Genomic DNA, 56991 nt, shown 5'->3' with positions numbered 1-56991 from the left:
GATTGCGGAAAGGATCGGGGATTCAGGAAGTGGTGCGCTGAAGCAGCTAACAACTGAGGCCGTCAACGACTTCCTTGCAGGCTACCGGGAGCGCCGGTCAGAATTAGCCAAGGACCCCGGATACATCAGCGAGATCCGTAAACGGGGCAACGAACGAGCCAACCTTGAGGCAAACCAAACCCTTGATGAAGTGCGTATAGCCATGGGCACAAACTACTAGCACCCATCAGGCACGCGTAGCTGTTTAGCTCGCCACTGCTGGGGTGGTTCATTTCTAGTTCGCGGCGCAGAAGTGAGCCACCCTGGCAACAGGGGTCGTGTCAGTGCGTGGCGGCGAACCATCCCGGTGAGGGTTCCCCTTGCGGGCGCACTGTCTCGTTGTAGAAGGCAACGAACACCCAATGCAGTCACACCGGTGAACGACCGGCTTGCGGGACGGCCAGAGATGCACGCGGGATGCCACCCCGTCGAGCGTGTGAGACCCAGCGACATCTCGGCTCCTAGCCTCGTAGGTTTTGTTGCCCTGCGCCATGGCAATGCGAGTCGTTATCCAGGCGTTCCTTGTTGCGAGTGGAACTTTTTATCCTCACACGTAGGCCAGCCTGAACGACTCCACAGGATCGAGCCAAAAGATTTTCCCTGGACCCAGGGAAGAAATAAGATGCTCGAACTCAGTCACCCACCATATGTCCCCACTGGAAAAATTGTCCGATAATTCAGACACTTCTCTTCCTTGAGGGTCTATCAAACGGAGCTCAAAGGAACCCGGTAACTGCGTCTTTTCGTCGGAATAGAAGTAAATGAGAACTCGCGTTTGCGCCCAAGTGTCGGATAGAGCAATCCCATAGAATTCTCGTCTCCCAGCTTCGAGACTTTGCGTTGTTGGGCCCCACCCTTGGTCTGGAATACCCGCGTCTCGAACTTGTTTGACTATTCGAAGATGCTTCCGGAGTGTCCTTGACTTATACATAACGGCCACTTTACGTGGGACAGTATTCCCGTAAATGGTTAGACATGTTTCCCGGATATGGAAGAGAAATCATCAAGGTCCCTTGAATCCGACACATAGTGAATGTCGAGCACACGTTGGTTGTACCGACATTTTGGTTGCACTTTCACGAGCACACGTGTCGTTACTAGCCACACGGGCATTTCAACTGAATACTAATCTGAACATAAAAGCCTAATATTCAGGTCAGCCGAAAGAAGGATCACCTTGCTAACCGCAGCCGTCATCACCTTGCTCCTGGCCTTGTTATTTCTCGGAATATTCGAATGGGAACGTCGAGACCGCAAACGAACCGGTTCACAGGAAAGCAAGTTCTTTAGAAACTGGGTTCTCTTCGCCTTCTGGGTTTGCTCCTTCTTCTTTGCCGTTTTTGCACTAGGAACCATACAACAATGGATCAAATAAAGCCGTGGCTTGCACTTCGTGGGTGGCAACGAAAACGTGGCACTATCAAGGACCCCTTAACAGCTCTCCACCTGTCCCGTTGAGCGTTCGGTGACTAGAACGCATGCTTGATTTGACCTGATTGTTCCTCTCCGCAGTGCTGAGCGTCCTCGATAGACACCGGTGAAAAGATCTGGAAGAGTCGCGGCATGGAAAACACCTGGCTGCTCGTTGTTCTAGTTCTCGTTAATCTCTTCGCGAGCATAAGCATCATTGGCGCGTTGAATCGGATCAGGAATGCGAGCGAAAAAGCCCTTGTGCTCCTTGAAGAACAACACGCGCGGCAAGGTGCAGGGAAAACATCCCAGTAACGATCCCTGTTACGGGAGCTCCTCTAACAGACCGGCAAACGGGACCGGCAATTCCCAAGCCAGACACCCCACTTACAGGACGCCTCCATACGCCGCATGCGCAACAGGTTGTCTGCTTCCCAGGAGATGCGCCCTTCAAGGACTGTCTGCGATTGCCTATCCGGAGATTGCGTCGGCCTCTGCAACGGCGGATAGGGCCGTATCGGCCACGCTCAACATCACGCTGCTGTCCCGACGATTAAAGAGGTGCGTAGTGATCGTCCAACCGTTGGCATTCCAAATGCAGGGAGGCGTCTCTTCGCCGTCCCACGGGTGCTCTGGTTTTCCGAAGAGTTCGGTGAGCTGGATCCGTAGTTCATGGAATCCGCTTTGAGCACCTGGATCACCGGATTCTTGAGTGCTGTAAAGGTGGAGGGTTAAGCCTAGAAACTGGCCGTTGTACGTGTCCCATGAACCGAGGGGTTGCCCACCGAGGTCGACATCCAGCTCGGTTATCTGGTGGGGCGATTCATCATTCACCAACTCGGACCGGTCCCCAGATGTGAATCCAAGGCGTGCAAAGAGATTTTCGCGTTCTTCGTCGCATCCTGGCCGAGGCTCGTCGACCAATTTTCTGACGAGTTCCACAACAGTGCCAGGAGCGGGAATCAGTTCCAATGAAGGGTCAGTCTGAGACATATTGTGAGCTTACCTCGCAGGTATCGAAACATCACCGTTAGAGGTTTCCCATGCGGACGTTCCGCTAGTGAACAGGCCGACGGTAGGGTTCCTTTGATAGGCAACCATGCCTTCTCAACCCGTCAAATATTGGACAAACTCCGGTCGATCAATGATTTATCGGTGGTAGATTCGAATCATGATCCATTCATAAGGTTTCCCCTCAACTAGTTCAGAAAACCAACGAATGGATTTGTCATGCCCTCTGATGTTCTACAAGCTGACCTTCAGCACTCACATTTCAATCCCACTGATTTTTCAAACGCAGGTATCTGCAATGCGGAATCATCATCCTTAACAGCGCTAGCTGATGCGTATTTTGCAGCATACCCACCTGGCATTGCGGCGGGAACTCTTGCAGAAGCGCAAGCAGAAATGGGAGGAACATTTGCCCACGAGTTTGGGCAGCTCGTCGAGAATGCTTGTTTTGTCGCGTTGCACCAAGATACGCCGATTGGGGCGATTTTTGTTGTCGAAGTATCGATCTGGGATGAAGACTTAGCCGGCCCGTTCATCATCGACCTTTTCGTTGATCCCCAGCACCAGGGGCATGGACTGGGCCGTATCTTGATTACCGCTGCCATGGCTGCATGTAAGAAGAATGGTGCTAACACTTTAAGTCTGCGGATTGGCGAGGGAACGTCTGGTTCTGCGCTGGCTCTATATAAACGGCTTGGGTTCCGCGAATTGCCCTAAGAGAATAGCGGCGGTGTCATGCCTTGCGAAAGCGAGGCCTGGCACCGTCAACGTGCCTCACCCATATTGATTTTCTCACTCTCCCCTAAGCGTTCCTCTTGCGGGCGCTCGTTTAAAGGACAGCCATATGGGACGGTGTGGATGTGCCCCGGATAGCTTTGTGGTCAATGTGCCTATGTGCTCACGAGGTGCAGAATTGGGAACGCTCGGCCCTCACCGTCGGTTTCGGACCGACCTATCTGCGTGAATCCCTTTGCGGCGTAGAAGTTTCGTCCCGATGGATTCTGTTCATTGACGTCGACTCGTACGGATTCACGGCCGGTGACGACCGAATTAAGCAGGGCGCTCCCAATCCCACGACCCTGTGCGAAAGCATCAACAAACAGCATCTCAACAATGTCGTTCTCGATCGCGATGAACCCCATCGGTTGCCCAACTTCTTCGGCTACGCGCAAATCGGACATCTGAGGCAAATATTTTGCTACGTCCGGTTCAATGGAGTCGATATCCGCTGGCGTCAAGAACTCGTGTGTAGCCTCGACTGAGCGGCGCCAAATCGCAAGTAGAGAAGGATAGTCGGTATCAACGGCTGTGCGGATAGAAACCATGGCCTCATTCTAGTACGCGACGGAATCCCGGATCAGTTCAAGTGCCAGCAACGCGTCGCCCGCAAGGTAATCCTGAGCATACTCGGATGGAAATGAGCACCTGGCACAGAGTTTCACGTTTGGACGGCACAGACCGGAGGACAATAGGCAGTACTGCTGACCACCCCGGATAATGTTCCCAGTCGCCAATGCGTTAACTGAACTGCTTGAGTTTCCACTCCGGTCCGTGATTGCTCGGTATGCAGATAAAAGCGCGTCGAAAGACGGAGCTTTTATGAGCTAATAGCGGTTTCGTGCTCAGGACAAAAGTCGCAACGTCATCGATCGTTTCTTCCGTAAATTCCATGACTTCGTCCAAGCCTGCGGGAATCGTTCGAAATCCTATATACCGCCCATCGTAGACGAGTTCCGGTGCTTCACCGCCCAGTACCAGTGTGAAGACACTAAGCCTGGGACCTTGAAGATCTATGTGAATATGGTGCTTACAAACGTAGACTTGAGAGCTAATTTCCTTCGGCAAATTTATTATGACCTTCCCAACCTGATCCTTCAGCTGGGCGAGGTAGTCCAGCACCTTTTGGTCATCTTTCATGAGCCAAAAACTAGCATCATTCGTTTGTGATCCGTTCATGCATCTAAGCCATCCACAATCAGTCCGCGCTCGTGCCCCGCAGCGAGTTCCCCTGGCCGTACCCACCTAGACCAGTTCGAAATATCAAACCGGACGACCACTGCCCGGCCAATACTGATGATCCGAAGCTCATGAATCCTACTTATCTTCTGGCCACTCTCGCCTTTCGAGTGCCGAAACATCCAGACTCCGTCGTAACAGCAATCGATGGAGGAAACGCATGCCAACGCAAAGAGTCCTGCCACTCGCGGATACGGCACCGATCAACAAGTTCTCCGTTGCAGCCCTGACCCTCGTGACCTTTGCCGTGTTGAGCCTGTGGTTCCTTGGCAATTCAGGTCTGGCCATCTTGGCAGTGGGCGCAGGCCACGTCGCGCTAAGCCAGATCGCCCTGCGCGGCGGACGCGGCCGCTGGCTGGCAATCGTTGCGCTCGTGGTTGGATACGCCATTGCCGCCTTGGCGCTCTTCTCGATGTTAACTGCCATCCCGGCAGTGATTCAGCAATACACCGCATAACGCCATCATTTCACGAGCCAGGTTTCCTGATCCTGTGCTGAGGCCTGCCCACCGGTGTCGCCTCATTTCCATGAAGTGGACTACCCCAACGTGTTCCACGGCATTGGGCATGCTTCGCATCGAGCAGATGATCCAGAACATTCTCGCCCACGCGCATGGCATTCCTTTCAATTCAGCATTCCTGGGTTCTAGAGCTCCCACTCGCTTGGGCGACTTAGGGGGTCTGGACCGAGAAGCGGAGCGCACATACTCACAATGCCGAGCGATGCCAGAAGGCGTCCGCGTAGGCGCGGACCGTGCAGGCAGGATCGGCCCGGCGCAGCGCGTTGGCCTAGTTTCCCAGGCTCCAGTCGGCAATCTCCGCAGCTATCGCCAACGGCCACTTTTTGCGGGCCAGCTCCAGCAGGTCCCCGCCGAACGGCCCACAGGTTTGGATTGCGGCGGGTTCGCGGATAGTCCCCGCTCGATGGTGGGTCCGTGCTAGTCAGGTATCGTCTGTTGGAGTTAGGTGCCCCCCAGGTTCCGAGTCCTGCTCCCTTGCCAGCTAATCGCCGTAGGGTTGGTGCCGGAATGAATGCCCCTATCCCGTCTCGCGTTCATCAGGCTCCACCTGCCGCTGGATCCCGGAATCAGTTCCAGAGCCGCCCGGAGCTACCTTGGCAAGGAGCTGAACGCCGCGCGAAGGTACTTTACCGCGGTTGATTCGTCGACCGACCAAAGTTGGGCGATGCGGGCCAGGTCGGCGGCCGCGTCGCTGACTTCCTGCTCAGCACGATTCTCCGCAGCTTGGACCACGGTTCCATGACGGCCGCGGGTGACAACGGCACCCTGCAGCTCAAGTTCCTTGTAGACCTTGGCGACGGTATTCACCGCAAGGTTGAGGGTACTGGAGAATGCGCGAACCGACGGCAACTTGGTGCCCGGAGCAAGTTTGCCCTCGGCGATCGCAGCGAGGATCTGCTCGCGGATCTGCTGATACGGTGCCACGCCCGAGTTCGGTTCGATCTTGATGAATTCCAGTTCGGTCATCCTGCGCTCCATCCTTTGGACTTCGATTGGTATTTACCCGAGCCTATCGCGTTAGCCGGGATCTGCACCGTAGTCTGGTTGCATGAACGAACTATTACTGAACGATGTGACCGTCCGTTGGGTATCTGTATCCGACATGGCAAACAACGTGTACCTGGTGACTAATCGGAAGACCGGCGAACAGCTGCTGGTGGATGCGGCGGATGACATGCCGGCCATCGAGCGGCTCATCCAGGCGGCCAGTGAAGACGCGAGCGATCCGCGCCTTATCGGCATCGCCACGACGCATCAGCACTGGGACCACGTGCGCGCGTTGGCCGAAGCCGTGGAGAAGTACCCGGTGCCAACCTACGCCGGTGCAGACGATGTCGCCGGCATCGCTGAAGAATGCGGGGTCAAGATCGAGCATGCGCTGAACCACGGCGACCAGCTGAAGCTGGGCGATGTGATCATCGAGGCGATCCACCTGCGAGGGCATACACCGGGTTCGCTCGGCTATGCGCTGGTTGATTCCTCCGGCCAGCCGGTAGTGCTCAGCGGCGACAGCTTGTTCCCCGGAGGCGTGGGCAACACATGGAAGGACCCACAGCGGTTCCTCTCTTTGCTCACCGACGTCACCGAACGCATCTTCGACCGCTTCCCGGACGAAACCAAGGTTCTGCCGGGGCACGGAGATTCGACGACACTGGGGACAGAACGCCCGAATTTGGAGCAGTGGCGCGAACGCGGGTGGTAGCCCTTTGACTGCATTGCCAGCGGCATCCGTGCCGCTGGCAGCAGCGTTTAATGGTGCGGGACCTCTTCCAGCTGATGCTTGCAGCCGGAACAGATCCGTATAATCACCACTTGTGAATTCACGGTCCTCCGCACCAATTTCCGTCTTCCCTTCGCGGACAGCCATCATCGTCGCGGTTCTCGCCGTGCTGGCGATGGCCTCCTATCCGTTGCGTGATGCCTTGTACCTGGGGATTTCAGGAACTGTTGCCCAGTCGGCGCTGCTCTCCGCAGCGGCTGTGTTCTTTTCCGAGATCTTGCTCTTGATGCTGATGGCCGGGGCCTGCACGCTCGCCGTCCTGTGCTGGTTCCGTAATCGAGTTGCGTTTTGGCGCCTGGTTTCAGGCGCGATTGGTGCGGTAGCGGCCTATGGCCTGAGCGAGCTGGCCAAGATCCTGGTCGCCGAGGAACGCCCCTGCCGCGCCCTGGATGCTCTCACCGCAGTGGCATGCCCGGAAGCAGGCGACTGGTCCTGGCCCTCCAACCATTCGGTCGTCGCCGCCGGCGTCGCCGCAGCCTGCACGCTGGCCCTTCCGAAGCTGGCCAAGTACGCGATACCGGCCGTCTTGCTCATTGCCCTGTCCCGCGTGGGCGTAGGCGCCCACTTCGTCCACGATGTCTTCTCCGGGGTGGCGTTGGGCATCCTGGTTGTCCTGGTCTGCGTCCGCGTGCTGCCCGGCATCGTGCAAAGGTGCCTGGCGGGAAGCAATCGCTGAGCCAGCTCACCCTCGAAGCGCTCTGACGATGCCGAGCCTGGAGCAAATCAGCCGAGCTTGTGCCCGATCATGAAAATCCTGCGGAACGGGAAGTTCGTCAGGACGGTACCGTCCTGCGAAGCAAATGACGGGTAGTGCGTGGAGACTTCGGCCCGGTAGTCGTTTTCGAACTCCCGATAGTCTTCGTCGCTGAGCGTGTGGCGAATGGGCAGCAGCGCCGTCCCGCGAACCCAGTTCAGGATCGGGTCCTCCCCCGCGAGCAGCTGATGGTAGGTGGTTTCCCAGACATTAGCCTGGAACCCCGCGTCCAGGAAGATCCGCTGGTATTCGCCGGGCTCGCCCACCACGTCGTCATGGCGCAGCACCCCTGCCAGCTGGCCGGACCACTTCGGGCTGTCGGCAACTGCGCGCATCACCGCATGCGACGGAGAGCCGAAATTGCCCGGGACCTGGATGGCCACGTTCGCTCCGGGCTTCAGGTGCTCCAGCCAACCGGCCAGCAACTCGCGGTGCCCCGGAAGCCATTGCAGCATCGCGTTGGAGAACAGCAGGTCCGTGTCGGAGTCAGGGGTCCACGCCGTGGCATCGGCCAGCGCGAAGCCCAGGTTTTCCTCGTGCTCGCTCTGCGTGGCCCTGGCGATCATCTCCGGTGAGGAATCAAGTCCGGTGACCTGCGATTGCGGCCAGCGCTGGGCCAGCAGCCGGGTCATATTTCCCGGCCCGCACCCCAGATCGATGACCTTCGACGCGTCAACCGAGACCAGCTGCCCCAGCAAATCCAGGTACGAGCGGCCCCGGTAATCGGAGAATTCGGTGTATTTCGTCGGATCCCATTTCATATTCCCGAGCCTAAACGAGAGGCGCACGCAACAACTAGCCCCCAGTCACAGTTCTCAACCGATAGGCTAGGAACATCATGTTGCTCACCGATTATCTGCCAGCAGACGCCAAGAACGTATCCGACGACGAAATCTACGAGGCTTTCGGCCAATGGGTCGCAACCCGTGGCATCAACCTCTACCCCGCACAGGACGAAGCGTCGATGGCGCTGGCCGGCGGCAACAACGTCATCCTGGCCACGCCCACCGGCTCGGGCAAGTCCATGGTTGCCATCGCAGCCCACTTCTACGCCATGGCCCGCGACCAGATCAGCTTCTACACCGCGCCGATCAAGGCGCTGGTCTCCGAGAAGTTCTTCGACCTGTGCAAGATCTTCGGCGCAGAGAACGTCGGCATGGTCACCGGCGATTCCTCGGTGAACGCCGACGCCCCGATCATCTGCTGCACCGCTGAGATCCTGGCGAACATCGCCCTGCGCGAAGGCTCCAAGGCGGACGTGGGCTGCGTGATCATGGACGAGTTCCACTTCTACGCCGATCCGCAGCGCGGCTGGGCCTGGCAGGTGCCGCTGATCGAACTGCCGCAGGCGCAGTTCCTGCTGATGAGCGCCACCCTGGGCGATGTCACCCGCTTCGAGCAGGAACTCGAAGAGCGCACCGGCACCCCGACGGTGACCGTCGCGCACACCGAGCGCCCAATCCCGCTGCACTTCTACTACTCCATGGAGCCGGTGCAGGAGGCCGTGGAGGAACTGATCAAGACCAAGCAGGTGCCGATCTACATCGTGCACTTCTCGCAGCTCGATGCCATCGACCGCGCCACCGGGCTGATGAGCGTGAATGTGGCCACGCGCGAGGAGAAGGAAAAGATCTCCGAGATGATCGGCGGATTCCGCTTTGCCGCCGGGTTCGGCAAGACGCTGAACCGCCTGGTGCGCCACGGCATCGGCATCCACCACGCCGGCATGCTGCCCAAGTACCGCCGCCTGGTCGAGCAGCTGGCACAGGCCGGCCTGCTCAAGGTCATCTGCGGCACCGACACCCTGGGGGTGGGAATCAACGTGCCGATCCGCACCGTGGTGATCACCGCGCTGTCCAAGTTCGACGGCACCCGTACGCGCATCGTGAACGCCCGCGAATTCCACCAGATTGCCGGGCGCGCGGGCCGCGCAGGTTTCGATACCGCAGGCACCGTGCTGGTGCAGGCTCCGGAGCATGCGATCGAGAACCACAAGGCCATGGAAAAGGCGCTGAAGAAGCACGGCGAGGGCTCGTCCAAGCTCAAGCAGATCCCGAAGAAGAAGCCGCCGCAGAACTTCGTGACCTGGGGCGAGAAGACCTTCGAGAAGATCGTCGAGGCCGCCCCCGAGACGCTGAAGTCCTCATTCCAGGTCTCGCACTCGATGCTGCTGAACCTGCTGGAGCGCGAGGACAATTCGTTCGAGGCCGCCCAGCGCCTGCTCAGCGAAAACCACGAGACCCCGGCGTCCCAGCGCAAGCTGAAGCTGCGCGCCCTGGGAATCCTGCGCGAACTGATCGCCACCGAGGTGGTCGTGCGCCGCAATGAGCCAGACGAATACGGCAACTACTATGAGCTGACCGTGCACCTGCAGCAGAACTTCGCGCTGAACCAGCCGCTCTCGCCCTTCGCGCTGGCCGCCCTGGACCTGCTGGATCCGGATTCGGCCAGCTATGCGCTGGATGTCGTTTCGGTGATCGAGGCGACCTTGGAAAAGCCGCGCCAGGTGCTCTCCGGCCAGGAGAAGAAGGCCCGCGGCGAGGCCATCGCCGCGATGAAGGCCGAAGGCATGGACTACAACGACCGCATGAACGCACTGGATGAAATCACCTATGCGATGCCGCTGGCCGAGAAGCTGGAGAGCGCCTTCGAGCAGTACCGCTCCGGCGCGCCGTGGCTCTCGGACTTCGAACTGGCGCCGAAGTCGATCGTGCGCGACATGTACGAACGCGCCATGGGCTTCTCCGATTTCGTCCAGTACTACCAGCTGGCCCGCTCCGAGGGCGTGCTGCTGCGCTACCTCACCGATGCCTACAAGGCCCTGCGACAGACCGTTCCCCAGGACGCGCTGCGCGAGGACCTCGAAGACCTGATCGAATGGCTCGGCGAGATGATCCGCCAGATCGACTCCTCGCTGCTGGACGAATGGGAAGAGCTCTCCCGCGGCGAGCTGAGCGAGGCAACCGAAACCGCACCGCCTCCGGCACCGGAAAAGCTGACCAGCAATGTGCGCGCCTTCCGCGTAATGGTCCGCAACGAGATGTTCCGCCGCGTGAAGCTGTTCGCCGATGAGCAGGACAAGGCCCTGGGCGAGCTCGACGGGCATAGCGGCTTCGACGCGGACACCTGGGCCGATGCCATGGACGGCTACTTCGACGAGCACGAGGACATCGACGACGGTCCCGCCGGACGCGGCTCGAAGCTGTTCATCATCAAGGACATGCCCCAGCGCACCTGGGAGGTGCGCCAGATCTTCGCCGACCCATCCGAGCACCACGACTGGGGCATCACCGCCACCATCTCGCTGGATGACTCGGACGAGGCCGGCGAACCTGTGGTCAAGGTGACTTCGGTGGGCCGCCTGGACTCCTGATGCCCGCCATCAGCTACGCCATCTTGCGGCGCGCCGACGAAGTCCTGCTTCAACTGAGGTCGGGAACCGGCTACATGGACGGGTTCTGGAGCACGGCGGCCGCCGGGCACGTTGAGCCCGGCGAGGCTGCCGTTGCCGCCGCCGTTCGCGAAGCCCGTGAGGAACTGGGCATCCGGATCGCGGCAGACCAGCTCCAGCCGCTGTGCACGGTGCACCGCTACCTGCAAGCGGGCAGCGGCGCCCAATCCCCTGTGGATTTCTTCTTCCTGGCGCGCCAGTGGGACGGTACTCCGCGCCTCATGGAACCGGAGAAAGCCTGCGAGCTTCGCTGGTTCCCGCTCGATGCCCTGCCGCAGAACCTCGTTGCGCAGGAACAGCTGGTACTTTCCCGGCTGGATTCCGGCTTGCCGCCAATTATCTGCATGGGATCCGGCACGGCGCTGGACCAGCCCCGGCATCTGGGCTAGTCGCGCACTCGATGCCCGAGGCATCTTCCCGGAGTCCGGTGGCAATGCCGCGGACAGTGCCGTAGGGTATGGCCATGAACGGGTACAAGCTTCGCCTGCTCGGGGCAGTCCTCCTGCTGCTGGTCCTGGTCGGGCTGCTCAGCGGCTGGTCCGAGCTCTTTGCTTCCGGCGCGTGGCTGGCGACCTTGGTCCAGCTCGGTTCGCTGGTCCTGGGCCTGGCCCTGGTCTACCGCGGGGAAAATGCCACGCCGGCCCGGTTCAGTTAGCCCCTGCAACAGCCAGCTAGGCTAGCCGCGCCTTGAGCCATCCAACGGTGGCTGCCGCCTGCTTCGCGTGATAGCTGCGCAGCGTGGGCAGCCCGGGAACCTCGGGCCTGCGCGCCGCGTCCACATAGTAGGCGGCCAGTCCAGCTAAGACCGCGCTGACCGCGTCCGCGCCCACCGATTCGAAGATCGGGTGGGAGGCGGCAATGGCATCCGCATCCAGCGCCGGGTCGAAGATCCGCGCTTCAACCAGCACCGTCAACGCGTCATACCATGCGGCGCCCCGCGAAGCCCACGGCCAATCCACCAGCAGCACTTCTCCGCCGTCGCCCAGCAGGATGTTGTCCGAGCGCAGATCCGAATGCACCAGCTGGTCTCCGGCCAGCGCCCCGATACCGTCCATGGCCAGCCCATGGAGTTCTTCCAGGTTCTGTGCCACCCAGGGATCAGCTGGAAGCCAGCCGTCCTGCATGATCCGCCCAAAACCGGCTACGTCCTCGCGCAGTTCCTCTTCCAGCGGCGGCAGCAGCTCGATCAAGGAAAAAGGGGCCTGATGAGCCAGCTGCGCCAGCGTGTCCAGTACCCGTTCGAGCTGTCCGACCGGCCAGGGAAGCTGCGGGCTGGCCCCTGGGCCTTCAGCGAAGACCAAGGCCTCCCAGCCTTGCCAGCTGATGCGCCCCAGGAACTGCGGAACCGGCAAGGCCGCCGGGAGCTTGGCCGCTATTGCCGCTTCGCGGGCGTGCAATGCCGTGGCCGGGGCACTGAGGCCCGGATGCACCGCCTTGGCGAAGACCCGCTGGCCATCGGCGGTGAGCAGCCGATCGGCGCTGCCCGGGGAAAACCCCGAGGCTTGGCTTAGCGCCCGGATCACCCGGGATCCAAGGTGCGATTCGATCCGAGCGCGCAGTTCGCCAGGAAGCTGATCCCAGGTGATGCGCCGGGTGAATTGAATCTGCATGGTTCGAATCATGCCAGATCACCGGCTGCCAGCCACAGCGCGTTGCACTGCGGCGAGCCGGCAGCGGGCCGGGGGCCCTCAGGCGACGATCAGCGCGATGCCCACATAGGTAGTGAGCAGCGTCGCGAGCAGCCATTCTGCGGTGGAGCCCGTCTCGGCCAGAATCGGCAATGCCACCCGCCCATTGGACTTCCAGCAGCCGCCAATCAGCGGCAGCCGGCGGAACCAGCGCGGCGAGCCGATCTTGATCGGCCACAGCAGGTTGCAGCCGCCGATGGTCAGCATGTCGCCCAGCACGTGCACGATCGCGCCCAGGGAGACTGCCATCAGGAACCAGAGGTTCTGCTCCGGCGCATTCATCCCGACGAAAGTCCCGGCGGCCAAGGCGATAATCCAGCACAGCAGCGGCGGCATGAATTTCATGGTCTTCACCGCGAAGGAAATCAGCAGGATCGCGAACAGCGCCGCGGCCGGGTAGACCGTGCCCAACGCCGCGGTCTGCACATCCCAGCCGTTGGCCAGCCAGGCCAGGAAGATGAAGAAGGCGATGCCGATCAGCGAATGGGTGCCGTTGCGGTGCCCGCCCGAAACCGAACCGACAATCCGCGTGAAAATGCTGGAGAACGGGGGCAGCGAGCGCGCGATCGTGGCCCCATGGTGATCCGCGTCGGGCAGCAGGGCCGCGCCAGCGCAGACGATCGCGCCGGCCAGGGTTTCCCAGCGGTCCATCTGGAAAGTTCCCAGCCCCAGGTTCACCGAACCCACGGTGACGTCAGTTGTAATTGCCAACCATGCGGCTGCGCCGCTCACCGCGTGGTGTCCACCCATCATGCATTCAACCTTAGGTCTGGTCACCGACGTTTTAGCGGTGCGACGGAGGTAAGCTGGAACACATGAGTATTGTGCGTGAAGCTGTTCCGGGCGACTGCCCGCAGATCTTGGCGATGATCCAGGAATTGGCCGACTATGAAAGGGAACCTGATGCGGTGCTCAACACCGCAGCAGACCTCCAATCCCATCTGTTCGGCCCCAATCCCCAGGTCTTCGCCCATGTTGCCGAGGATGAAACCGGGACGCTCAGGGGCATGGCCCTGTGGTATCTGACCTACTCCACTTGGGAAGGCCGGCACGGCATCCATCTGGAGGATCTGTATGTGCGCGAATCCCAGCGCGGTTCAGGCACCGGCACCGCGTTGCTGCGCACGCTGGCGCAGATCTGCGTCGAACGCGGCTACAAGCGCCTGGAATGGTCAGTGCTGGATTGGAACGAGCCGGCCATCAGGTTCTACGACGCCATCGGTTCCAGCTCCATGGACGGCTGGAGCACCCGGCGCCTGGACGGCGAAGCACTGCAACAACTTGGCATGCAAGGAGCGAGCTAATGCGCCACTACCGCGGTATGGATGTCACCGACCATCGCATCGAGGTTCCACTGGATCACGCCGATCCGCAGGGCGAAAAGATCTCGGTCTTCGCCCGCGAGATCAGCACCGGCACGGCCAAGCCCTGGCTGCTGTTCCTGCAGGGCGGTCCAGGGGGCAAATCCCCGCGCCCCGGTTCCTTGTCGGGGTGGTTGGCCGAAGCCACCAAGCACTTCCGCGTGCTGCTGCTGGACCAGCGCGGCACCGGACTGTCCACCCCGGCTAACCGCAAGTCCCTGCCGCTGCGCGGGGACTCGGCCGCCCAGGCCCGCTACCTCTCGCATTTCCGCGCCGACTCGATTGTGCGCGACGCCGAAGCCCTGCGCGAGCACCTGGGCATCGAGCAGTGGAGCACCCTGGGGCAGAGCTACGGCGGGTTCTGCACCCTGACCTATCTCTCGCTCTTCCCGCAGTCGCTCACCCGCTGCCTGGTCACCGGCGGGCTGGCCTCGCTGGATGCCGATGCGAAGACCGTCTACCGCGCCACCTACCAGCGGATGGCAGAACGCAACCGCGAGTACTTCTCCTGGTACCCCGAGGACTTCCAGACCCTGCACAGGATCTACGAGCATGTGCGCACCAATGACGATGAGCTGCTGCCCAACGGCCAGCGCGTCACCGTGCCGCTGGTGCAGATGCTGGGCATGTACCTGGGCGGAAACACCCGGGTGCACCTGCTGCATCACATCTTCGAGGAGGCCTTCAGCTTCACCCCGGGCGGCGACCGCCTCTCGGATAGCTTCCTCGAAGCGCTCTTGGCCCAGAGCTCTTTCGCCTCGAACCCGCTCTATGCGCTGATGCATGAAACCATCTATGCCCAAGGCGAGCCGACCAATTTCGCGGCCGAACAAGTCCTGCCGGAATTCGCCGACTTCACCCGCCACGCGGCGACCCCGCTGCTGACCGGCGAGATGATCTACAGCTGGCACTTCGCCGAAGATCCTGCCCTGCGCCCCCTGGAGGACGTGGCCCGCATCCTGGCCGAGCACGAAGGCTTCGGCCCGCTCTACGATCTGGACGTCCTGGCCAAGAACACCGTGCCTGTGGCCGCCGCGGTCTACCATGACGACGTCTATGTGGACCGCGAGCTCTCGCTGCGCACCGCCTCGCAGGTGGCCGGGTTGCAGACCTGGGTGACCGATCAATTCCACCATGACGGCATCGGCGACGATGGCCCGGCGATCTTCCGCCGGCTGCTGGCCATGGCCAACGGCGAAGACCCGGACGCCGCGGCCCAGGACAGCTAGCCCGCGCACCGGCTAGGTTAACGCGCAGGGCGCTTGAATCCCCCGGGGATTCAAGCGCCCTGCGCGTTAAGCCTTCTGCTGCTAATGGTCCAGCTTCGCGGCAACCTGGTCATTCAACCGCTGCAGCAGCGGCACAGCCTGCGCCAGAATCCGCCGTTCCTCGGCGCTGAAGGAATCGATGCCGCCGGCCAGCGAGGAAATCGCGCGTTGCCGGTAGGCTTCGATGGCCTCCTTGCCGTCGCCGGTCAGGCTCACCAGGCTGGCGCGCCCGTCCCCAGGGTCCGGTTGGCGCTGGACCAACTGGTCGTTTTCCATGCGGATGACCAGACCGGTCATGGTCGGCTGGGCCACGCGCTGCTCGATCGCCAAGTCGCCCACGCGCTGGGGGCCCAACCGGTCCAGGGTGGAAAGCACCCGCCAAGCGGTCACCGATCGGCCTTGCCCGGCCGCGCGTCCAAGCAGCCGGGACATGGTGCCCGACGCTAGTGCTACGCCGGTGGCAATGCCACTGGCTTCTGTCGATAGGTCGCTCATGGAAAATACCTTAGCAGAACAGCATAGGCACACTATGCGGGTGCGGAAAACCCGCCGGGGCCAGTTGGAAGCAACTGGTCCCGGCGGGTAATTGTGCGGATTACTTGGCCGCGTCCTGCTCTGCAGCTTCCGCTGCGCCGGCGAGCTCCGCGGCTTCAGCCGAAGCAGCGGCGCGCTTGCCCCATGGGCTCCACAGCGACAGCACGGTTGCGATAACGATCGCGCCCAGGATGACCAGCAGCGAAACACCCACGGAAATGTCCAGCCACGCGTAATGCAGCGGCTCGCCGCCGTTGATGAACGGCAGGCTGTTCTCGTGCAGGGCGTGGAAGACCAGCTTCACGCCGATGAAAGCGAGGATGAAGCTCAGTGCGTGCTTCAGGAAGACCAGGCGGTTCATCAGGCCACCGAGCAGGAAGTACAGCTGGCGCAAGCCCATCAGCGCGAAGATGTTCGCGGTGAACACAATGAACGCGGACTTGGTCAGGCCGAAGATCGCCGGGATCGAGTCGAAGGCGAACAGCAGGTCGGTCATGCCGATGGTCACGAAGACCAGCACCATCGGGGTGAACAGCTTCTTGCCGTCGACCACGGTGCGCAGCTTGGCGCCATCGAAGTCCTTGGAAATCGGCAGCTTGGAGGTCAGCTTCTTGACCAGGCCGCTTTCCTCGTCCTCATCCTCGTCCTTGAGCTGGTTCCATGCGGTCCAGAGCAGGAAGGCACCGAAGATGTAGAAGACCCACGACCACTGCTCGATGATCGCGGCGCCGAGCACAATGAAGATTGCGCGCAGGACCAACGCGATGATGATGCCGAACATCAGCACTTCCTGCTGGTACTTACGCGGTACCGAGAAGCGCGCCATGATGATGATGAAGACGAACAGGTTGTCCACCGACAACGCGTATTCGGTGACCCAGCCGGCGTAGAATTCCTGGCCAAGCTGGGGTCCAGCCTGCGTCCAGATCACGGCACCGAAGATCAATGCCAAGGAGATGTAGATGCCGACAAAAATGCCTGCTTCCTTCATGGAAGGAATGTGCGGACGCTTGGTGACGTACAGCAGGTCTGCGATGAGCACCGCGCACAGAACAATCAGCGCGATGATCTCGAATTGAATAGTTAACCCATTAGTGCCCACGGACGAGCGACCTTTCGTTGGAGGGTATGGAAAATCGCCGCAAGTCTCTCCGCCGCCACACCAGAATTCGAAACACTTCGATAGCTGGCTCAGTGATCGGCTGCTGTGCCCGGCGAAACATCATTGGTTCGCGTGTTGACGTCCACAGCATTGGGATACTCCCCTACGTCCAGTGATCAAGTGTAGCGCACAGGAACTGCACAGGCTTGGCGCATGTCCCAATTACTGCGCCGGACAGCAGCAGGGCTACGCGTGCCCGGCAGCCTTCATCTGGCGCAATTCCTTCTTCAACTCGGAAACTTCATCGCGGATCCGGGCGGCCAGTTCGAACTGCAACTCAGCGGCCGCGGCGTGCATCTGCTCGGTCATTTCCCCGATCTGGGCCAGCAGGTCCTCGGCCGGGGCGGCGGCCAGCCCATCCTTGCGCACCGCGGACGAGGCCTTGGTGCGCTTGGCATTCTTCGCCAACCGGTTGTTGTTCAGCAGTTCCTGGGTGTCGGCATCCTCACGCGCCAGCTGGTCGGTGATGTCAGCGATCTTCTTGCGCAGCGGCGTGGGGTCGATCCCGTGCTCCTTGTTGTGCGCTTCCTGGATTGCCCGTCGGCGATTGGTCTCCTCGATCGCCTGGTCCATCGCATCGGTGATCTTGTCGGCATACATGATCACCTGGCCCGAGACGTTACGCGCGGCACGGCCGATGGTCTGGATCAGGCTGGTGGCCGAACGCAGGAAGCCCTGCTTGTCGGCATCCAGGATCGCGACCAGCGAAACCTCGGGCAAATCCAGGCCCTCGCGCAGCAGGTTAATGCCCACCAGCACGTCGAAGGAACCCATGCGCAGCTCGCGCAGCAGCTCCACGCGGCGGATCGTGTCCACATCGGAGTGCAGGTACTGCACCCGCACCTGGTGCTCGGTGAGGTAGTCTGTCAGGTCCTCGGCCATGCGCTTGGTCAGCGTGGTGACCAGCACGCGCTCATCGCGATCCACACGGGTACGGATCTCATCGAGCAGGTCATCGATCTGGCCCTTGGTGGGCTTGACGATGATCTCGGGGTCGATCAGCCCGGTGGGGCGGATGATCTGCTCCACGAACCCGTCGGACTTGCCCAGCTCGTACTTGCCCGGGGTGGCCGAAAGGTACACGGTCTGCCCGATGCGCTCAAGGAACTCATCCCATTTCAGCGGGCGGTTGTCCATGGCACTTGGCAGGCGGAAGCCGTGTTCCACCAGCGTGCGCTTGCGGGACATGTCGCCCTCGTACATGGCGCCGATCTGCGGCACGGTGACATGCGACTCGTCGATCACCAGCAGGAAGTCATCGGGGAAATAGTCGATCAGGCAGTGCGGGGCGCTGCCGGCATCGCGGCCGTCGATATGGCGCGAGTAGTTCTCGATGCCGTTGCAGAAACCCATCTGCTCCATCATTTCCAGGTCGTAGGTGGTGCGCATGCGCAGCCGCTGGGCCTCGACGAGCTTGTTCTGCGATTCCAGCTCCTTCAGGCGCACCGCCAGCTCGTCCTCGATCCGCTTGATCGCCTTGTGCATCCGCTCGGCACCGGCCACATAGTGGCTGGCCGGGAAGATGTACATCTCGGTCTCCTCGCGGATCACCTCGCCGGTGACCGGGTGCAGGGTGTGGATCGCTTCCACCTCGTCGCCGAAGAACTCGATGCGCACGGCCTGCTCTTCGTACATCGGGATGATCTCCACCGTGTCCCCGCGCACGCGGAAGGTGCCGCGGTGGAAGTCCATGTCGTTGCGGGTGTACTGCATGGCCACGAACTGGCGCAGCATCGCGTCGCGGTTCAGTTCCTCGCCGGTGCGCACGGTGACCATCCCGGCCACGTATTCCTCGGGAGTGCCCAGGCCGTAGATGCACGAGACGGTGGCGACCACAATGGTGTCGCGGCGGGTGAGCAGGGAGTTGGTGGCCGAGTGGCGCAGGCGCTCGACTTCCTCGTTGATCGAGGAGTCCTTCTCGATGAAGGTATCGGTCTGCGGGACGTAGGCCTCGGGCTGGTAGTAGTCGTAGTAGGAGACGAAGTACTCCACCGCGTTATTGGGCATCAGCTCGCGGAACTCGTTGGCCAGCTGGGCGGCCAGGGTCTTGTTCTGCACCAGCACCAGGGTGGGGCGCTGCACCTGCTCCACCAGCCAGGCGGTGGTCGCGGACTTGCCGGTACCGGTGGCACCGAGCAGCACGATGTCCTTCTCGCCGGCGTTGATCCGCTCGGTCAGCTGCTTGATGGCCTGCGGCTGGTCGCCGGCAGGCTGGTACTCGCTGATGACTTCGAAGGGGGCGACCACGCGCTTGATCGGCTGTGCAAGACTCATGCTTCCAGCATATCCACTTGCCCCGACCGTTGGGGCTGCGCCCTAGCCAGCTTTCAGCTTAAACCCGGGGTGCTATTTGCGCATCCCGTAGCGGATCGCATTGCGCTTGACGGTGCGCTGGATGCTGCTGCCGAAGAATCCCACGGTCATGATGGTGGCGGCAATCAGCCCCAGCAAGGCCAGGCAGCCGGAAATGTAGACCACCGGCGAATACGGCCCGGATTCGCTGGCAACGAATTCGGCGCGGCCGCCAAAACCGAGCCACAGCACCAAGGCGACGGCGAAAGCGATCAGGGTGCTCCACTTGCAGATCTTGTACATTCCTACTCCTGTGCTGGCGCCAATTGGCGGTAGAGGGCAGAAACCTGCCCCTCCAGTTCTTCCAAGGTACCGGAATTATCCAGCAGGTAGTCGGCTACGGCCGCCCGCTGGTCATCCGTGGCCTGCGCGGCCATCCGGGCCTCGGCGTCTTCCCGGGTCCAGCCGCGATCCTGGACCATGCGGCGAATGCGTTCGGCGTGCGGGGCGGCCACGACGACCACCGCGTCGAAGCTGTCCAGCTGGCCGGTCTCGACCAGCAGCGGGATGTCCTCGACCACCAGCGAGCCGGCTGGCGCTCCTTGGCGCAACTTCGCCGCTTGCTCCCGCACCAGCGGGTGCACGATCGCGTTGAGCTTGGCCCGCGCCGCCTCGTCGGCGAAGACTATCGCGCCTAATGCGGGACGGTTCAGCGACCCGTCGGCCAGCAAAACGGCTTCGCCAAACGTGTCCTTGATCGCAGCCAGCCCGGGCGTGCCGGGTTCGACCACCTGGCGCGCCAACGCGTCGGCATCGATGACTACGGCTCCCAGGGCGGCCAATTTGGCCGCGACCGCAGATTTTCCGGAGGCCACTCCCCCGGTCAGTCCCACATGCATCATGTTCCCACCCTATAAACTAAGAGGGATGAACACCAACGACTCGGCCGCGACACGGTACACGACCTTGACCAGCGATTGCGTGCACGAGCTGGAAATCAAGCGTTCGCGATTCATCACCTACCTCTACCGGGTCGAAACCGAGGCCGCCGCCCGCGCGCAGATCGCGGCCCTGCGCAAGACCCACTTCGATGCCCGCCACCACTGCAGCGCGTTCATCCTGGGCCCCGATCGCATGGCCCAGCGCTCCAACGACGACGGCGAGCCCTCGGGCACCGCCGGCATCCCGATGCTCGATGCCCTGGCCAAGCGCGAAATCGCCGACGGCAGCGTGCTCTCGGACGTGCTGGCCGTGGTGGTCCGCTACTTCGGCGGGATCAAGCTTGGCGCCGGCGGACTGGTCCGCGCATATTCCGAGGCGGTATCTTCCGGGCTGGACAATGCGCAGCTGCACCTGCGCCAGCGCATGCGGATCTTCACCTTCGCCGCCGCCCACGCCGACGCGGCCCGCTACGAGAACGAGCTGCGCGCCGCCGGCTACCAGGTCGAACCGACCCTCTGGCAGGCCGATGCCGCAATCGTGCAGATCGGCATCCCGGACACGCCCGAAGCCGCCGCGCAGCTGCGCACCGGCATCGCCTCACTCACCTCCGGCGCCGGGGAACTGGCCGCCGCCAACACGCAATGGGTTGATCTGATTTGAACTCCGCCGCCAATCCCGAAGGCACGCCCGCTGCCGCCAGCAGCCTCCAGGCCCTGCTGCCCGCCCTGCGCCGCTGGCCCGATGTCGAAGCCGCCAACCTCTACGCCGCCGACGCCTGCGACCGGCTCATCCTGGACACCTGCGCCGCCGCGGCCGGACCCTCGGACCGCTGGCCGGATGCCATCGCGGTCATCGGCGACCACTACGGCGCGCTGGCCCTGGGCGCACTGGCACTAGGCAGCACGAGCGTGCGCGTGCACACCGATTCGCTCACCGCGCGCCGGGCCATCGAGGCCAACCTCGCCCGGCTCATGCCCGAGCGGGCCGGACACCTCGAATTCTGCACCCTGGAACAGGTTGCCCAGGGCGCCAGTTCGATCCTGCTGGCCCTGCCTCGCGGACTGGACGTGCTGGGCGAACAGGCCGCCGCGGCAGCAGCCGTCGCCGATCCCGGCGCGAAGCTTTTCGCCGGGGGCCGCATCAAGCACATGAGCCGTTCCATGAACGAGGTGCTCGCGGAGCATTTCACCCGCGTCGACGTCTCGCTGGCCCGGCAGAAATCCCGGGTGCTCACCGCCAGCACCCCGCGCGCCGAACAGCCCGCCAGCAGCTTCCCGGCCACTGCCACCCACCAGGTGCGCGGCACCAGCTTCACGCTGCATGCCGGTGCCGGGACCTTCGGTGCCGCCCGGCTGGATCCGGGCACCCGGCTGCTGCTGGAAAACCTTCCGGACCTCTCCGGGCACGCCACGCTGGTCGATCTGGCCTGCGGCAACGGCGCGATCGGCATCTGCGCAGCACTGGAAAACCCGCAGCTGCGCGTGGACGCCTCGGACCATTCGGCCTCCGCGGTCGCCTCCACCCTGGCCGCCGCTCAACGCAACAACCTGGACGGTCGCCTCACTGCCGTGCAGGATGACGCCCTGGGCCGCCTGCCCGACGCCAGCGCCACCCTGGTCACGCTGAACCCGCCCTTCCACATCGGCAACACCGTCACCGCCGACATCGCGTTCAAGCTGATCGACGACGCCGCCCGCGTGCTCGCTCCCGGAGGCACCCTGCTGTGCGTGTTCAACTCGCACCTGCGCTACCGCAGCGAATTGGCCCGCCGCGTTGGCCCCACCGAACAGCTGGCCCGCGACAGGACCTTCACCGTGACTGCATCAACCCGCGCGCACTAGGCTTTTCCACAGGCCGTATTGCCGGCCGGCACGCCGCGCACCGCCTGGCGCATGCTGGGGCCATGAACAGAACTGTCAGCCAGGCGCTAGCCGGGCTTGCCCAAGCGATCAAGGACGCGCCGGCCCTCGCGGTGGACGACGCCCTGGCCGTCGCCGCGTTCATCCCCGTCCTGCACCAGACCCTGCTCTGCGCCGATCCAGCCACCGGCCCCGAGTCCCACTACCTGCACGATCCGCGCTACGCCTTGGCCCTGTCCACCGCGGCTGAAGCTTCGGCCCACCAGGCCCTTCGCACCCAGATCTACGCAGCCCACCTGGTCGATGACACCGCGGCGCACACCCTGGCCCAGGTTGAACTCGCCGCAGCCCGCCAGGGCACCACCGATTTCTCCGTCCCTGCCCAGCGCACCGGAAAGCGGCCCAGCTTCACCGGCCCTGCGGCACTGCTGGCATCCTGGCTGCGCACCGACCATTTCGAGGCCAAGCGCCGCATCCAATCCGCCAGCCACGTCTTCGCGCAATACGACTACCAACATCAGCGGCACCAGGCACAGTTCCCTTTGCTGGCGCGGCGCTTCGCCGATCTGCGCCAGCCGCCAGCCGAAGTGCTCAGCGCGGCCCGGCGCCTGGGCGCTCTGGAACCCCAACGCGACGAATACGCCGCACCGGCCACCGCCTCGGCGCTCACCGAAGATGGCGAGCTGCTTGAATCCATCGTCAACCAGCAATTGGACGAGCCCGACCCCGGCACCCGCAGGCAATTGGTCAACAGCTTCCTGAAATCCCAGAAGGAACGCTTGGGCAAGAAGCGGCCCGAAGCCCAGGAAGGCCTGTACCGGCGGGGCGAACGCGGCGGCCTGGTCCACTACGACCTCGCCCTGCGCCCTACGCGCGCAGAACTCTTCGAATCGGGCATTTCGCAAAGCGACAATCCCCGCTCCGGTTCCGGCCAAGCCGCACGGGAGGCTTTTGCCCAGTCTCCGGGACAACGTACAGAGCAGGATGCTGCCCCTGGCACTTCCTACCAGGCCGACGCCGGAGGCCATCCGGACTTCTTGACCGATGAGGAAGCTGCCGCCAGCGAAGATCCTGTTTCCCCACCGCTTTCTCCCGCGGCACGCCGCCTCAACGGCCTGATGAATCTGCTGGAGATCAACACGAAGCGGCTCCAGGAGCTGCTGGATGCCGCGCGCAATGGCGGGACCCCCAAGGGCGCCGATGGGAATGATGCAGGCACCGTGGATGTCCCCACCATCACCCCGCAGGTCGTGGTCATGCTGACCTTGGACGAGTTGGAAGGCCGCGCGAGAACCCATGGCATCACCCAGCACGGTTTCAAGCTCGATGCAACTGACCTGCGCCAGACCCTGTCCAGGGCACGCATCATCCCGATGGTGCTCGGCGGCAGGGGCGAGCTGCTTGATATCGGGCGCAGCCAGCGCAAGCATCCGAACTACATGCGTCTGGGTGTTGCGGTGCGCGATCGCGGCTGCATAGTTCCCGGGTGCACCATGGATCCCGAACGCTGCAACATCCACCACATCTGGTTCTGGTCCGAGGGCGGTGTCACTGCGGTCTACTGGAGCGCGATGCTCTGCGACACGCATCATCATGACGTTCATGCCGGGTTGATCAAGGTCATTGCCGACGATGGCGTACCCAAGGTCATCCTGCCCAGCTTCGTCGATCCCACCCAGACCCCGGTGCGCAACAGCTACCACATGGCCAAGGCCGCCTAGTTCGCGGCAATGCGCCGGCGCCATCCGGCTAGATCAAGAAAGGGCGTCCACCGTGCACGCGGACGGCTTGGGCGTTGATCCCCAATGGACGAAGGTCGATCCGGTCGATCTCGCCCCGCTCATTATTCTCGAAAGTATCAGCCGTAACCGAATCACCGGCAGGGGTCAGAACCGCCAGGCGGCGCTTGGTTCTGGCCAGAGGCTCGCGTGCCGATGCCGGGACGTAGTAGGCGCTGGCCTGCTTCCCTCCACCGTAGAGCCATGAAACGCGCACCGCGACCGGGCGTGAGCCCCAGCCGCTGAGCCCTGCAATGACCAAGCGCTGGCCGGTTGCCTCTAGCAGTTTCCCATTCAGGTTCTCCCCATAGACCCAGGGCTGGGAGGCGATGCCCAGGAACTCTTCGGCCGAGCGCTGGTTGACCGCATGCACCCCGTGCACCGGGCACACCTCTGAGCAGAAAATGAATCGCGGATCCTCAAATTTCTGCTTGGATCCGTTCTTGTCGTCGTTGCGGCACAGGCAGGCCCCGGTTTCTTCCGTTTCGATGAGGATCGCGTTGCCATAGGCCCGCAATGACGTTGGACCAATTCGGTGGTCCGCTGGAACTTCGAGTGCGAAAAGTCCCATCGATTTCAAGCGCATCCAGCGCAGCATGCTCAGCAGCAGGCTGATGCCCAGCAGGACGGCCGCGGCGTACACGTCAAGACGGTAACCTTCATCCAAGTCATGCAGCGAATAAACTTCCGTGCTGACCAGTTCCCAGCCCAGCCGGAGCAGCGGGTAGATCAGTGCTCCTACCGCAAGCTTCCATACCATGGGCGACATTTGCTTGGTGATTCCAAAATCGCTCTCTTGCCCCGGCGCCAAGGCGATGCCTCCTGAGGCTTCACGCTTCCAGGTTCTCAGCAGGCGTCGGAACCGTGCGTCCATGAGACCTACGGACAGTGCGAGCAGCAGGAAATAGCCCAGCGCCAGCATCAGGATCCTTTGCAGGTCCCCGGCAGGAGCCAGCAGGAAATAGATTCCGGCGGCTACGCCCAAGCCCATCCAGGGTGATTGCCGTCCGCCGCCAAAGATCATGGCCAGGACGGTAGCGACCATGGAGAAGGAGAGGATGTCCATGAAGCCCTTGTCCAGGTACGGGGAATGCAGAAGATCCGAACGGACGAAGACCACCAGTGCAACCAGCGGAAGCCAGGTCGCTACGGCAACCCAGAAATTGGGAATAGTGCGCGGTACAGTTTCCCACTCCTCGCGGCTGACCTGGCGCACCGGGATCTGCTGTCCGGCAGTTGCGCCTGCCGCATAGTCTGCCGGCGAATTTCCTGTCGTTGCCATGTGCTACTACCTGCCGTTAGTGAGTCCACCTGATCGGTGCACTTTTAGTCTAACCTCAGCAAGTATTAAGAGCAGTGCTCCTTCGGAGCTATTCCTGCCCGGCGGATGTCAGCAGAAATAATGACGTGCCAGCCATGCCGGCAAGCAAAAAACCAGTTAAACAACGAAGGTCCAACCCTTGCAGGGTTGGACCTTCGTGAATCAGCTAAAGCTAATCACGATCTCTGCACGAGGCAGAAGCCGGAATTAGTTGCCGGTCAGCTTCTCGCGCAGTGCAGCCAGTGCTTCGTCCGAAGCCAGGGTGCCTGCATCGGTGGCTGGTGCCTCCGAGGAGTACGAAGCTGGAGCTGGCTCGGAACCACCGGCAGCAGCAGGCTCTGCTTCTGCGTCGGCAGCGATAGCGGCAACAACCTGCTTCTTGTGTGCTTCCCAACGCTCCTGGGCAGCAGCGTACTGTGCTTCCCATGCAGCGCGCTGGGTGTCGAAGCCCTCGAGCCATTCGTTCGACTCTGGGTCGAAGCCCTCTGGGTACTTGTAGTTGCCGGCCTCGTCGTACTCTGCAGCCATGCCGTAGAGTGCTGGGTCGAACTCGGTGCCCTCTGGGTCAACACCTTCGTTAGCCTGCTTGAGCGACAGCGAGATGCGGCGGCGCTCCAGGTCGATGTCGATGACCTTGACGAACAGTTCGTCGCCAACGGAGACAACCTGCTCAGCCAGTTCAACGTGGCGAACTGCAAGCTCGGAGATGTGAACCAGGCCTTCGATGCCGTCTTCGACGCGTACGAACGCACCGAATGGAACCAGCTTGGTAACCTTGCCCGGTACAACCTGACCCAGTGCGTGGGTGCGGGCGAAGGTCTGCCAAGGATCTTCCTGGGTAGCCTTCAGCGACAGGGAAACGCGCTCGCGGTCCAGATCGACTTCCAGAACCTCTACGGTTACTTCCTGGCCAACCTCGACAACCTCGGATGGGTGGTCGATGTGCTTCCAGGACAGTTCGGAAACGTGTACCAGGCCGTCTACGCCGCCCAGGTCCACGAATGCACCGAAGTTGACGATGGAGGAAACAACGCCCGGACGAACCTGGCCCTTTTCCAGCTTGTTGAGGAAGGTCGAGCGAACCTCGGACTGGGTCTGCTCGAGCCATGCACGGCGGGAAAGCACAACGTTGTTGCGGTTCTTGTCCAGCTCGATGATCTTGGCTTCGATTTCCTGGCCGATGTATGGAGCCAGGTCGCGCACACGGCGCATCTCGACGAGCGATGCTGGCAGGAAGCCACGCAGGCCGATGTCCAGGATGAGGCCACCCTTGACAACCTCGATGACGGTACCGGTAACGACGCCGTCCTCTTCCTTGATCTTTTCGATGTCGCCCCAAGCGCGCTCGTACTGCGCACGCTTCTTGGACAGGATCAGGCGGCCTTCCTTGTCTTCCTTGGTCAGGACCAAGGCTTCGACGCTGTCGCCAACGGTGACAACTTCACCTGGGTCAACGTCATGCTTGATGGAAAGCTCGCGGGAAGGGATGACACCTTCGGTCTTGTAACCGATGTCGAGCAGAACTTCGTCGTGGTCAACCTTGACGACGGTGCCTTCGACGAGGTCACCATCGTTGAAGTACTTGATGGTGGCGTCGACTGCGGCCAAGAAGTCCTCAGCAGATCCAATGTCGTTGATTGCGACGACTGGTGCGCTGTTGTTCTCGTTCGAGGTGATGGTCATGTAGTAGGGACTCCGATGTGGATAGATTTGATCAGTCGAAACCCCGGAAGTCCCGGAATTTCGAAGGGGGTAGAACATGAATGCGGACATGACGAAGCCATGGCACGCTGTTCAAGTCTACGCGCCTAGCACACCGCGGGTCAAAGCGTAACCCGCTAACATCCTCGCCAGCATTTTGTGAACTTCGTCATATCAACCGGATAATGCGACCCGTCCCACTAGAAACCGTGCGGCGTGAAACCCTCGCGAGCCACGCTGAACAAGTGAACCCAGTCCCCCGCAGCTCCCCCGCCGACCAGTTCGGCGCGTCCCGAATCCAGCAATTGGTCCAGCTGCACGGTGCCCAGGTACAGTCCAGCCAGCTCCCGCTCCGAAAGCGCCACGCGCGGCAGCCCGGAGTCGGCCTGCCCGTCCTCAATCCGGCTCACCGTGGCGCGGGAATCGGACACCTCGAAGAGGTAGGTTCCGGAGATCAGCTCCAGCCGGTCGCTCACGCTCAATAGCAGCCGGGCATCGCGCTGGTAGCCGCGCGCTTGGAAGGCGGCAACAACATCGAGCACGCGCAGCCACAGCACATCGTCAATGGAACGCACGTGGTAGTCCCGCACGTTCTCCAGCACCTGGCGCAGTGGATCGGCCACCGGGCCTTGGCCATGCACTTCTTCCACCAGATCATGGTTGCCCAGGTACTCGAAGAGCTTGATGCGCGCGGCGTCGCTGGTGGCCACCAACTTGTGCACCACCAACTTCGCCTTGGGCTCGTCCCAGCCGCCGAACTTGTAGGTGGCGAATCCGCCGAGCTGGCCAGCGTCATCGTAGTAGGCGGCAAAACGCAGGTTCTTCGGCTTTTCCAGGGTCTCCCAGGTGTCCCAGCGGCCCAGGGCAAAGCCATTGTCGAACTCGGTGCTGTCCACGGAGCCGAAGGTCTGCTCGAGCGCGCGCACGGCCAGCGCGGCATAGCCGGGCCCGAAATGCTGCGGATCGGCATCCACCACCCGGCCGGGTACCTGCACGCGCAGCTTCACCCCGTGGGCGCACTTGAGCGTGAATCGGCTTTGGTAGGTAGCTGGCTCGAAGCCGTACCGCCCGTAGATCGTCGCTTCCGACGCGGTCAAAGCCGCAATAGGGAAACCCGCCTGCTGGGCATAGGCCAGGTCGGCGGTGATTTGCCTGGACAGGATGCCGCGGCGCCGATAGCTCGGCGCGACGGTGACCGCGGAGATCTTGTGCGTTGCCACCGGCGCCTCGCCGCCGGCATTGAGCAGCCCGGGGAATGCTCCATAGGTGTGCACCGGGTAGGTTGCATGGCGCGAGTGCGGTTCGGCCTGCTGATCGAACACCAGGGAGAAGCGCATTTTCTGCGCATAAGTCAGGTCCAGGTAGTGCGTCCAATTGGGCTCTTCGGGCAGCTGCTCGTAGAAGCCGATCCCGGTGGCCTGATGGAACAGCTTGATCGATTCGTCGAGTTCCGGACTGCGGATCGCAGCCTGGCAGGTCCGGGTTTCCAGCTGCGGCGGGGTCTCTGGTCTCATCGTGCTCCTTGGCGAGGAAATCGGCTGATCACAGTCTATGCGCCTGTCCGGCCGGCGCAAGGGGTGCATTCACCAGGCAGCGGAGAGCGTGGTGAACCGCAGGCCGGAATCCAGCACCTGCCCCAGCCCGAGCGCCACGCCCTTGGCAGTACCCGAGGCGGGCTGGTTGAAGTGCCCGATGCCGACGTCCCCGGCGGCCAGCTGGCGGACCTGGGCGGCCACGGCTTGCTCGCCAAAGGTCGCCCCGGCGTCCAGGTTGACGGTGAAGTTCATCGGCACCACGCCCAGGTCCCGGCACATTGCCGCGCCGGCTTCGTCCATATGGGCGGTGCCGGAGCGGAAGAATTTCGCGGTGATGCCGAATTGGTCGGCAAGATACCGCTGGTTGCCCATCACCTCGTCGTAGGCCTGGCCGATCGACTCCGTGCCCCCGATGCCGTAGGCTGCCTGCCCGGAAGTGGCCAGCGGGGCGTGGCTGGCTCCGTGGTTGGCGATCTCGAACAGCTCGTCGCTGGCCAGCTCGGCCATCAGCGGCGCGTTGGCGCGTGCCCAGCGTTCGTTCACGAAGAGGGTCGCGGGCACCTGCTTGGCACGCAAGGCGTCCAGCAGGGCCCCATCCACCCCCGAGCCCCGGGGTCCCCCGCAGGCATCGAAGGTCAACGCCGCGGCGGCATTGCCCTTGGGCAGGCCCAGCTCGATGCCCGGGACTTCCAGCCCGAACTGCCCTGCAGGAACATTCTTGAACTTTTCCATGACCTGGCTCCGGCTCGGATACACCGTCTGGAGGCTGGCGGTAGGCCGGGGTGAAGCAGTGGCGGTGGGCGAAGGACTCGCCGTTGCCGAGGCCGCCGCGGACCCGGCTCGTTCCGCCGGTCCGCCGGTACTGCAACCGGAGACCAGCGCGGCGGCCAGCGCCCCCAGCCCCAGGCTTCCGGTTTTCAGCGCCCAACGGCGCGAGTAGTGCTCCAAGTTCGTCTCTTTCCCCAAGCCCATTCGATCCTGCCGAAAGGGGCAGGAACACCCGCGGTGCCCCTGCCCCTTTCGATTGCTGCCCCTAGTGCGCGGCGTCGTGCCAGGTCCGGCCGATGCCCGGCTGGACATCCAGCGGCACCAGCAGATCTGCGGCCTGTCCCATTTCGCGGGTCACCAGCTCCTGCACTGCTTCCAGCTCCCCCTCGGCGATCTCCAGGATGAGTTCGTCATGGACCTGCAGCAGCATCCGGGACTTGTACTGCCCAGCGCGCAGTCCCTCATCGATGCGCAGCATGGCCACCTTCACCAGGTCGGCGGCCGAACCCTGGATCGGGGCGTTCAACGCGGCACGCTCGGCGATGTCGCGCAGCCGGCGATCCGAGCTGTTCAGCTCCGGCAGGTAGCGGCGGCGTCCGAAAATGGTTTCGGTGTAGCCATCCTTGCGGGCCTGGTCGACGACCGAACGCAGGTAGGTGCGCACGGCACCGAAGCGGTCGAAGTAGTCCTTCATCAGCTTGCGGGCCTCGTCCACGCCGATCTTCAGCTGCTTGGACAGCCCGAAGCTGCTCAGCCCATAGGCCAGGCCGTAGCTCATCGCCTTGACCTTCGAGCGCATCTCCGAGGTGACCTCGTCCGGCTCGACGTTGAACACGCGCGAACCGACATAGCGGTGCAGGTCCTCGCCGTTCTGGTAGGCCTCGATCAGCCCCTCGTCTTCGGAGAGGTGCGCCATGATGCGCATTTCGATCTGCGAGTAGTCCACTGTCAGCAGGCTCTGGTAGCCGGCCCCGACCATGAAGACGTCGCGGATGCGACGGCCCTCTTCCGAACGCACCGGGATGTTCTGCAGGTTCGGGTTCAGGCTGGAGAGGCGCCCGGTCGCGGCCACGGTCTGCGCATAGGTGGTGTGGATCCGGCCATCATCGTGGGTGGCCTTGAGCAGGCCGTCCACGGTCTGGCGCAGCTTGATCGCGTCGCGGTAGGCCATCAGCGCGACCAGGAACGGGTGCCCGGTCTTGACCAGCAGATCCTGCAGCGACTCGGCATCGGTGGTGAAACCGGTCTTGATCTTCTTGGTGCGCGGCAGATCCAGCTCTTCGAACAACACCACCTGCAGCTGCTTCGGGCTGGAGAGGTTGACTTCGTGGCCGATCGCGGCGAACGCGTCGTTGGTGGCCTGGTCCACCTGCTCGGTGAAGTGGGCACGCAGTTCGTTCAGGCGATCCACGTCCACTGCCACGCCGGCGCGTTCCATCTCGAAGAGTACCGGAATCAGCGGCAGCTCCATCTCGGCAGCCAGTTTGTCCGCGTGCTTCTCGGCCAGCTTGGTAGCCAGGTAGGCGGAGAGGTCGTGGATGGCCTGCGCCTGGGCCAACGTTGGCTCGGCAAGATCCGAAGTGAGCCCCAGATCCAGTTCGCCCTTCTTGGCCTGATGCACCGGCACGGCGTACTTCAGGTGGTACTGCACCACGTCCACCAGGTCGTGGCTGCGGCGATCGGGCTGGATCAGGTAGGCGCTGATCAAGGTGTCGTCCTTGACGCCGGCGATCCGCAGCCCGCGCTCGATGAGCAGGTGCATGGCGGCCTTGGCATCGTGGAAGAGCTTCGGCGCGTTCTCATCGGCCAGGAACTGCGCAAGCACGCCTTCGGTGGCTTCATCGAGTTCGGCCAGTTCCAGCCAGAGGGCTTCCGACCCGCGGAAAAGGGCCAGACCCACGGCTTCGCCGTCAACCGCAGCAGGCTGGATTGCGATCGGCGCGCCCTTCCCGGCCCCGATGAATCCGTCCAGTGCGTCGGCATCGGCGCCGAGCACCCGGGAGAATTCGGCAACTTCGGGTGCCGCTTCCTCTTCCTGGGCTGCAAACAGGTCGAACAGGCGCTTGCGCAGGGTGTTGAATTCCAGCGCGTCGAACAGGTTCTCGATCTCTTCGCGGTTCGGGGCTTCGAGTTCCATCTGATCGAGCGTGACCGGGAGTTCCAGGTCGTGCTTGAGCTGGTTCAACCGGCGGTTGCGGGTCACGTTGTCCACGTGCTCGCGCAGCGACTCGCCGACCTTGCCCTTGATGTTCTCCACATTCTCCAGGATGCCAGCCAGGTCCCCGTAGAGGTTGATCCATTTGGCGGCGGTCTTCGGCCCCACGCCTGGCACACCGGGCAAGTTATCCGCGGTTTCGCCGACCAGAGCCGCCAAATCCGAGTAGCGCTCGGGACGCACGAAGTACTTGGCTTCCACCGCTGCGGCATCCATCGGCGGGATATCGCTGATGCCCTTCTTCGGGTACAGCACCAAGGTCTTGTCGGTGATCAGCTGGAAGGCGTCGCGGTCGCCGGACACCACCAGCACGTTGAAACCGGCTTCTTCGCCCTGGGTGGCCAGCGTGGCCAGGATGTCATCGGCCTCGAAGCTCTCCAGGGTGATCGAAGGGATGTTCATCGCCTTCATGACTTCCTGGATCAGATCGATCTGCCCGTAGAACTCTTCGGGCGTCTTATTGCGTCCGCCCTTGTACTCGGTGTACTCCAGCGAGCGGAAAGTCGGGGTGTCCAAGTCGAAGGCCACCGCAACGTGGGTGGGCTTTTGCTGGCGGATCATCGTCAGCAGCATCGATACGAATCCGTGCACGGCATTGGTGTGCTGGCCGGTGCTTGTTGCGAAGTTCTCTGCAGGCAGCGCATAGAACGCGCGGAAGGCCATGGAGTGTCCGTCAATAATCAGCAGTCTCTTGTCCGACGAAGCAGTCGGTTTGGTAGTTTCGCTCACACCTGAAAGCCTAGTTGCCATGAGCGACAATTTCACTTCTCGAACCACGCAATCTTCGGCACATCCGTTTGCCGCGCAGCTGGCCCGCCACGGTATTCCCGAATCCATGTGGCCCTACCTGCTGCACAATGGCGTGGGCGAACTCGTGGAGAAACTGGAAATCATCTTCACCGGGTTCGAACCCCAGCGCGTTGCCGCCACCATGCCGGTGGCGGGCAACACCCAGGTCTACGGCATCCTGCATGGCGGCGCTTCGGCGGCACTTGCCGAAACCCTCGGTTCGATGGCCGCTGCGCTGCACGGTGCCGGCCGGGCCAACCCGGTCGGCGTGGATTTGAACATCACCCACCACAAGGCCGGGCGCACCGGGCTGGTCACCGGGGTATGCACGCCGGTGCATCTGGGCCGCAGCAGCACCTGCCATGAGATCGTGATCAGCAATGAGCAGGGCCAGCGTGTCGCGACCGCTCGCATCACCAATATGCTGCTGCCGGTCGAAAACTGATCCCCGCAGGCGCCGTTCGCGCCAAGCGCGGCGGATCCGGCTTTTCCGGAGCGCTGGCCCTGGCCGGCTGGTCCCCTTGGCCGTTTAGCCGATCGCGTAGCGCGAGAGGAAGATATCCGCGCCGAGCTCGGTGATCCCCAGGGCCGAGAGCTGCGTGCTGATCCCGCGGCCAAAGATATTGGCCCCGTCGCCCAGCACCTCCGGAACGGTGACCAGAAGCAGCTCATCGAGCGCATCGGCTTCGACGAACGCTCCAGCCAGGTCGGCACCGCCAACCACCCACACGTCCCCGGCCCCTGCGCTCTGGGCGATGTCCCGGCTCCAGAAGCCCACCTCGCCGCGGATGAAGGTCAGGTCCGCTCCGGGCAGTGTCGGCAGTTCATGGTGTGTGAAGACCCACACCGGCTTCTCGCCGAACACCCACGGCACGGTTCCCTCGGCAGCATCACGGACGATGTTCTCGTAGGTCTTGCCACCGATCACTACGGCGCCGACGCTCCCGAAGAACTCGTCGAAATGCTTTTTCACTCCCGGCTGCGTGGCATAGGGGATGAACCATTGGACGCTTCCGCTGCGATCGGCGATAAAACCATCGATGGAGGCACCCACGTAGTACTTGAAGCTAGTCATGGCTCCAGTCTAGAGGTGCCTCCATCGAAGGCAATATCAAGTTGTCGAGGGACCCGAAAATCGTGTCGGATCCACCCGCAGCCGCGAGCAGTTCCTAGTGGCTCGAGGAGAAGCCCAGGATCGCTTCGCTCAGCTGCGGCACGATCAGCACCACGCCGAAGAGGACGATCAGGCCGCAAATCGCGAAGCAAGCGTAGGCTCCGGCATTGCTCAGGCTCTGGTTGCGGCCCTCGTCCTTGGCAACTGCCAGCAGGCGGACGCCGAAGGAGTAGGCCGCCACGATCGCCATCGCGGAAAACCAGGTGATGGCGGCGACGATGAGAAAGGCTGTCCAGTCAATCATGAATTATCGGCTTCCTTCTGCGCTGCGGCAGCCTTGGCCAGCTTGGCTTCCGCCTTGGCCTTGGCACGGCGTTCCTTCTTGGTCAGGATGTTCACCGCTGCGCCCGAGTTATCGATGTCGGAAATGTTCGACTCGTGGTCATGCGGCTGCTTGCGCGAGAGGAACCAGATGGTCAGCATGGCGCCGGTGCCGGCGATCGCGACGATCACGATGCCGATGGTGCCCAGGTGGGTGATCGCTGCGGCCACGCCGCCAACGGCCGCGGCTGCTGGCAGGGTGAACAGCCAGCCCAACGCGATGCGTCCTGCGGTGCCCCAGCGGACTTCGCCGCCCTTGCGGCCCATGCCCGAACCGATCACGGAGCCGGAGGCTACCTGGGTGGTGGACAGCGCGAAGCCCAGGTGCGAGGAGGTCAGGATCGCCGAAGCGGTGGACATCTCGGCTGCGAAGCCCTGCGCGGGCTTCACGTCGGTCAGGCCCGAACCCATGGTGGCGATGATGCGCCAGCCGCCGGTGTAGGTACCCAGCGCGATGGCGAAGGCACAGGTGGCAACAACCCAGAACTGCACGCCGGAGTCGGAATCCTGCAGGCCAGAAGCCACCAGGGTCAGGGTGATGATGCCCATGGTCTTCTGCGCATCGTTAGTGCCGTGGGACAGCGCGACCAGCGAGGAAGAGAAGATCTGCCCGTAGCGGAAGCCGCCGCGCTTGGGCGCCGCTCCATTCTCGCGCTTGGTGATCGCGTAGGCCAGCTTGGTGCACAGGTACGCGGAGATGCCGGCGATCACCGGCGCGCACAGGGCCGGAAGCAGCACCTTGGAGAGCAGCACGCTGTAGTTCACCGAGGCGAAGCCTGCACCGACGATCGCGGCGCCTACCAGGCCGCCGAACAATGCGTGGGAGGAGCTCGAAGGCAGTCCCAGCAACCAGGTGAACAGGTTCCAGATCACGGCGCCCATCAGGCCGGCGAAAATCATCGCCGGCCCAATAGCCACGCCCGAGGTCGGGTCTTCGTTGATGATGCCACCTGAAATGGTCTTCGCTACCTCGGTGGAGAGGAATGCGCCAACCAGGTTCAGAATTGCGGCGAGGGCAACTGCCTTCTTAGGGGAAATTGCTCCGGTTGCGATTGGGGTGGCCATCGCATTGGCCGTGTCATGGAAACCATTGGTGAAGTCGAAAAACAACGCCAAGGCAATGACCAGGACGACGATAAGCGTCAAATCCATTGAATACCAGCCTGAGGGGTCGAACGGCAAGGAAAAAGAGAACGGGCCAGAAATAGGATCCTGCGAAAGGCATTGGCGTGCAGGACTTCGTTCTAAGCGCAATTTCCATCTTAGGCGTACGGCGCAGTACGTCAATCCGGAACTTCAACCCCATCCGGGGAAAACTCGGATGAACAACTGGTTACCAGAGGGTTAACTAGCCTCCAAGCGCGGTATCGGCGCATCGCAGGCATAAAAAATGTGCGCCAAACCATAAGTGGCTTGGCGCACAATCCAGTGCTTGGCGGTCCCTACTTGACCTGGTCGACGACCGTCTCGGCAACCTGGCGCATGCTCAGGCGGCGATCCATGGAGGTCTTCTGGATCCAGCGGAACGCTTCCGGCTCGGTCAAGCCCATCTTGGTGATGAGCAGCGACTTGGCGCGATCAACCAGCTTGCGGGTTTCGAACTGCTCGGCCAGGTTGCTGACTTCTTCCTCCAGCGCGCGCAGCTCGTCATTGCGGGAAATCGCGATTTCGATGGCCGGAGTGAGGTCTGCCGGGGTGAACGGCTTGACCACGTAGGCCATGGCACCGGCTTCGCGGGCACGCTCCACCAGTTCCTTCTGGCTGAAGGCGGTCAGCAAGACGACCGGGGCGATGCGTTCCTTGACGATGGCTTCGGCGGCGGTGATGCCATCCATGACCGGCATCTTCACGTCCATGAGCACCAGATCGGGCTTCAATTCGCGCGCCTTCTCCAGGGCGGTCTGGCCGTTGTCGGCTTCGGCGACGACGTCGTACCCTTCGGAACGGAGAATTTCGACGATATCCAAGCGGATCAGGGTTTCATCCTCGGCAACGACCACTCGACGCGGAGTGGATTGCACCTCGGATGGGATGCGGGTGATTTCAGGTAGTTCGCTCATTGGCGCCTTCCTCCATGGTCAGAAATCCTGCCCGCTGAATGGGCAGTATCTAGATGGTTTCAGTTCAGCGAAGCCACGTTGCCTCGGTTTCACATCTAAGCCTACTGGCATGTACTCTTGTTGAGGCGAAGACGCGAGGTTCCTGATTAGGAAATCTGGAAAACCTCTAGTAAAGTAGTCAAAGTGCCAGCCCAAGTGGCGGAATCGGTAGACGCGCCGCACTCAAAATGCGGTATCGAAAGATGTGTGGGTTCGAGTCCCACCTTGGGCACCAGCATGAAGGCCGTTGGATCGGAAATTGTCCGGTTCAACGGCCTTTTTTTGCGCGCGCAACCACAGGGCACGTGCTCGAGTTCACAATCGTGCTTTGCGGGCGCCAAGGCAAAAAATCCGCCCTGCTCCAGAATTCTGGAGCAGGGCGGATTTTCTTGCCTCAGCTAGTGCGCGACAGAGCGTCTACAGGTTTTTCGGCGTGGAGACGTTTTCCGGTGCCCACGGACCGACCTTCTCGCGAGCAGGCATCGGCTTGCCATTGACCAGCTGGCCGGCATCGGCGAGGTCGCCGACCTTGTGCACGCGCAGCGAGTTGGTGGACCCCGCCTGTCCCGGAGGGGAGCCGGCGGCGATGCACACGATGTCGTTGAGCTCCGCCAGGCCTTCGGAGAGCAGCGCCTCGTCCACCTGGGCGGTCATCTTGTCAGTGTGGTCGGCGTAGGCCACCAGGCGTGCCTGCACACCCCACATCAGGGTCATGATGTTGTAGGTCTGCTGCAGCGGGGTGAAAGCCAGGACCGGCTTCTTCGGGCGCAGGCGCGAGAGGCGCCGTGCCGAGTCGCCGGACTGGGTGAAGGCGACGATGTACTTCGCGTCGAGCTGATCGGCGATCTCCACCGCGGCACGGGTGATCGCGCCGCCGCGGGTCTTCGGCTGGGAGCCCAAGCGGGGAATGCGATCCAGGCCGTGCTGCTCGGTCGAGGAGATGATGCGCGACATGGTCTCCACGGTTTCCACCGGGTACGCGCCCACGGAGGTCTCCCCCGAGAGCATGACCGCGTCGGCGCCGTCGAGCACCGCATTGGCGCAGTCCGAAGCCTCGGCGCGGGTCGGGGTCGGCGATTCGATCATCGATTCGAGCACCTGGGTGGCGACGATGACCGGCTTGGCCCAGCGGCGTGCCAGCTCCACGGCACGCTTCTGCACGACCGGAACTTCTTCCAGCGGCAGCTCCACGCCCAAGTCGCCGCGGGCGACCATGATGGCGTCGAAGGCATTGATGATTTCTTCCAGCGCGGCCACGGCCTGCGGCTTCTCGATCTTGGCGATCACCGGCACGCGTCGGCCTTCTTCGTCCATGATCTCGTGCACGCGCTCGATGTCCTCGGCATTGCGCACGAAGGACAGTGCGACCATGTCGATGCCGGCACGCAGTGCCCAGCGCAGGTCGTCCTCGTCCTTTTCGCTCAATGCGGGAACGTTCACCGCGACGCCTGGCAGGTTGATGCCCTTGTTATTGGACACCTCGCCTCCGACGACAACCTCGGAACGCACCGAGGTCTGGTCAACTGCCAGCGCCTTGAGCTTGACCTTGCCATCGTTGATCAGCAGGAAATCGCCCGGCTGGACATCGGTGGGAAGGCCCTTGAAGGTGGTGGAGCACAGGTTGCGGGTACCTTCGATGTCCTCAATGGTGATGGTGAATTCCTCACCAGCCTCGAGGATGTACTTGGCGTTGTCCTTGAAGCGGCCAAGGCGGATCTTCGGACCCTGCAGGTCGGCGAAGATGCCAACCGCGCGGCCGATCTCCGCGGCCGCATTGCGCACATTCGCCAGGGATTGTGCGTGCATGGAGTGGTCTCCATGGCTCATGTTCAGGCGGGCTACGTCTACGCCCGCCTTCAGTACCGCTACAGTATTTTCATAACTTGCCAGGGCCGGGCCCCAGGTTGCCACAATCTTTGCGCGTCTCATTCCGTCAGCCAAATGCCTTTCATGTTCACATAGGCAAAATGCGGCCCACCCGGCATCCGGGTGCGCCGCATTCAAGCCTATGTCACTCAAATGATGCTGATGGCCCTATCGGTTGGAGCAACCGGTGCAGGAAGGGTAGTCGAACCCATGAGGAACTTGTCGACCGCGGCCGCGCAAGCGCGTCCTTCGGCGATAGCCCACACGATCAGCGACTGTCCCCGACCGGCGTCTCCGGCGACGAATACCGATTCGGTGTTCGTCATGTAGTAGCCATCTCGGGCGACGTTGCCCCGGTTGTCGAATTCGATACTGACCTGTTCGTCCAATCCGGAAACTTCCGGACCGGTGAACCCGAGGGCAAGCAGAACCAGATCCGCTTTGATTACGCGTTCGGTTCCAGGCTTCGGGAGGCGCTTGCCAGCAACAAATTCTGTCTCTGCAACTGTAACACCGATCACCTTGTTTTGCTCAGTTCCCTCGCCGGAGATGAAGTTCACGGTCGAAGCCAGGTAGGTTCGCTCGCCGCCTTCCTCATGGGAGGTCTGCACCTCGAAAAGCACCGGCATCATCGGCCACGGCTGGTCTTCGCGGCGCTCGGTGCCCGGCTGCTGGCCGATGGCCAGCGTCGTGACGCTCGCCGCTCCCTGGCGCAGGGCGGTGCCGATGCAGTCCGAGCCGGTGTCTCCGCCGCCCAGCACGATCACGTGCTTGCCCGCCGCATCGATGCGCGGGGCATCGAGCTGGCCGGCGACCACGCGGTTGCTCTCGGTGAGGAACTCCATGGCATGGTGCACGCCCTCGAGCTTGTTGCCCGGCACCGGCAGCTCGCGCGGCACCGTGGCACCGGTGGCCACGATGACCGCGTCGTAGTCGCGGCGCAGCTGCTTCCAGGAGATGTCCTTGCCGATCTCGATGCCGGTGCGGAAGATCGTTCCTTCGGCTTCCATCTGGGCCAGGCGCAGGTCGATGACCTGCTTCTCCAGCTTGAAGTCCGGGATGCCGAAGCGCAGCAGGCCGCCGATGGCTTCGTCGCGCTCGTAGACGGCCACGGTGTGCCCGGCACGGGTCAGCTGCTGGGCGGCGGCCAATCCGGCCGGCCCCGAACCGACGATCGCCACGCGGTGCTCGGTGTGGCGGGCAGGCGGCTGCGGCACGAAGTCGCCGGCGTCCATCAGGTGGCCAGCCAGTTCGGCTTCGACCTGCTTGATGGTCACCGCGGGCTGGTTGATGCCCAGCACGCAGGAGGACTCGCACGGGGCCGGGCACAGCTTGCCGGTGAGCTCCGGGAAATTGTTGGTGCTCAGCAGCCGGGCGGCCGCATCATCCATCCGGCCCCTGTAGGCCAGGTCGTTGAACTCCGGGATCAGGTTGCCCAGCGGGCATCCCGAATGGCAGAACGGGACGCCGCAGTCCATGCAACGGCCGGCCTGCTCCTCCAGGATGCCGGACTTCTGGCGCTCGACGACCTCCTTGTAGTCCATCAGGCGCACCGGCACCGGGCGCTTGGGCTGGGTGACACGTTCGGTCACCTTCAGGAATCCACGTGGATCAGCCACGGGTCACCTCCAAAATCTTGTTCCATACCTGCGGCGAATCCGGGTTCTGCCCGTTGGCTACTGCGTCGCTGCGCAGCTGCTGCACGGCGGCGAAGTCGCGCGGGGTGATGCTGGTCAGCCGGCTGCGGGTTCGTTCCCAGTCCAGCAGCAGGCGGGAGGCCAGCGGGGATGCGGTCAATGCGATGTGCTCGGTGAGCAGCTCGTGGATGCGTTCGGCTTCGGCATCGGTAATCGGCGCTACCAGCAGGTCCGACTGCCCGGCAGCCAGCGGGTTCAGCTTGGCTGCATCGAAGTCCAGCACCCAGGCCACGCCGCCAGAGAACCCGGCGCCGAAGTTGCGGCCGGTGGCCCCCAGGATCAGCACCTGTCCCCCGGTCATGTACTCGCAGCCGTGCTCGCCGATGCCTTCGGTGACAATTGTGGCCCCGGAGTTGCGCACCGCGAAGCGTTCGCCGACCATGCCGTTGATGAACAGTTCGCCGCTGGTGGCGCCGTAGCCGACCACGTTGCCGGCGATGACCTGCTCCTCGGGCTTGGACAGGGTGGTGTGCGGCGGGTGGATCGCGATCCGGCCGCCGGACAATCCCTTGCCGACGTAGTCATTCGCGTCGCCCGAGAGCTTGAGCGTAATGCCCTCGGGAAGGAAGGCGCCCAGCGACTGGCCGGCGCGGCCCGAGAGGTTCACCTTGATGGTGTCCCGCTCCAGGGTCTGCAGCCCGAAGGTCTTGGTCACATGGTGGCCCAGCAGCGTGCCGGTGGAGCGGTCGGTATTCACGATCGCCGCGTCGATGCTGACCGGCAGGCGGTCAGCCAGCGCCGGTCCGGCCGCGGCGAGCAGCTGCTGGTCCAGGTGCGTGTCCAGCCCGTGGTCCTGGCCGATGCGGCGGCGGCGCGCCGCCAGCTCGGTATCCGGCACGTGGGTGATCGCATCCAGCGCCAGCCCGGAGACCTTGTCGTGCGCGGCGAACTGGGCGGGATCGGCCTGGAGCAGTTCGACCTTGCCGATCACCTCGTCCAGGGTGCGCGCCCCCAGCGAGGCGAGCAGCTCTCGCACCTCCTGGGCGATGAACTCGAAGAAGTTCACCACGAACTCGGCCTTGCCGGTGAAGCGTTCGCGCAGCGCAGGATTCTGCGTGGCCACACCCACCGGGCAGGTGTCCAGGTGGCACACGCGCATCATGATGCAGCCCGAGACCACCAGCGGCGCGGTGGCGAAGCCGAATTCCTCGGCACCCAGCAGGGCGCCGATCAGCACGTCGCGCCCGGTTTTCAGCTGGCCGTCGACCTGCACGGTGACGCGGTCGCGCAACCCGTTGAGGATCAGCGTCTGCTGCGCTTCGGCCAAGCCGATTTCCCACGGGGTGCCGGCATGCTTCAGCGAATTCATCGGCGAGGCGCCGGTGCCGCCATCGTGCCCGGAAATCAGCACGACGTCGGCCTTGGCCTTGGCCACGCCGGCCGCGACGGTGCCGATGCCGGACTCGGAGACCAGCTTCACGTGCACGCGGGCGGAAGGGTTGGCGCACTTCGCGTCGTGGATCAGCTGGGCCAGGTCCTCGATCGAGTAGATGTCGTGGTGCGGCGGCGGGGAGATCAGCCCGACACCCGGGGTGGAGTGGCGAGTCTTGGCGATCCAGGGGTAGAGCTTGGCGCTCATCAGCTGGCCGCCTTCGCCGGGCTTGGCGCCCTGGGCCATCTTGATCTGGATGTCATCGGCGTTGGCCAGGTACAAGCTGGTCACCCCGAAGCGGCCCGAGGCGATCTGCTTGACCGCGCTGCGGCGCACCGGATCGAGCAGCCGCTCCGGATCCTCGCCGCCTTCGCCGGTGTTGGACTTCGCGCCCAGCTGGTTCATCGCGATGGCCAGGGTTTCGTGGGCCTCGGCCGAAATCGAGCCGTAGCTCATCGCGCCGGTGGCGAAGCGCTTCACGATGGAGCTGACCGGCTCCACCTCGTCGATGGCGATCGGGGTGATCCCCTCGGTCTTGAACTTCAGCAGCCCGCGCAGGGTCTTGAGCTGTGCGGCCTGGTCGTCGACGGCCTTGGTGTACTCCTTGAACACGTCGTAGCGGCGGGTGCGGGTGGAGTGCTGCAGGCGGAAGACGGTTTCCGGGTTGAACAGGTGCGGCGGGCCTTCGCGGCGCCACTGGTACTCTCCCCCGGTTTCCAGTTCCAGCGGCTGGGCGCCGCCGTCGATCTCCGGGTAGGCGCGGGCATGGCGGGCGGCGGCCTCGGCGGCCACCACATCCAGCTCGATGCCCGAGAGCTTGGTGGCGGTGCCGGTGAAGTACTGGTCGACCACGCGCTGGGACAGGCCCACGGCCTCGAAGGTCTGCGCGCCGCAGTAGCTGGAGACCGTGGAGATGCCCATCTTGGACATGATCTTCAGCACTCCCTTGCCCAGCGCCTTGATCAGGTTGCTGCTGGCCTGGTGCCCGTCAACTCCGGGCAGCTCGCCGTTCTCGGCCATCTGCTCGACCGATTCCAGAGCGAGGTAGGGGTTGATGGCGCTGGCGCCGTAGCCGATGAGCAGGGCGATGTGGTGCACTTCGCGGGCGTCGCCGGACTCGATGATCAGCGAAACGCGGGTGCGGTTGGAGCTCTTGAGCAGGTGGTGGTGCACCGCGGAGGTCAGCAGCAGCGACGGGATCGGCGCCCAGGCCGCGGAGGAATCGCGGTCCGAGAGCACGATGTAGCGCACCCCGCGGTTCACCGCGGCGGAAACCTTCTCGCAGATTTCCTGCAGGCGGGCGCGCAGCTCGGATTCGCCGCCGGCCGGGCGGTACAGGCCGCGCACCTTCAGCGAGTACTTGGACCCGGATTCGTCGCGCAGGTGCACGATCTTGGCCAGCTGGTCGTTGGTCAGCACCGGGTAGTCCAGCGCGATCTGGGTTTGCGGGACACGGTCCAGGGACAGCAGGTTGCCGTCGGGGCCGATCGCGGTGCCCATCGAGGTGACCAGCTCTTCGCGGATTGCATCCAGCGGCGGGTTGGTGACCTGGGCGAAGGACTGGGTGAAGTAGTCGAACAGCAGGCGCGCCCGGTCAGCCAGGGCGGCAATCGGGGTGTCGGTGCCCATGGCGGCCAGCGGTTCGGCACCGGTGGCGGCCATGGGAGCGAGCAGCACGCGCAGCTCCTCGGTGGTGTAGCCGAAGGTCAGCTGGCGCAGGGCCACGGAGGCGGAGTTGTGGCGCACGTGCTCCAGGTCCGGGAAGTCGGCCAGCGTCTTCAGGTTCTGCGAAACCCATTCGCGCCATGGCTTGGCGGCGGCCACTTCGGCCTTGATCTCGGCGTCCTCGACAATACGCTGGGCGTCCAGGTCCACGGCGAACATCTTGCCCGGGGCGACACGGCCCTTCTTCACGATGTGCTCTTCGTCGACGTCGATCACGCCGACTTCGCTGGCCAGGACCACCAGGCCGTCGTCGGTGACCCACCAGCGGGCTGGGCGCAGGCCATTGCGGTCCAGCACCGCGCCGGCCATCGCGCCATCGGTGAAGCAGACGGCGGCGGGGCCATCCCACGGCTCGATGAGCATGGACTGGTACCGGTAGAAGGCGCGCAGGTCCGCGTCCATCTGATCGTCGTTTTCCCACGGCTGCGGGATCATCATCATGATGGTCTCGGTCACGTTGCGGCCCGAGAGCATGAGCATTTCGGCGACCTCGTCGAAGGAGGCCGAGTCCGAGGCGCCGGCGGTGCAGATCGGGAACAGTTCCTCGGGCACCTCGCCGAGCAGCTCGGATTCCAGGGTCGACTGGCGGGCGCGCATCCAGTTGCGGTTGCCCTTGACGGTGTTGATCTCGCCGTTGTGCGCGATGGTGCGGAAAGGCTGGGCCAGCGGCCACGACGGGAAGGTGTTGGTGGAGAAGCGCGAGTGCACGATCGCGCAGCGGCTGGTGAAGCGGGCGTCGGACAGGTCCGGGTAGAACGGCTCGAGCTGCGCGGTGGAGACCATGCCCTTGTAGACGATGGACTGCGAGGAGAACGAGGCGAAGTACACGCCCATCTTGTTGTGCGCGCGGCGGCGGATGCGCCAGGCGGCGGCGTCCAGCTCGCGGCGGGTGGCGGCCGGGGCGCCGGCGTGGGCGCCGATGAAGATCTGGGTGATGTACGGCATCACCTTGCGGGCCGAGGCGCCGAGCACGTCGGAATCAACCGGTACCTCGCGCCAGCCGAGCACCGCCAGGTTCTCCTCGGCGGCCATGGTTTCCAGTTCTTCCTGGGCGAAGGCACGTTCGCCGGCGTCGGCCGGGAGGAAGCCCATGCCCACGGCGTAGGAGCCGGCGGCGGGAAGATCGAATGCGGTGACGCTGCGCAGGAAGGCGTCGGGCAGATGCAGCAGGATGCCGGCGCCGTCGCCGGTGCCTTCATCGGCCCCGATGGCGCCGCGGTGCTCAAGCCGGCGCAGGGCGGTCAGCGCGTGGGCGACGATCTCGTGGCTGGCATCGTTCTTCAGGGACGCGATCATCGCCAGGCCGCAGGCATCCTTTTCGGCCGCTGGGTCATACAGACCCTGCGCGCCAGGCAGCGCGGAAAAACGGGTGTAGGGCGAGGGGACCTCCTCGCCAAAACCTGGCGAGGCGTTCATCTGGACTCCGGTCATGCTCATGAGCGTGCCTTTCTGTGGTTCATGCAGGATAGGCGCGCGGCAGCCCCCGGTAAAGGGCTTATTCTTGGCAAGGGCTTCCGGCCGCCTGGATGTTTCATCTAGCTGAAACTTTTCGACAGTGCTAAGCGGGGTCTGCTGGCGCATCGAGGTTTCGGGGACGAACATTTCCCACCTCGTTGTGGTGCTGCACCAGCTGGCCTTTCCAGGGGTCGATCGACCAGCGTGGCGCGTGGATCACACGTTACGCAGGTTTTGTTTCTCGCATGCGCGTGCTTGTGTTTCAGGAATGTTAAAAACTTCTGCCGCTACCGGCGCGGAAAAAGCAGTTTTTTGCGGGCGGGGATCGCGAAAACCGGTTTTGCCAGCCGGTTTTGATAGCCGCCCAATGTTTCGGGCATGTTGCGCCCGAGGGACGGAAAACTGCCCAGATTTTCCGGACATTTCGCCATATTGGGGCCAGAGCGCGTCATGAAAGCGGATCCGGGCAGCTGCTGGCGCGGCTTAAACCACCGGTGGCCGGCAAGCGTGGATGCTTGCCGGCCACCGGAATGGGGCTATGGAATTATTGCTGCCGCTCTGTGGCGTCGCTGCCCGGATCGGAGCTGGACTCCGCCGGTGAGTGCGCGGCGGGCTTGGCGCGATCTGCTTCGACCGGCTGCGCCGGGGCCCTGCCTGGCAGGTAGAACGGATCGACCTGCTGCTTGCGCAGCTTGCCCAGGACCACGATCAGCGCGAGGATGCCGGCGATGGCGATGCCGATCGCCAGCCACTGGTGCACGCGCAGGGCCAGCGGCCCGATGGCGATGATTTCGGCCGGGTCCAGGCGCAGCGATTCGGTGAAGGTGCGGCCGATGCCGTACCAGATCATGTAGCAGCAGAACAGTGCGCCGCGGCGCAGCTTGAACTTCCGGTCCAGCGCGATCAGCACGAAGGCGCCCAGCACATTCCACAGCGACTCGTACAGGAAGGTCGGGTGGAAGAGCGTGTCCGCGGGCAGCCCGGCCGGAAAGTTGTAGCTGTCCGCATCGATCTCCAGGCCCCACGGCAAGTCGGTCGGCGCGCCGAACAGCTCCTGGTTGAACCAGTTGCCCCAGCGCCCGGCCGCCTGCGCCAGCAGCAGGCCGGGCACGGCCGCGTCGACGAAGGCCGAGAGCCGGATGCCGGCTTTCCGGCAACCGATCCACGCTCCGAGTGCACCGAGCGACACCGCGCCCATGATGCCCAGCCCGCCAAGCCAGATCTGCGGGATCTCGGCCAGGTGGGCGGTTTGCCCGCCGAGCCCGAAGTAGTACATCGGGTCGGTGATCAGCACATGGTAGAGGCGTCCGCCGATGATGCCGAAGGGGATCGTCCAGATGGCGATGTCCCAGAGCATGTCGGAGTTGCCGCCGCGGGCGCCGAGGCGCTTGTTGGTCAGCCACAGCGCGATCAGGATGCCCGCCAGGATGCACAGCGCGTAGGCGTGGATGGTCAGCGGGCCGATCGAGATCCTGGCGAATTCCGGCGGCGGCGAAGGGATGGAGGCGGGCAAGGCAAGCGCCAGCTGCGCGGCAAAAGCCATCAGGCCCGTCCGCTCAGTTCGGCGGCCAGGGCGCCCACGGCCGGCACTCCCCCGTCACGCAGGGCGGCGACCAGCGCGGTGCCGACGATCACGCCGTCGGCGTAGGCGCCGATTTCTTCCACGTGCTCGCGGCGCGAGACGCCCAGGCCCACGCAGGCATTCTCGGCGCCGGCGTTGTGGGCGGCGGCGACAACTGCCTGCGCGGCGGAGGATACCTCGGTACGGGCGCCGGTGACGCCCATCAGCGACACGCAGTAGACGAAGCCGGAGGACGCATCCACGGTGCGCTGCACCCTCGCTTCGGTGGACGAAGGGGCAATGAGGAACACGCGCTCCAGGCCGTGCTTCTCGCTGGCCTGGATCCATTCGGCGGCCTCGTCGGGCACCAGATCCGGGGTGATCAGGCCGGCGCCGCCGGCTTCGGCGAAGCGCCGGGAGAACTCGTCCACGCCCAGGCGCAGCACCGGGTTCCAGTAGGTCATGACCATCACGGCCACGTCGGTGCGTTCGGTGATTCCGCGCACGATGTCGAAGATCTGCGGGACCTTGAAGCCGTTGGCCAGCGCCTGCACGGTCGCTTCCTGGATCACCGAACCGTCCATCACCGGGTCGGAGTACGGGATGCCGATCTCGATGACATCCACGCCGTTCTCGGCCAGCGCCACGGCGGCCTCGATGCTGGTGGCGACGTCGGGGAAGCCGGCAGGCAGGTAGCCGATGAGGGCCGGGCGGCCCTCGGCGCGGGCTGCGGCGATCTTCTGGGCGCTGGTCACGCGGGTCATCTACTTCTCCTCGGATTTCTGCGAGCCGGAGTTCTGCGCAGTGGCCGCGTTGATTTCGGCCTCGGCGTCTTTTTCGTCGATCATGTTGAACCAGGCGGCAGCGGTGCCCACGTCCTTGTCCCCGCGGCCCGAGAGGTTCGCGATGATGATGGTCTCTTCGGGGACCGCGCCTTCGGCGATCTTGCGCGCCGCCAGGCGGATGGTGCCGGCCAGGGCGTGCGCGGACTCGATCGCCGGCAGGATGCCCTCGGTGCGGCACAGCGCCTTGAACGCGTCCATCGCCTCGGTGTCGGTCACCGGCTCGTACTTCACGCGGCCGATGTCGGCCAGGTAGGCGTGCTCCGGGCCGACGCCCGGGTAGTCCAGGCCCGCGGAGATGGAGTGCGATTCGACGGTCTGCCCGTCCTCGTCCTGCATCAGGTAGGACTTCGCGCCATGCAGCACGCCCGGGCGGCCCAGGGTGATGGTCGCGGCGTGGCGGTCGGTGTCCACGCCGTCGCCGCCGGCCTCGTAGCCGTAGATCTCCACCTCGGGATCGTCGAGGAAGCCGTGGAAGATGCCGATCGCGTTCGATCCGCCGCCGATGCAGGCGGTGACCGCGTCGGGCAGGCGGCCGGCCTGGGCCAGGATCTGCTCGCGGGCCTCGTCGCCGATGACCTCGTGGAAGTAGCGGACCATGGCCGGGAACGGGGCGCCGCCGGCGGCGGTGCCCAGCAGGTAGTGGGTGTTATCCACGTTGGCCACCCAGTCGCGCAGCGCCTCGTTGATCGCGTCCTTCAGCGTCTGGGAGCCGACGGTGACCGGGATGACGGTGGCGCCGAGCAGGCGCATGCGCGCGACATTCAGCGCCTGCCGGCGGGTGTCTTCCGCGCCCATGTAGACCACGCATTCCAGGCCCATCAGGGCCGCGGCGGTGGCCGAGGCGACGCCGTGCTGGCCGGCACCGGTCTCGGCGATGATGCGGGTCTTGCCCATGCGCTTGGCCAGCAGCGCCTGGCCGAGCACGTTGTTGATCTTGTGGCTGCCGGTGTGGTTCAAGTCCTCGCGCTTGAGGAAGATCCGCACCCCGCCGCAGTACTGCACGGAAAAGCGCTTGGCTTCGGTGAGCAGGGAGGGGCGCCCCGAGTAGTTCTTGTTCAGGTCCTTGACCTGGGCGATGAACTCGGGGTCGTTCTTGGCCGCTTCGAAGGTCTCGTTCAGCTCGTCCATGGCGGCCATGAGGGACTCGGGCATCCATCGCCCGCCGTAGGCACCAAAGTACGGGCCGCTTGCGTGCCTTAGCGACTGTGCATCGATCGACTGGCGGTGCTCGGAGTTTTCCGGAGTGCTCATCGATTCCCTCTTTCCTCGTACGGAGCTTGATTCGTGGTAAGTCTCGTGCCCCGCCGGAAACTCCTGCGGGGCACGAAAAGCAGTTCTGGGTCCTTCGCCGCCGTGCGCGGCTAGCGCTGCGGCTTGGCGCCGGTACCGGCCTTGATGAACGCGGCGACCGAAGCGCGCGGATCGGCATGCTTCACCAGCGCTTCGCCGACCAAGACCGCGTCGGCGCCGGCCGCACCGTATTGGACGACCTGTTCGGTGGATTCCACACCGGACTCGGCGACGATCACCGCCTGGGCCGGCAGCAGCGGAGCGAGCTTGCCGAAGGTGGCTGGATCGACGTCCAGCGTCTTCAGGTTGCGCACGTTCACACCGATGATCTTCGCTCCGGCCTTGCTGGCGCGGGCGATTTCCTCCTCGGTGTGGGTCTCCACCAGGGCGTTCATTCCCAGCTGGTGAGTCAATTCTAGGAAAGATGCCAGCAATTCATCATTCAGCGCCGCAACAATGAGCAACACGAGGTCAGCGCCGTGGGCGCGGGCTTCGTAGATCTGGTACTCGTCGACCGTGAAATCCTTGCGCAGCACCGGAATCTGCACGGCAGCGCGTACCGCGTCGAGATCCTGGAGCGAACCGCCGAAACGGCGGGCTTCGGTGAGCACGGAAATCACCGAGGCGCCACCGGCCTCGTATTCAGCGGCCAGTACGGCAGGCTCCGGGATATCTGCCAGCGCACCCTTGGACGGGGACTTGCGCTTGACCTCGGAGATGACACGCAGCGTGGTGTCGCGGGCGGCCTGGTCGGCATGGCCACCGAGCGCGGCGAAAGCATCGCGCGCAGGAGCTGCCGCTGCCGCGGCCTGCTTGATCGCTTCCAGGCTGGTGATTGCGCGACGGGCGCCCAGGTCTTCCCGGACGCCCGCGATGATCTCATCAAGAACAGTCAATTTAGTGCGATGCTCCGCTGCGAGCGCCGCCCACGCCGAAACCGGCTGCCTTCAGGATCCAGCCCAGGAGCAGGCCAACCACCATGATGCCGCAACCGACCCAGACGATGGACCAGGCGAAGTAGGCGAAGGCGATGCCGGCCACGATTGAACCGGCAATCATGGTCAGTACGCAGGCCCACGCTGCGATGGAGTTACCGTGGCCAATCTCTTCGGTGTATACCGGATCGAGCTCGGTGTTCTGCGACATGTTCGATGTCTCCTCATGTTGTGATGCTGCGTCCCGGCAGGGCGTTGCTGCCCGGGACGTTGGTCTTCAGGTTCCATTCTGCCACCTGCGCGCGAGAACCTCCTATTCCGGAAGCCTTCGTTTCGCGCCGGTGGTGCGAATCACGATCCGCCCGGGTTATTTCCGGCCAGCAGTCGGGTCTTCGCCGTCCGAGAGCTGCTCCCAGCTGGCGATGTTGCGCGAGGACTGGTCCTTGGGCTCCGCGCTGGACCTTGCCGCCTGCCGATCGTACTTGCTGGCCTTGGCGGGCCAGCGGCCGGCGAAGACGAACACCAGCACGGCCTGCAGCGCCATCAGCACTCCGGCGAACACCGCCACCGCTGGCCACGCGCTGAGCGTGTACTCGCCGACGTTCTGGGCCAATCCGGTAGCTTCGGCCACGGTAGTGGAGGCGACGGCCTGCGGATCGCGCAGCGCCCCGAGGCCGGCGGCAACCACGGTGGCACCAGCGAGCAGGCAGATCGCCGCAATGATGTAGCGGGCGATCTTCCCGGCGATCAGCAGCGCCAGCGAACCGGCCAGCACCACCACGGAGACCGCGGTGACCGAGGCGGCCGCGGTGGCGCCGTCGATGGCGATCTGCGGGATCTGCACGGAACTGGAGGCCACATCGACGGTGATCCATGTGCGGGTGGCCGACCAGAGGCCGATCAGTGCGCCGGCCATGCCGAAGAGGGCGAGGGTGCGGGCGCTGGTCAATTTCTTCACTTCGTTTCACCTGATTCGGTGTTGATGTTGTGGGCCGCACGCATCGACTGCGCAGCCCAGACGGCGCGCAGCGGAGCGGCTGCCTTGTTCACGGTTTCCAGGGCTTCGTCGGCGAACTTCGAGTCGTTGACGATGCCGCCGCCGGCTTGCACATAGGCGCGTTCCCCCTTGAGCAGGGCGGAGCGGATGGCGATGGCCATGTCCATGTCGCCGGCGAAGTCCAGGTAGCCGACCACGCCGCCGTAGATGCCGCGGCGGTACGGTTCGTACTCGTCCAGCAGCTGCAGGGCGCGGGGCTTCGGTGCGCCGGAGAGCGTGCCGGCCGGGAAGGTCGCGGCCAGCACGTCGTAGGCGTCCACGTCGTCGCGGGTCTTGCCCACCACATTGGAGACCAGGTGCATGATGTGGCTGAAGCGCTCGACCTCCATGAACTGGGTGACTTCCACGGTGCCGGCCTTGCAGACCCGCGAGAGGTCGTTGCGCGAAAGGTCAACCAGCATCAGGTGCTCGGCGCGCTCCTTCTCGTCGTTGAGCAGCGACTTCTCGTGCAACTGGTCGTCCTCGTAGTTCGCCCCGCGCGGGCGGGAACCGGCGATCGGGTGGGTGACCACGTGCGAATCGTTGACGGTGACCAGCGCTTCGGGCGAGGATCCGACGATCTCGAACCGTTCGCCGTGCTCGTTGACGAAGTTGAACAGGTACATGTACGGGCTCGGGTTAGTCGCGCGCAGCACGCGGTAGACATCCAGCGCGTCGGCCTGCGTTTCCAGCTCGAAGCGGCGCGAGACGACGATCTGGAAGACCTCTCCGTCCACGATCGCGGTCTTGGACTTGGCCAGCGCCTTGAGGTACTCGTTCTCATCCCAGGAGTGGGTGACAGCTTCCATCAGGGTTTCGCGCGGCACATCGGTACCGGTGAGCACCGCCGCGGCCGAATCCACCGGCACCGCGAGCTGGTCGAGCATCGCCTGCAGGCGGGTGACGGCACCGTCGTAGGCGCCGTCGACGTTCTCGTCGCTGCCATCGAAATTGATCGCGTTGGCGATCAGCGTGACGGTGCCTTCGGCCGCATCATGGGCAGCCATGTCCGCTACCAGGTTCATGCTCAGCTCAGGCAGGTTCAGATCATCGGCCGGCGGGTTGGGCAGCTTCTCCCAGTGGCGCACGCATTCCCAGCCGATGAAGCCGACCATGCCGCCGGTCAAGGGAGGCATGCCGGGAACGGGTTCGGTCTTCAGCGCGCGCACGGTGTCGCGCAAGACCTCCACGCCCGCACCGCCGGCAGGCAGGCCAGCTGGCGCATGGCCCTGCCAGTAGGCTTCTGAACCACGGGTGCTCAGCGTTGCCGGGGAGTTCACTCCAATGAAGGAATAGCGGCTCCAGACACCGCCCGGGGCAGCCGATTCCATCAGGAAAGTGCCCGGGCGGCCCTGCGCCAGGGTGCGGTAGAGGCCGATGGGCGTGAGCGAGTCAGCCAGCACGGTGATAGTCACGGGGATGACACGACGGTTCGCGGCCATGGCGCGGAAGGACTCGCGGGACGGGGAAATCTTGCCAAGGGTTTTCATCTGTGTTCTTCTTCTACGTATTCTTCGAGCGCGTGCTGCGATGCGCAGCTGGGCGCGGCATTCCCGGCGCTAGCCAACCGCGTGTGCCGATGCTTCGAAAGTCCTACTCGGGGCGGTGGCCCACGACGGCCGGCAATTCACGATCGGTGAAGCAGGATTCGGTGCCGGTGTGGCAGGCGGCGCCTACCTGGTCGACCTGCACCAGCAGCGCGTCCCCATCGCAATCCAGGGCAACGGACTTCACGAACTGGAAGTGGCCGGAGGTGTCGCCCTTGCGCCAGTACTCCTGGCGGGAACGGGAGTAGAAGGTGACCCGACCAGTGGTCAACGTGCGGTGCAACGCTTCATCGTCCATCCAGCCGAGCATCAGCACTTTCCCGGAGTCGTACTGCTGCGCGATGGCAGCAAACAGGCCATTGGCATCTCGCTTGAGACGCCTGGCAATAGCCGGGTCGAGGCTATGGGATTCAGGGCTCGGATTCGAGCCGTCGTTAGAAGTAGACATCACCATTAGCATACTGGTTTTCCGCGGAATCCAGAGACCTGTGACGTACCGCTCGTCGACGCGCCACGCCGTCTTGGCGACACCACTTTCACCTTGCACAATTTGTCACTTGGAGCGTGCTAGTTTCAGAAGTGATGCACTTAGTTCAGGCTTCCAGACTTGCGTTGGCCGAGACCCTGCTTGCGGCAGGACCTACCGCCGACACCCTTTGCGACGGTTGGCAGACCCGCCATCTCGCCGCTCACCTTGTGTTGCGCGAAAGCTCACTGCTTTCTGCCGGCATGTTCTTCAAACCGCTGTCCAAGAAGCTCGAGGCGAAGCAGAACCAAATGGTGATCGCGGCGCAGACTCCCGAAGGCTATGCCGGGTTGGTCCGCAGCTTCCGATCGGGTCCGCCCGCTTTCTCGCCCTTCGCCATCGACAAGGTCAACCAGTCGGCGAACCTCTCCGAGTTCTTCATCCACACCGAAGATGTGCGGCGTGCCCGCGGCCAGTGGGCTCCGCGGGTCCTGGACACCGAGTACACCGAACTGCTCTGGCAGTCGCTGACCCGCATGTCTCGCCTGCTGTTCCGCCATGCGCCAATTGGCATCATCCTGACGCGTCCCGATGGCCAGCGTCATGTCGCCAAGAAGGCTCCGAACGCTGTTTCGATTACCGGCCCGGTCACCGAGCTGATGATGTACTCGTTCGGCCGCATCGACCAGAGCCTGGTCTTGTTCGAAGGCGGGGAAACCGCATTGGAAATCGTCAAGGGCTTCAAGCCAGGGCTATAAAGCTCCCTTGGTTATCCACATTCGTGGGTGTGCCGTCCAAGTTCGCGTCGCACCGGCCTAGGATTTCGAGCAATCGATATCCAACAGGTCTGGAGCTTGGCCATGAACACGCGCAGAGTCCTTGAGCATTACCCCAGTGTCGCTATCGCCATCGTGCCCGCGTTCGTCTTGGTTGCCCTGGTATCAGCACTCTTCGTTTCAGTCGCTCCCGCCGATCCGGCGTCCTCGGCTTCATTGCCGACTGCTTCAAGTACCACGCAGGCACCTCCATCAAGCGAACTGGAGCTTCCGGAGTCGGCAGATATCACGTATGAAAAATCGGATTACGGAGTCCAGGACGCCGCAACGTACTTCTTCGACTTGCTCAATTATGAAATCATCTACCAAGACTCCGCCGATTTCACCCCGATAGTTACCGGAACATGCAAAGCGGAACAGTGCTGGAAGACCTTCCGCGAGCAAGAAGACCTCCGAACAGGTCCGGAATACATGCAAACCGGCGGCTACTACTTCCTGCACACGGACTATATCGTCCGGTTTGACGGTAATTCTGCTTATCTGATGGGCGAGCTGACCTTGTCTGAACGTTCGCGCCTTCGTCCCGATCAGGAAAACATCATTGTCGAAGAACAAAATCTGGGTGAAATCACCATGGGACTTGAATACACCGACAACGGATGGAAAGTTTCTGCCATCGCGCTTGAGAGTCCCCCGAGTAAAGCACCGCTCAGCTAATTGAACGTGCCTGATTTCAGGCTAGACGAATCCATGAGTCCTGAAATCAAACGTCGCCAGCCGCATCGTTTCACTCCAGACCGTCATCAAACGTGGTTACAGGTAATTGGGATTCGGGATTTAGCTGCCCTGAGTTTTCCACAGATTCCTCGAAAACTCTCCACTTTCTTGAAACACGGGCATAGGATGGCGCACAACCTGGCATTCCCAATGATCATGGAGAGTTCGAATGGACACTCGGAAAATTGCAGTTGTCGCGTCCGTTGCAGCTGTTGCACTCGCACTATCAGGCTGCAACGCCGGGAACGCTGAAGGGCCAACTGCATCACCGACTGAAGCCTCTAAGTCTTCTTCGGCGCCAGGTTCAACGTCGGCTCCGCCGTCGCCGAGCAATACGGAAAAATATGAACCAGCCACGGCAAAAGGTCCAGCGCAAAACGTCCCTGTTCCGAAAATGCCAGAGGCAGCCAAAGTGAAATCGAAGGAAGGCGCAGCCGAGTTCACCAGATATTACTTCGATCTCATCAATTACACTGCCGAAACAACGAAGACTGGGCCGATCAAGAACGTGACTTCTCGCAGTTGCAAGTTATGCGCCGAAGCGATTATCGACTCTGCTGACGAGAGTGCATCAGTCGGTGAATGGCAAGTCGGAGGCGAATATAAGGCATCAGTAATCGACTCTTACATTTCTGCACCAGGAAGGGCCATCGTCACCGCTAGATTCTCCGCAGAACCGTTCGATACTTACGTAGTGCCTGATTCTGTAGTTGCGGAATATTCAGAAGTAAAGTCTTCTTTATCAACTTTTCAATTGTCCTTTGACACCAAATGGACAGTTGAAGATTTACTCGTCGCAGAAGAGTAATTCTCATGCTTTATCTTCGCCTAGCAATGGCCTCACTCCTGCTCTTTTCTCCACTCAGTTCCGTTTCGCTAACGGAGCAACAATCGAATCTCGTACCTTGCAAAAAGAAAGAATCTCTCGGTCAAAAAGATGTAAATGTAAAGTGGTCATTCTGCCCCAAGAAGGATAGAGACGGAGGCTACCACAGAGAGGATCCGCCAATAACGGAAAAGCAAGAGAAACCGAAATATGATTTCCGTGACTTTGATTCATGCAGCCCTACAAATGATTCCTTCATGGGATGCCGATCGAATCCAGACCTAAAGGTTTGCGACGATGGATCTTATCCGATAATCCGCCAAATCTTGGTCTTGGAAGGGAATGATAAAGGCGGCATCCTGGATTCCTTCCGCGTTTGCCCAGAAGACCCCAAGGACGAAAGAATAGAAAGAATTAAAAAGGAATCAGTCAGCGTCTCGCTCGAACAATTCCGATCATTTCCAATCATCGCTTCGAACATCAGCAGTTCCCCGGCGAAATTTTCGTTGCGAAATGGTCATAGTCATCTTTGGGCAACTAGGGAAGTTCAATCTTTCGAATTGGAGATAGGACAAAGTTCGGTACGAATCAATGCGATACCGATTCAGTGGAACTGGAACTATGGGGATGGGACGACTCGAAATCTAAGTTTCCCTGGCGAACCGATGCCGCACCATACGCTGAGAGATAAAACCCCCACGAGTCACTCGTATGGAGAGACGGGAACTTTCAAGGTCGGGGTGACCACTCTCTACCGCGGAGAATTCAGCGTCGATGGTGGCGCGTGGCAAGCTATACCCGGCCAGGCTGCCGTCGCCAGCGTTCCTATTGAAATTGACGTCTGGCGGACCGAGAAGGAACTGATTGCCAACGATTAGCCGGGTACAGCTAAGGCCCAGCTCCATTTGGTGCTGGGCCTTCGGCTTACGTGCCTAGCGAACTGGGTAGCCAGCTTCGCGGATGGCCTGTTTGACCTTGGCGATCATGTCCTTCGGACCGAAGTGGAAAATCGAGGCGGCCAAAACAGCGTCGGCGCCTGCTTCGATTGCTGGAGGGAAGTCCTCAGGCTTTCCTGCACCACCCGATGCGATCAGCGGGACCGAGACCTCGGCGCGAACTGCACGGATCATTTCCAGATCGAAACCATCCTTGGTGCCATCAGCATCGATCGAGTTCAGCAGGATCTCCCCCACGCCTCGTTCAGCCGCTTCCTTGGCCCAAGCTACGGCGCACATGCCCGTGCCGGTCCGACCACCATGAGTAGTAACCTCGTAGCCCGATGCAATCGTCGGATCATCTGTGCGTCGGGCGTCGAGCGACAGCACGAGTACCTGGGAGCCGAAGCGCTGGGTAATCTCGTTGATGACCTCAGGACGGTTCACCGCCGCGGTATTGATCGAGGCCTTGTCGGCGCCGTTGCGCAGCAGGCGATCGACGTCTTCGGCAGCGCGGACGCCTCCGCCTACGGTCAGCGGGATGAAAACTTCTTCTGCGGTATGGCGAACGACCTCATAAGTAGTTTCACGATCCGCGCTGGATGCGGTGACATCCAAGAAGGTCAACTCGTCGGCACCTGCATCATTGTAGCGACGGGCAAGCTCAACGGGATCGCCAGCATCGCGAAGCCCCGCAAAGTTCACGCCCTTCACAACACGTCCGGCGTCAACGTCGAGGCAAGGAATAACACGAATTGCAACGCTCATCAGCGAATTTTCCTTGTCTACTTAGATGCGGCAGGCGTGGATCTGGCTGACCAAGATGGCGCGGGCGCCAACTTCGTACAGCTCGTCCATGATGTTATTGGTCTGCGACTTCTTGACCATGGCGCGCACGGCCACCCAATCGGAGTTTGCAAGGTCCGACACGGTTGGCGATTCCAGGCCAGGGGTCAGCTCGCAAGCCTGGTCGGCAAGCTCGCGGCGGACGTCGTAGTCGAGCATGACGTACTGGCGGGCAACGAGCACACCGTTCAGGCGGCGGATCAGTACGTCCAAGCCGGATGGCTTGTGGCCGACACGGCCGATCATGACTGCTTCGGAGTTCAGCAGCGGATCGCCGAAGATCTCCATGCCAGCGGCCTTGATGGTATTGCCGGTTTCTACAACGTCAGCGATGGCATCGGCCACGCCCAGCCGGACCGAGGATTCGATGGCACCGTCAAGGCGCACGATCGAAGCCTGGATGCCGGACTTTTCGAGGTAGTGGCGCAGCAGCACGTCATAGCTGGTGGCAATGCGCTTGCCATTGAGCTGCTGTGCATCGTTGAAGGCGCCAACCGGGGCAGCGAAGCGGAAAGCCGATTTCCCGATGCCTAGCGAGAGCTGCTCTTCGACAGCGTCGTCGACATCTGCGTCAAGGTACAGATCGCGACCGGTGATGCCTACGTCCAGGATTCCCCGGCCGACATAGACTGCGATGTCGCGCGGACGCAGGTAGAAGAATTCAACTTGGTTTTCCTCATCGACCAGGACCAGTTCGCGGGAATCGCGGCGCTGGAGGTAGCCGGCTTCCTTGAACATGGTGGAAGCGATTTCGGATAGGGCACCCTTATTGGGTAGGGCTACGCGGAGCATTATTGACTCATTTCGTCATGAATGGCGCTGCGGCGATTAGCCATAAACAAGCGCCAAGGATTAATTCGTTGGCCGTTGTTTCTGCCGCCGTGCGTTGACTGCGCCCTGATCGGCAGTGGATCAGGCCGCAATCGCGCGACGGCTATAGATGCTTGTAAACGTCGGCCAAGGTCATTCCCTTGGCGATCATGAGGACCTGAAGGTGGTACAGCAGCTGGGAGATCTCCTCCGCCGCGGCCTCATCGGTTTCGTACTCCGCAGCCATCCAAACTTCGGCGGCTTCCTCGACGATCTTCTTGCCGATGCCATGGACACCAGAGTCGAGTTCGGTGACGGTACGTGAGCCTTCCGGGCGGGATTGTGCCTTGAGCGATAGTTCGCTGAAGAGCTCGTCAAAAGTTTTCACGGAACTTATCCTAGCTGTTTTCTCTGCAGGGGCTGCATTCTGGTGGCCCT

Annotated in this window: 54 protein-coding genes, 1 tRNA gene and 1 pseudogene (1 of these 56 running past the window's edge); 20 read left to right on the top strand and 36 right to left on the bottom strand. The window is 62.8% G+C overall.

Going from position 1 to position 56991, the window contains the following annotated elements:
- Nucleotides 1-220, top strand: a pseudogene (trpS, locus tag M2368_RS02770) (tryptophan--tRNA ligase) (it extends 821 nt beyond the left edge of the window).
- A 1382-nt stretch (nt 221-1602) separates the two neighbouring features.
- Complete coding sequence (locus tag M2368_RS02765; protein ID WP_402696056.1) at nt 1603-1764, top strand: hypothetical protein; 162 nt, start codon at nt 1603-1605, stop codon at nt 1762-1764.
- A gap of 156 nt (nt 1765-1920) precedes the next feature.
- On the opposite strand, the gene M2368_RS02760 is transcribed toward M2368_RS02765, so the two are convergent.
- On the bottom strand, nt 1921-2442 hold the full coding sequence (locus M2368_RS02760; protein WP_402696054.1) for a hypothetical protein: 522 nt from the start codon (nt 2440-2442) through the stop codon (nt 1921-1923).
- Nucleotides 2443-2679: 237 nt separating this feature from the next.
- On the opposite strand from M2368_RS02760, the gene M2368_RS02755 reads away from it, so the two are divergent.
- The gene (locus tag M2368_RS02755; RefSeq protein ID WP_448940143.1) at nt 2680-3177 is read left to right on the top strand and encodes a GNAT family N-acetyltransferase; all 498 of its coding nucleotides are present in this window, start codon (nt 2680-2682) and stop codon (nt 3175-3177) included.
- A gap of 173 nt (nt 3178-3350) precedes the next feature.
- Here M2368_RS02755 and M2368_RS02750 read toward each other — a convergent pair whose 3' ends face one another.
- Together M2368_RS02750 and M2368_RS02745 are read right to left on the bottom strand one after the other, a co-directional pair.
- A complete protein-coding gene (locus tag M2368_RS02750; protein WP_402696050.1) occupies nt 3351-3785 on the bottom strand; it encodes a GNAT family N-acetyltransferase in 435 nt (144 codons plus the stop codon).
- Between the two features lie 193 nt (nt 3786-3978).
- Nucleotides 3979-4377, bottom strand: a complete 399-nt coding sequence (locus M2368_RS02745; RefSeq protein ID WP_402696048.1) for a hypothetical protein — start codon at nt 4375-4377, stop codon at nt 3979-3981.
- Between the two features lie 259 nt (nt 4378-4636).
- On the opposite strand from M2368_RS02745, the gene M2368_RS02740 reads away from it, so the two are divergent.
- Complete coding sequence (locus tag M2368_RS02740) at nt 4637-4933, top strand: hypothetical protein (protein ID WP_402696046.1); 297 nt, start codon at nt 4637-4639, stop codon at nt 4931-4933.
- A 651-nt stretch (nt 4934-5584) separates the two neighbouring features.
- Here M2368_RS02740 and M2368_RS02735 read toward each other — a convergent pair.
- The gene (locus M2368_RS02735; RefSeq protein ID WP_402696044.1) at nt 5585-5962 is read right to left on the bottom strand and encodes a GntR family transcriptional regulator; all 378 of its coding nucleotides are present in this window, start codon (nt 5960-5962) and stop codon (nt 5585-5587) included.
- 82 nt (nt 5963-6044) lie between these two features.
- Between M2368_RS02735 and M2368_RS02730 the strand changes: the two genes are divergently transcribed.
- Nucleotides 6045-6698 (top strand): MBL fold metallo-hydrolase, encoded by a 654-nt coding sequence (locus M2368_RS02730; protein ID WP_105656679.1) that lies wholly within the window; start codon nt 6045-6047, stop codon nt 6696-6698.
- A 112-nt stretch (nt 6699-6810) separates the two neighbouring features.
- Nucleotides 6811-7452: a phosphatase PAP2 family protein gene (locus tag M2368_RS02725; RefSeq protein ID WP_219844113.1), complete on the top strand. Its 642-nt coding sequence runs from the start codon at nt 6811-6813 to the stop codon at nt 7450-7452.
- Nucleotides 7453-7499: 47 nt separating this feature from the next.
- Here M2368_RS02725 and M2368_RS02720 read toward each other — a convergent pair whose 3' ends face one another.
- Nucleotides 7500-8291 carry a methyltransferase domain-containing protein gene (locus tag M2368_RS02720; protein WP_498723984.1) on the bottom strand — a complete coding sequence of 264 codons (792 nt, stop codon included), beginning with the start codon at nt 8289-8291 and terminating at the stop codon, nt 7500-7502.
- Nucleotides 8292-8368: 77 nt separating this feature from the next.
- On the opposite strand from M2368_RS02720, the gene M2368_RS02715 reads away from it, so the two are divergent.
- The 3 genes from M2368_RS02715 to M2368_RS02705 all read left to right on the top strand — a co-directional run bounded on the left by M2368_RS02715 (nt 8369) and on the right by M2368_RS02705 (nt 11636).
- Nucleotides 8369-10903, top strand: a complete 2535-nt coding sequence (locus M2368_RS02715; RefSeq protein WP_402696038.1) for a DEAD/DEAH box helicase — start codon at nt 8369-8371, stop codon at nt 10901-10903.
- Complete coding sequence (locus M2368_RS02710; protein WP_332486769.1) at nt 10903-11370, top strand: NUDIX domain-containing protein; 468 nt, start codon at nt 10903-10905, stop codon at nt 11368-11370. Before M2368_RS02715 ends, M2368_RS02710 begins: the two co-directional genes overlap by 1 nt.
- Before the next feature lie 74 nt (nt 11371-11444).
- Nucleotides 11445-11636 (top strand): hypothetical protein, encoded by a 192-nt coding sequence (locus M2368_RS02705; protein ID WP_332486767.1) that lies wholly within the window; start codon nt 11445-11447, stop codon nt 11634-11636.
- A gap of 16 nt (nt 11637-11652) precedes the next feature.
- Here the strand turns inward: M2368_RS02705 and M2368_RS02700 are convergent, their stop codons facing one another.
- A complete protein-coding gene (locus M2368_RS02700) occupies nt 11653-12591 on the bottom strand; it encodes a phosphotransferase (protein ID WP_332486765.1) in 939 nt (312 codons plus the stop codon).
- Between the two features lie 78 nt (nt 12592-12669).
- Nucleotides 12670-13422: a metal-dependent hydrolase gene (locus tag M2368_RS02695; protein WP_105656685.1), complete on the bottom strand. Its 753-nt coding sequence runs from the start codon at nt 13420-13422 to the stop codon at nt 12670-12672.
- A 62-nt stretch (nt 13423-13484) separates the two neighbouring features.
- Here M2368_RS02695 and M2368_RS02690 point away from each other — a divergent pair, with 62 nt between their 5' ends.
- Nucleotides 13485-13973: a GNAT family N-acetyltransferase gene (locus M2368_RS02690; protein WP_133834222.1), complete on the top strand. Its 489-nt coding sequence runs from the start codon at nt 13485-13487 to the stop codon at nt 13971-13973.
- Nucleotides 13973-15259, top strand: coding sequence for an alpha/beta fold hydrolase (locus tag M2368_RS02685; RefSeq protein ID WP_332486761.1), 1287 nt, complete (start codon nt 13973-13975; stop codon nt 15257-15259). Before M2368_RS02690 ends, M2368_RS02685 begins: the two co-directional genes overlap by 1 nt.
- Nucleotides 15260-15340: 81 nt before the next feature.
- On the opposite strand, the gene M2368_RS02680 is transcribed toward M2368_RS02685, so the two are convergent.
- The 5 genes from M2368_RS02680 to coaE all read right to left on the bottom strand — a co-directional run bounded on the left by M2368_RS02680 (nt 15341) and on the right by coaE (nt 20188).
- Nucleotides 15341-15793 carry a MarR family winged helix-turn-helix transcriptional regulator gene (locus tag M2368_RS02680; protein WP_105656688.1) on the bottom strand — a complete coding sequence of 151 codons (453 nt, stop codon included), beginning with the start codon at nt 15791-15793 and terminating at the stop codon, nt 15341-15343.
- A 100-nt stretch (nt 15794-15893) separates the two neighbouring features.
- On the bottom strand, nt 15894-16934 hold the full coding sequence (locus M2368_RS02675; RefSeq protein ID WP_105656689.1) for a TerC family protein: 1041 nt from the start codon (nt 16932-16934) through the stop codon (nt 15894-15896).
- Between the two features lie 246 nt (nt 16935-17180).
- Nucleotides 17181-19268 carry an excinuclease ABC subunit UvrB gene (uvrB, locus tag M2368_RS02670; RefSeq protein WP_105656690.1) on the bottom strand — a complete coding sequence of 696 codons (2088 nt, stop codon included), beginning with the start codon at nt 19266-19268 and terminating at the stop codon, nt 17181-17183.
- A 72-nt stretch (nt 19269-19340) separates the two neighbouring features.
- Nucleotides 19341-19589 (bottom strand): hypothetical protein, encoded by a 249-nt coding sequence (locus M2368_RS02665; RefSeq protein ID WP_105656691.1) that lies wholly within the window; start codon nt 19587-19589, stop codon nt 19341-19343.
- Nucleotides 19590-19591: 2 nt separating this feature from the next.
- On the bottom strand, nt 19592-20188 hold the full coding sequence (coaE, locus tag M2368_RS02660; protein ID WP_105656692.1) for a dephospho-CoA kinase: 597 nt from the start codon (nt 20186-20188) through the stop codon (nt 19592-19594).
- 25 nt (nt 20189-20213) lie between these two features.
- On the opposite strand from coaE, the gene M2368_RS02655 reads away from it, so the two are divergent.
- The 3 genes from M2368_RS02655 (at nt 20214) to M2368_RS02645 (ending at nt 23808) form a co-directional block, all read left to right on the top strand.
- Nucleotides 20214-20888 carry an IMPACT family protein gene (locus tag M2368_RS02655; RefSeq protein ID WP_105656693.1) on the top strand — a complete coding sequence of 225 codons (675 nt, stop codon included), beginning with the start codon at nt 20214-20216 and terminating at the stop codon, nt 20886-20888.
- Nucleotides 20885-22069, top strand: coding sequence for a class I SAM-dependent methyltransferase (locus tag M2368_RS02650; protein ID WP_332486755.1), 1185 nt, complete (start codon nt 20885-20887; stop codon nt 22067-22069). The genes M2368_RS02655 and M2368_RS02650 overlap by 4 nt, the downstream gene beginning before the upstream one ends.
- A gap of 62 nt (nt 22070-22131) precedes the next feature.
- The gene (locus tag M2368_RS02645; protein ID WP_332486753.1) at nt 22132-23808 is read left to right on the top strand and encodes an HNH endonuclease signature motif containing protein; all 1677 of its coding nucleotides are present in this window, start codon (nt 22132-22134) and stop codon (nt 23806-23808) included.
- Between the two features lie 28 nt (nt 23809-23836).
- Here M2368_RS02645 and M2368_RS02640 read toward each other — a convergent pair whose 3' ends face one another.
- The 5 genes from M2368_RS02640 to polA form a co-directional block, all read right to left on the bottom strand.
- A complete protein-coding gene (locus M2368_RS02640) occupies nt 23837-25147 on the bottom strand; it encodes a hypothetical protein (protein WP_105656695.1) in 1311 nt (436 codons plus the stop codon).
- Nucleotides 25148-25393: 246 nt separating this feature from the next.
- Nucleotides 25394-26869, bottom strand: a complete 1476-nt coding sequence (gene rpsA, locus M2368_RS02635) for a 30S ribosomal protein S1 (RefSeq protein ID WP_013349277.1) — start codon at nt 26867-26869, stop codon at nt 25394-25396.
- 218 nt (nt 26870-27087) lie between these two features.
- A complete protein-coding gene (locus M2368_RS02630) occupies nt 27088-28401 on the bottom strand; it encodes a GNAT family N-acetyltransferase (protein WP_166650792.1) in 1314 nt (437 codons plus the stop codon).
- A gap of 69 nt (nt 28402-28470) precedes the next feature.
- Nucleotides 28471-29388 (bottom strand): polysaccharide deacetylase family protein, encoded by a 918-nt coding sequence (locus M2368_RS02625; protein ID WP_498723983.1) that lies wholly within the window; start codon nt 29386-29388, stop codon nt 28471-28473.
- Nucleotides 29389-29455: 67 nt separating this feature from the next.
- Nucleotides 29456-32068: a DNA polymerase I gene (gene polA / locus M2368_RS02620; RefSeq protein ID WP_402696317.1), complete on the bottom strand. Its 2613-nt coding sequence runs from the start codon at nt 32066-32068 to the stop codon at nt 29456-29458.
- Between the two features lie 85 nt (nt 32069-32153).
- Here polA and M2368_RS02615 point away from each other — a divergent pair, with 85 nt between their 5' ends.
- Nucleotides 32154-32639: a hotdog fold thioesterase gene (locus M2368_RS02615; RefSeq protein ID WP_105656699.1), complete on the top strand. Its 486-nt coding sequence runs from the start codon at nt 32154-32156 to the stop codon at nt 32637-32639.
- A gap of 84 nt (nt 32640-32723) precedes the next feature.
- Here the strand turns inward: M2368_RS02615 and M2368_RS02610 are convergent, their stop codons facing one another.
- The 4 genes from M2368_RS02610 to M2368_RS02595 all read right to left on the bottom strand — a co-directional run bounded on the left by M2368_RS02610 (nt 32724) and on the right by M2368_RS02595 (nt 35749).
- Nucleotides 32724-33269, bottom strand: coding sequence for a dihydrofolate reductase family protein (locus M2368_RS02610; protein WP_105656700.1), 546 nt, complete (start codon nt 33267-33269; stop codon nt 32724-32726).
- 94 nt (nt 33270-33363) lie between these two features.
- Complete coding sequence (locus M2368_RS02605; protein WP_105656701.1) at nt 33364-33612, bottom strand: hypothetical protein; 249 nt, start codon at nt 33610-33612, stop codon at nt 33364-33366.
- On the bottom strand, nt 33609-34841 hold the full coding sequence (locus tag M2368_RS02600) for an inorganic phosphate transporter (RefSeq protein ID WP_105656702.1): 1233 nt from the start codon (nt 34839-34841) through the stop codon (nt 33609-33611). The genes M2368_RS02605 and M2368_RS02600 overlap by 4 nt, the downstream gene beginning before the upstream one ends.
- Nucleotides 34842-35131: 290 nt before the next feature.
- Nucleotides 35132-35749 (bottom strand): ANTAR domain-containing response regulator, encoded by a 618-nt coding sequence (locus M2368_RS02595; protein ID WP_105656703.1) that lies wholly within the window; start codon nt 35747-35749, stop codon nt 35132-35134.
- A gap of 189 nt (nt 35750-35938) precedes the next feature.
- Here M2368_RS02595 and M2368_RS02590 point away from each other — a divergent pair.
- A tRNA-Leu gene (locus M2368_RS02590) sits at nt 35939-36023 on the top strand.
- Between the two features lie 182 nt (nt 36024-36205).
- Here M2368_RS02590 and pyk read toward each other — a convergent pair.
- From pyk to hisI, 12 genes are all read right to left on the bottom strand, one after another.
- Nucleotides 36206-37717, bottom strand: a complete 1512-nt coding sequence (pyk, locus tag M2368_RS02585) for a pyruvate kinase (protein ID WP_133834232.1) — start codon at nt 37715-37717, stop codon at nt 36206-36208.
- A gap of 86 nt (nt 37718-37803) precedes the next feature.
- The gene (locus M2368_RS02580; RefSeq protein ID WP_105656705.1) at nt 37804-39273 is read right to left on the bottom strand and encodes a glutamate synthase subunit beta; all 1470 of its coding nucleotides are present in this window, start codon (nt 39271-39273) and stop codon (nt 37804-37806) included.
- Complete coding sequence (gltB, locus tag M2368_RS02575; RefSeq protein ID WP_498723982.1) at nt 39266-43885, bottom strand: glutamate synthase large subunit; 4620 nt, start codon at nt 43883-43885, stop codon at nt 39266-39268. The genes M2368_RS02580 and gltB overlap by 8 nt, the downstream gene beginning before the upstream one ends.
- A gap of 305 nt (nt 43886-44190) precedes the next feature.
- Nucleotides 44191-44355 carry a hypothetical protein gene (locus M2368_RS02570; protein ID WP_181149008.1) on the bottom strand — a complete coding sequence of 55 codons (165 nt, stop codon included), beginning with the start codon at nt 44353-44355 and terminating at the stop codon, nt 44191-44193.
- Nucleotides 44356-44447: 92 nt separating this feature from the next.
- Nucleotides 44448-45446: a prolipoprotein diacylglyceryl transferase gene (gene lgt, locus M2368_RS02565; RefSeq protein WP_286134101.1), complete on the bottom strand. Its 999-nt coding sequence runs from the start codon at nt 45444-45446 to the stop codon at nt 44448-44450.
- Nucleotides 45446-46228 (bottom strand): tryptophan synthase subunit alpha, encoded by a 783-nt coding sequence (gene trpA, locus M2368_RS02560; protein WP_105656706.1) that lies wholly within the window; start codon nt 46226-46228, stop codon nt 45446-45448. Before trpA ends, lgt begins: the two co-directional genes overlap by 1 nt.
- Nucleotides 46229-47560, bottom strand: coding sequence for a tryptophan synthase subunit beta (trpB, locus tag M2368_RS02555; protein WP_498723981.1), 1332 nt, complete (start codon nt 47558-47560; stop codon nt 46229-46231).
- Between the two features lie 110 nt (nt 47561-47670).
- Nucleotides 47671-48495, bottom strand: a complete 825-nt coding sequence (trpC, locus tag M2368_RS02550) for an indole-3-glycerol phosphate synthase TrpC (protein WP_105656708.1) — start codon at nt 48493-48495, stop codon at nt 47671-47673.
- A gap of 1 nt (nt 48496) precedes the next feature.
- Nucleotides 48497-48745, bottom strand: a complete 249-nt coding sequence (locus M2368_RS02545; protein WP_105656709.1) for an HGxxPAAW family protein — start codon at nt 48743-48745, stop codon at nt 48497-48499.
- A gap of 156 nt (nt 48746-48901) precedes the next feature.
- Nucleotides 48902-49492: a Trp biosynthesis-associated membrane protein gene (locus tag M2368_RS02540; protein ID WP_133834236.1), complete on the bottom strand. Its 591-nt coding sequence runs from the start codon at nt 49490-49492 to the stop codon at nt 48902-48904.
- Nucleotides 49489-51060 (bottom strand): anthranilate synthase component I, encoded by a 1572-nt coding sequence (locus M2368_RS02535; RefSeq protein WP_498723980.1) that lies wholly within the window; start codon nt 51058-51060, stop codon nt 49489-49491. Before M2368_RS02535 ends, M2368_RS02540 begins: the two co-directional genes overlap by 4 nt.
- 103 nt (nt 51061-51163) lie before the next feature.
- A complete protein-coding gene (gene hisI / locus M2368_RS02530; RefSeq protein WP_105656852.1) occupies nt 51164-51565 on the bottom strand; it encodes a phosphoribosyl-AMP cyclohydrolase in 402 nt (133 codons plus the stop codon).
- A 134-nt stretch (nt 51566-51699) separates the two neighbouring features.
- Here hisI and M2368_RS02525 point away from each other — a divergent pair, with 134 nt between their 5' ends.
- From M2368_RS02525 to M2368_RS02510, 4 genes are all read left to right on the top strand, one after another.
- Nucleotides 51700-52341: a TIGR03085 family metal-binding protein gene (locus tag M2368_RS02525; protein ID WP_286134102.1), complete on the top strand. Its 642-nt coding sequence runs from the start codon at nt 51700-51702 to the stop codon at nt 52339-52341.
- 102 nt (nt 52342-52443) lie between these two features.
- A complete protein-coding gene (locus M2368_RS02520; RefSeq protein ID WP_402696022.1) occupies nt 52444-53076 on the top strand; it encodes a hypothetical protein in 633 nt (210 codons plus the stop codon).
- A gap of 229 nt (nt 53077-53305) precedes the next feature.
- Nucleotides 53306-53944 carry a DUF6318 family protein gene (locus tag M2368_RS02515; RefSeq protein ID WP_146112905.1) on the top strand — a complete coding sequence of 213 codons (639 nt, stop codon included), beginning with the start codon at nt 53306-53308 and terminating at the stop codon, nt 53942-53944.
- A gap of 5 nt (nt 53945-53949) precedes the next feature.
- Nucleotides 53950-54840: a hypothetical protein gene (locus tag M2368_RS02510; protein ID WP_498723979.1), complete on the top strand. Its 891-nt coding sequence runs from the start codon at nt 53950-53952 to the stop codon at nt 54838-54840.
- A gap of 54 nt (nt 54841-54894) precedes the next feature.
- Here the strand turns inward: M2368_RS02510 and hisF are convergent, their stop codons facing one another.
- From hisF to M2368_RS02495, 3 genes are all read right to left on the bottom strand, one after another.
- Nucleotides 54895-55665: an imidazole glycerol phosphate synthase subunit HisF gene (gene hisF / locus M2368_RS02505; RefSeq protein ID WP_105656715.1), complete on the bottom strand. Its 771-nt coding sequence runs from the start codon at nt 55663-55665 to the stop codon at nt 54895-54897.
- Between the two features lie 21 nt (nt 55666-55686).
- On the bottom strand, nt 55687-56535 hold the full coding sequence (hisG, locus tag M2368_RS02500; protein WP_105656716.1) for an ATP phosphoribosyltransferase: 849 nt from the start codon (nt 56533-56535) through the stop codon (nt 55687-55689).
- Between the two features lie 142 nt (nt 56536-56677).
- Complete coding sequence (locus tag M2368_RS02495) at nt 56678-56941, bottom strand: phosphoribosyl-ATP diphosphatase (protein ID WP_038991810.1); 264 nt, start codon at nt 56939-56941, stop codon at nt 56678-56680.
- Nucleotides 56942-56991: the final 50 nt, after the last annotated feature.

It is taken from the genome of Arthrobacter sp. JUb119, assembly GCF_024807995.1.
Classification (GTDB): Bacteria; Actinomycetota; Actinomycetes; order Actinomycetales; family Micrococcaceae; genus Glutamicibacter.
This window is presented reverse-complemented; position numbering and strand designations above follow the sequence as displayed.

Coding starts and splice junctions, on each gene's coding strand:
- M2368_RS02760 (WP_402696054.1), bottom strand. CDS start 2,442: ATGTCTCAGACTGACCCTTCATTGGAACTGATTCCCGCTCCTGGCACT.
- M2368_RS02685 (WP_332486761.1), top strand. CDS start 13,973: ATGCGCCACTACCGCGGTATGGATGTCACCGACCATCGCATCGAGGTT.
- M2368_RS02745 (WP_402696048.1), bottom strand. CDS start 4,377: ATGAAAGATGACCAAAAGGTGCTGGACTACCTCGCCCAGCTGAAGGAT.
- coaE (WP_105656692.1), bottom strand. CDS start 20,188: ATGATGCATGTGGGACTGACCGGGGGAGTGGCCTCCGGAAAATCTGCG.
- M2368_RS02515 (WP_146112905.1), top strand. CDS start 53,306: ATGGACACTCGGAAAATTGCAGTTGTCGCGTCCGTTGCAGCTGTTGCA.
- M2368_RS02630 (WP_166650792.1), bottom strand. CDS start 28,401: ATGAGACCAGAGACCCCGCCGCAGCTGGAAACCCGGACCTGCCAGGCT.
- M2368_RS02535 (WP_498723980.1), bottom strand. CDS start 51,060: ATGAAAACCCTTGGCAAGATTTCCCCGTCCCGCGAGTCCTTCCGCGCC.
- M2368_RS02765 (WP_402696056.1), top strand. CDS start 1,603: ATGGAAAACACCTGGCTGCTCGTTGTTCTAGTTCTCGTTAATCTCTTC.
- trpB (WP_498723981.1), bottom strand. CDS start 47,560: ATGAGCACTCCGGAAAACTCCGAGCACCGCCAGTCGATCGATGCACAG.
- M2368_RS02695 (WP_105656685.1), bottom strand. CDS start 13,422: ATGATGGGTGGACACCACGCGGTGAGCGGCGCAGCCGCATGGTTGGCA.
- pyk (WP_133834232.1), bottom strand. CDS start 37,717: ATGAGACGCGCAAAGATTGTGGCAACCTGGGGCCCGGCCCTGGCAAGT.
- M2368_RS02545 (WP_105656709.1), bottom strand. CDS start 48,745: ATGTCGCAGAACACCGAGCTCGATCCGGTATACACCGAAGAGATTGGC.
- M2368_RS02715 (WP_402696038.1), top strand. CDS start 8,369: ATGTTGCTCACCGATTATCTGCCAGCAGACGCCAAGAACGTATCCGAC.
- M2368_RS02710 (WP_332486769.1), top strand. CDS start 10,903: ATGCCCGCCATCAGCTACGCCATCTTGCGGCGCGCCGACGAAGTCCTG.
- M2368_RS02600 (WP_105656702.1), bottom strand. CDS start 34,841: ATGGATTTGACGCTTATCGTCGTCCTGGTCATTGCCTTGGCGTTGTTT.
- hisI (WP_105656852.1), bottom strand. CDS start 51,565: ATGTCTACTTCTAACGACGGCTCGAATCCGAGCCCTGAATCCCATAGC.
- M2368_RS02750 (WP_402696050.1), bottom strand. CDS start 3,785: ATGGTTTCTATCCGCACAGCCGTTGATACCGACTATCCTTCTCTACTT.
- M2368_RS02690 (WP_133834222.1), top strand. CDS start 13,485: ATGAGTATTGTGCGTGAAGCTGTTCCGGGCGACTGCCCGCAGATCTTG.
- hisF (WP_105656715.1), bottom strand. CDS start 55,665: ATGAGCGTTGCAATTCGTGTTATTCCTTGCCTCGACGTTGACGCCGGA.
- M2368_RS02640 (WP_105656695.1), bottom strand. CDS start 25,147: ATGGCAACGACAGGAAATTCGCCGGCAGACTATGCGGCAGGCGCAACT.
- M2368_RS02510 (WP_498723979.1), top strand. CDS start 53,950: ATGCTTTATCTTCGCCTAGCAATGGCCTCACTCCTGCTCTTTTCTCCA.
- hisG (WP_105656716.1), bottom strand. CDS start 56,535: ATGCTCCGCGTAGCCCTACCCAATAAGGGTGCCCTATCCGAAATCGCT.
- M2368_RS02610 (WP_105656700.1), bottom strand. CDS start 33,269: ATGACTAGCTTCAAGTACTACGTGGGTGCCTCCATCGATGGTTTTATC.
- M2368_RS02595 (WP_105656703.1), bottom strand. CDS start 35,749: ATGAGCGAACTACCTGAAATCACCCGCATCCCATCCGAGGTGCAATCC.
- M2368_RS02665 (WP_105656691.1), bottom strand. CDS start 19,589: ATGTACAAGATCTGCAAGTGGAGCACCCTGATCGCTTTCGCCGTCGCC.
- M2368_RS02700 (WP_332486765.1), bottom strand. CDS start 12,591: ATGCAGATTCAATTCACCCGGCGCATCACCTGGGATCAGCTTCCTGGC.
- M2368_RS02570 (WP_181149008.1), bottom strand. CDS start 44,355: ATGACGCGCTCTGGCCCCAATATGGCGAAATGTCCGGAAAATCTGGGC.
- M2368_RS02680 (WP_105656688.1), bottom strand. CDS start 15,793: ATGAGCGACCTATCGACAGAAGCCAGTGGCATTGCCACCGGCGTAGCA.
- M2368_RS02615 (WP_105656699.1), top strand. CDS start 32,154: ATGAGCGACAATTTCACTTCTCGAACCACGCAATCTTCGGCACATCCG.
- rpsA (WP_013349277.1), bottom strand. CDS start 26,869: ATGACCATCACCTCGAACGAGAACAACAGCGCACCAGTCGTCGCAATC.
- gltB (WP_498723982.1), bottom strand. CDS start 43,885: ATGAGCATGACCGGAGTCCAGATGAACGCCTCGCCAGGTTTTGGCGAG.
- uvrB (WP_105656690.1), bottom strand. CDS start 19,268: ATGAGTCTTGCACAGCCGATCAAGCGCGTGGTCGCCCCCTTCGAAGTC.
- polA (WP_402696317.1), bottom strand. CDS start 32,068: ATGGCCTTCCGCGCGTTCTATGCGCTGCCTGCAGAGAACTTCGCAACA.
- trpA (WP_105656706.1), bottom strand. CDS start 46,228: ATGACCCGCGTGACCAGCGCCCAGAAGATCGCCGCAGCCCGCGCCGAG.
- M2368_RS02720 (WP_498723984.1), bottom strand. CDS start 8,291: ATGAAATGGGATCCGACGAAATACACCGAATTCTCCGATTACCGGGGC.
- M2368_RS02740 (WP_402696046.1), top strand. CDS start 4,637: ATGCCAACGCAAAGAGTCCTGCCACTCGCGGATACGGCACCGATCAAC.
- M2368_RS02645 (WP_332486753.1), top strand. CDS start 22,132: ATGAACAGAACTGTCAGCCAGGCGCTAGCCGGGCTTGCCCAAGCGATC.
- lgt (WP_286134101.1), bottom strand. CDS start 45,446: ATGGCTTTTGCCGCGCAGCTGGCGCTTGCCTTGCCCGCCTCCATCCCT.
- M2368_RS02730 (WP_105656679.1), top strand. CDS start 6,045: ATGAACGAACTATTACTGAACGATGTGACCGTCCGTTGGGTATCTGTA.
- M2368_RS02755 (WP_448940143.1), top strand. CDS start 2,680: ATGCCCTCTGATGTTCTACAAGCTGACCTTCAGCACTCACATTTCAAT.
- M2368_RS02525 (WP_286134102.1), top strand. CDS start 51,700: ATGCACTTAGTTCAGGCTTCCAGACTTGCGTTGGCCGAGACCCTGCTT.
- M2368_RS02705 (WP_332486767.1), top strand. CDS start 11,445: ATGAACGGGTACAAGCTTCGCCTGCTCGGGGCAGTCCTCCTGCTGCTG.
- M2368_RS02655 (WP_105656693.1), top strand. CDS start 20,214: ATGAACACCAACGACTCGGCCGCGACACGGTACACGACCTTGACCAGC.
- M2368_RS02605 (WP_105656701.1), bottom strand. CDS start 33,612: ATGATTGACTGGACAGCCTTTCTCATCGTCGCCGCCATCACCTGGTTT.
- M2368_RS02735 (WP_402696044.1), bottom strand. CDS start 5,962: ATGACCGAACTGGAATTCATCAAGATCGAACCGAACTCGGGCGTGGCA.
- M2368_RS02520 (WP_402696022.1), top strand. CDS start 52,444: ATGAACACGCGCAGAGTCCTTGAGCATTACCCCAGTGTCGCTATCGCC.